52 protein-coding genes and 2 pseudogenes (1 of these 54 running past the window's edge) are annotated in these 57,671 nt (G+C 59.0%); 20 read left to right on the forward strand and 34 right to left on the reverse strand.

The annotated features are described in order from the left end of the window. The 8 genes from DU478_RS19215 to DU478_RS19250 all read right to left on the reverse strand — a co-directional run. A partial coding sequence (locus DU478_RS19215; protein ID WP_158545819.1) for a type IV secretory system conjugative DNA transfer family protein occupies positions 1-1,239 on the reverse strand: 1,239 nt, incomplete at its 3' end. A 14-nt stretch (positions 1,240-1,253) separates the two neighbouring features. Beyond that, positions 1,254-3,170 (reverse strand): relaxase/mobilization nuclease domain-containing protein, encoded by a 1,917-nt coding sequence (locus tag DU478_RS19220; protein ID WP_114295286.1) that lies wholly within the window; start codon positions 3,168-3,170, stop codon positions 1,254-1,256. Further along, a complete protein-coding gene (locus DU478_RS19225) occupies positions 3,163-3,885 on the reverse strand; it encodes a ribbon-helix-helix domain-containing protein (RefSeq protein WP_233501446.1) in 723 nt (240 codons plus the stop codon). The genes DU478_RS19220 and DU478_RS19225 overlap by 8 nt, the downstream gene beginning before the upstream one ends. Before the next feature lie 410 nt (positions 3,886-4,295). Continuing rightward, a complete protein-coding gene (locus tag DU478_RS23215) occupies positions 4,296-4,472 on the reverse strand; it encodes a hypothetical protein (protein WP_169833683.1) in 177 nt (58 codons plus the stop codon). A 635-nt stretch (positions 4,473-5,107) separates the two neighbouring features. Then, entirely contained in the window at positions 5,108-5,446 is a 339-nt protein-coding gene (locus DU478_RS19230) for a DUF736 domain-containing protein (protein WP_008335621.1), read from the reverse strand. Between the two features lie 1,062 nt (positions 5,447-6,508). Continuing rightward, positions 6,509-6,829, reverse strand: coding sequence for a VpaChn25_0724 family phage protein (locus tag DU478_RS19240; protein ID WP_065331826.1), 321 nt, complete (start codon positions 6,827-6,829; stop codon positions 6,509-6,511). A gap of 34 nt (positions 6,830-6,863) precedes the next feature. Continuing rightward, on the reverse strand, positions 6,864-7,889 hold the full coding sequence (locus DU478_RS19245) for a nucleotidyl transferase AbiEii/AbiGii toxin family protein (RefSeq protein WP_114512582.1): 1,026 nt from the start codon (positions 7,887-7,889) through the stop codon (positions 6,864-6,866). Next, complete coding sequence (locus DU478_RS19250; protein WP_065331792.1) at positions 7,886-8,482, reverse strand: DUF6088 family protein; 597 nt, start codon at positions 8,480-8,482, stop codon at positions 7,886-7,888. The genes DU478_RS19245 and DU478_RS19250 overlap by 4 nt, the downstream gene beginning before the upstream one ends. A gap of 131 nt (positions 8,483-8,613) precedes the next feature. On the opposite strand from DU478_RS19250, the gene DU478_RS19255 reads away from it, so the two are divergent. The 7 genes from DU478_RS19255 (at position 8,614) to DU478_RS19285 (ending at position 16,800) form a co-directional block, all read left to right on the forward strand. Further along, positions 8,614-9,420 (forward strand): RNA polymerase sigma factor, encoded by an 807-nt coding sequence (locus DU478_RS19255; protein ID WP_065331793.1) that lies wholly within the window; start codon positions 8,614-8,616, stop codon positions 9,418-9,420. Further along, a complete protein-coding gene (locus DU478_RS19260; protein ID WP_065331800.1) occupies positions 9,410-9,958 on the forward strand; it encodes a hypothetical protein in 549 nt (182 codons plus the stop codon). Before DU478_RS19255 ends, DU478_RS19260 begins: the two co-directional genes overlap by 11 nt. Next, complete coding sequence (locus tag DU478_RS19265; protein ID WP_233501447.1) at positions 9,942-13,340, forward strand: ATP-dependent helicase; 3,399 nt, start codon at positions 9,942-9,944, stop codon at positions 13,338-13,340. Before DU478_RS19260 ends, DU478_RS19265 begins: the two co-directional genes overlap by 17 nt. A 69-nt stretch (positions 13,341-13,409) precedes the next feature. Next, positions 13,410-14,261, forward strand: coding sequence for a multiubiquitin domain-containing protein (locus tag DU478_RS19270; RefSeq protein WP_081288634.1), 852 nt, complete (start codon positions 13,410-13,412; stop codon positions 14,259-14,261). After that, entirely contained in the window at positions 14,258-15,652 is a 1,395-nt protein-coding gene (locus DU478_RS19275; protein ID WP_065331795.1) for a ThiF family adenylyltransferase, read from the forward strand. The genes DU478_RS19270 and DU478_RS19275 overlap by 4 nt, the downstream gene beginning before the upstream one ends. 1 nt (position 15,653) lies before the next feature. After that, complete coding sequence (locus DU478_RS23435) at positions 15,654-16,025, forward strand: DUF6527 family protein (RefSeq protein WP_081288636.1); 372 nt, start codon at positions 15,654-15,656, stop codon at positions 16,023-16,025. A 73-nt stretch (positions 16,026-16,098) separates the two neighbouring features. Further along, positions 16,099-16,800, forward strand: coding sequence for a competence protein CoiA (locus DU478_RS19285; protein WP_065331796.1), 702 nt, complete (start codon positions 16,099-16,101; stop codon positions 16,798-16,800). A 54-nt stretch (positions 16,801-16,854) separates the two neighbouring features. Here the strand turns inward: DU478_RS19285 and scpB are convergent, their stop codons facing one another. Further along, the gene (scpB, locus tag DU478_RS19290) at positions 16,855-17,451 is read right to left on the reverse strand and encodes an SMC-Scp complex subunit ScpB (RefSeq protein ID WP_065331797.1); all 597 of its coding nucleotides are present in this window, start codon (positions 17,449-17,451) and stop codon (positions 16,855-16,857) included. A gap of 2 nt (positions 17,452-17,453) precedes the next feature. After that, a complete protein-coding gene (locus tag DU478_RS19295) occupies positions 17,454-18,338 on the reverse strand; it encodes a DUF1403 family protein (RefSeq protein WP_114512583.1) in 885 nt (294 codons plus the stop codon). A 156-nt stretch (positions 18,339-18,494) separates the two neighbouring features. Here DU478_RS19295 and DU478_RS19300 point away from each other — a divergent pair, with 156 nt between their 5' ends. Next, positions 18,495-19,610: a tyrosine-type recombinase/integrase gene (locus DU478_RS19300; protein WP_065331088.1), complete on the forward strand. Its 1,116-nt coding sequence runs from the start codon at positions 18,495-18,497 to the stop codon at positions 19,608-19,610. A gap of 6 nt (positions 19,611-19,616) precedes the next feature. Here the strand turns inward: DU478_RS19300 and DU478_RS19305 are convergent, their stop codons facing one another. The 6 genes from DU478_RS19305 to DU478_RS19330 form a co-directional block, all read right to left on the reverse strand. Further along, a complete protein-coding gene (locus tag DU478_RS19305) occupies positions 19,617-19,952 on the reverse strand; it encodes a type II toxin-antitoxin system RelE/ParE family toxin (protein ID WP_064225037.1) in 336 nt (111 codons plus the stop codon). Continuing rightward, positions 19,949-20,206, reverse strand: a complete 258-nt coding sequence (locus tag DU478_RS19310) for a type II toxin-antitoxin system ParD family antitoxin (RefSeq protein ID WP_064225038.1) — start codon at positions 20,204-20,206, stop codon at positions 19,949-19,951. Before DU478_RS19310 ends, DU478_RS19305 begins: the two co-directional genes overlap by 4 nt. Positions 20,207-20,261: 55 nt before the next feature. Beyond that, a complete protein-coding gene (gene repC / locus DU478_RS19315) occupies positions 20,262-21,542 on the reverse strand; it encodes a plasmid replication protein RepC (protein ID WP_064225039.1) in 1,281 nt (426 codons plus the stop codon). Positions 21,543-21,702: 160 nt separating this feature from the next. Continuing rightward, complete coding sequence (repB, locus tag DU478_RS19320) at positions 21,703-22,698, reverse strand: plasmid partitioning protein RepB (protein WP_064225040.1); 996 nt, start codon at positions 22,696-22,698, stop codon at positions 21,703-21,705. Between the two features lie 103 nt (positions 22,699-22,801). Next, positions 22,802-24,013: a plasmid partitioning protein RepA gene (repA, locus tag DU478_RS19325; protein ID WP_064225041.1), complete on the reverse strand. Its 1,212-nt coding sequence runs from the start codon at positions 24,011-24,013 to the stop codon at positions 22,802-22,804. 493 nt (positions 24,014-24,506) lie between these two features. Continuing rightward, complete coding sequence (locus DU478_RS19330) at positions 24,507-24,845, reverse strand: DUF736 domain-containing protein (protein WP_064225042.1); 339 nt, start codon at positions 24,843-24,845, stop codon at positions 24,507-24,509. 654 nt (positions 24,846-25,499) lie between these two features. On the opposite strand from DU478_RS19330, the gene DU478_RS19335 reads away from it, so the two are divergent. Together DU478_RS19335 and DU478_RS19340 are read left to right on the forward strand one after the other, a co-directional pair. Next, a complete protein-coding gene (locus DU478_RS19335; protein WP_064225051.1) occupies positions 25,500-25,841 on the forward strand; it encodes a type II toxin-antitoxin system RelE/ParE family toxin in 342 nt (113 codons plus the stop codon). Then, a complete protein-coding gene (locus DU478_RS19340) occupies positions 25,838-26,131 on the forward strand; it encodes a helix-turn-helix domain-containing protein (RefSeq protein ID WP_064225043.1) in 294 nt (97 codons plus the stop codon). The genes DU478_RS19335 and DU478_RS19340 overlap by 4 nt, the downstream gene beginning before the upstream one ends. 8 nt (positions 26,132-26,139) lie before the next feature. Here DU478_RS19340 and DU478_RS19345 read toward each other — a convergent pair whose 3' ends face one another. The 15 genes from DU478_RS19345 to DU478_RS19415 form a co-directional block, all read right to left on the reverse strand. After that, the gene (locus DU478_RS19345; RefSeq protein WP_064225044.1) at positions 26,140-27,051 is read right to left on the reverse strand and encodes a DUF2493 domain-containing protein; all 912 of its coding nucleotides are present in this window, start codon (positions 27,049-27,051) and stop codon (positions 26,140-26,142) included. Positions 27,052-27,349: 298 nt separating this feature from the next. Then, positions 27,350-28,396 (reverse strand): DUF7146 domain-containing protein, encoded by a 1,047-nt coding sequence (locus DU478_RS19350; protein ID WP_064225045.1) that lies wholly within the window; start codon positions 28,394-28,396, stop codon positions 27,350-27,352. Beyond that, the gene (locus DU478_RS19355; RefSeq protein ID WP_114512584.1) at positions 28,393-32,790 is read right to left on the reverse strand and encodes a strawberry notch-like NTP hydrolase domain-containing protein; all 4,398 of its coding nucleotides are present in this window, start codon (positions 32,788-32,790) and stop codon (positions 28,393-28,395) included. Before DU478_RS19355 ends, DU478_RS19350 begins: the two co-directional genes overlap by 4 nt. A 515-nt stretch (positions 32,791-33,305) precedes the next feature. Further along, positions 33,306-33,935, reverse strand: coding sequence for a hypothetical protein (locus DU478_RS19360; protein ID WP_037931030.1), 630 nt, complete (start codon positions 33,933-33,935; stop codon positions 33,306-33,308). Between the two features lie 105 nt (positions 33,936-34,040). Beyond that, positions 34,041-34,517: a DUF6915 family protein gene (locus tag DU478_RS19365; protein ID WP_037930962.1), complete on the reverse strand. Its 477-nt coding sequence runs from the start codon at positions 34,515-34,517 to the stop codon at positions 34,041-34,043. Between the two features lies 1 nt (position 34,518). Next, on the reverse strand, positions 34,519-34,902 hold the full coding sequence (locus DU478_RS19370; RefSeq protein ID WP_009804230.1) for a DUF6878 family protein: 384 nt from the start codon (positions 34,900-34,902) through the stop codon (positions 34,519-34,521). 80 nt (positions 34,903-34,982) lie between these two features. Then, positions 34,983-35,279 (reverse strand): hypothetical protein, encoded by a 297-nt coding sequence (locus DU478_RS19375; protein ID WP_009804229.1) that lies wholly within the window; start codon positions 35,277-35,279, stop codon positions 34,983-34,985. A gap of 116 nt (positions 35,280-35,395) precedes the next feature. Further along, positions 35,396-35,776, reverse strand: a complete 381-nt coding sequence (locus tag DU478_RS19380) for a DUF3768 domain-containing protein (protein WP_009804228.1) — start codon at positions 35,774-35,776, stop codon at positions 35,396-35,398. Positions 35,777-35,902: 126 nt separating this feature from the next. Continuing rightward, complete coding sequence (locus DU478_RS19385) at positions 35,903-38,074, reverse strand: ParB/RepB/Spo0J family partition protein (protein WP_009804227.1); 2,172 nt, start codon at positions 38,072-38,074, stop codon at positions 35,903-35,905. Positions 38,075-38,223: 149 nt separating this feature from the next. Continuing rightward, positions 38,224-38,682 (reverse strand): acyl-CoA thioesterase, encoded by a 459-nt coding sequence (locus DU478_RS19390; protein ID WP_007120589.1) that lies wholly within the window; start codon positions 38,680-38,682, stop codon positions 38,224-38,226. A gap of 73 nt (positions 38,683-38,755) precedes the next feature. Then, entirely contained in the window at positions 38,756-39,637 is an 882-nt protein-coding gene (locus DU478_RS19395; protein ID WP_227511477.1) for a helix-turn-helix domain-containing protein, read from the reverse strand. Between the two features lie 52 nt (positions 39,638-39,689). Continuing rightward, complete coding sequence (locus DU478_RS19400; protein ID WP_037930974.1) at positions 39,690-40,892, reverse strand: CaiB/BaiF CoA transferase family protein; 1,203 nt, start codon at positions 40,890-40,892, stop codon at positions 39,690-39,692. Further along, the gene (locus tag DU478_RS19405) at positions 40,892-42,046 is read right to left on the reverse strand and encodes an iron-containing alcohol dehydrogenase (protein WP_037930977.1); all 1,155 of its coding nucleotides are present in this window, start codon (positions 42,044-42,046) and stop codon (positions 40,892-40,894) included. The genes DU478_RS19400 and DU478_RS19405 overlap by 1 nt, the downstream gene beginning before the upstream one ends. Positions 42,047-42,064: 18 nt before the next feature. Next, entirely contained in the window at positions 42,065-43,225 is a 1,161-nt protein-coding gene (locus tag DU478_RS19410) for an acyl-CoA dehydrogenase family protein (protein ID WP_037930980.1), read from the reverse strand. A gap of 15 nt (positions 43,226-43,240) precedes the next feature. Next, on the reverse strand, positions 43,241-44,035 hold the full coding sequence (locus tag DU478_RS19415; RefSeq protein ID WP_037930983.1) for an IclR family transcriptional regulator: 795 nt from the start codon (positions 44,033-44,035) through the stop codon (positions 43,241-43,243). Between the two features lie 180 nt (positions 44,036-44,215). On the opposite strand from DU478_RS19415, the gene DU478_RS19420 reads away from it, so the two are divergent. Both DU478_RS19420 and DU478_RS19425 read left to right on the forward strand, forming a co-directional pair. Further along, positions 44,216-45,661, forward strand: coding sequence for an NAD-dependent succinate-semialdehyde dehydrogenase (locus DU478_RS19420; RefSeq protein WP_073194559.1), 1,446 nt, complete (start codon positions 44,216-44,218; stop codon positions 45,659-45,661). Between the two features lie 8 nt (positions 45,662-45,669). Continuing rightward, a complete protein-coding gene (locus DU478_RS19425; RefSeq protein ID WP_037930989.1) occupies positions 45,670-47,709 on the forward strand; it encodes an FAD-dependent oxidoreductase in 2,040 nt (679 codons plus the stop codon). On the opposite strand, the pseudogene DU478_RS19430 reads toward DU478_RS19425, so the two are convergent. Then, positions 47,697-48,445 (reverse strand): annotated as a pseudogene (locus tag DU478_RS19430) (IS5 family transposase); the annotation flags it as partial. The gene DU478_RS19425 and the pseudogene DU478_RS19430 sit on opposite strands and share 13 nt — an antisense overlap. A gap of 324 nt (positions 48,446-48,769) precedes the next feature. Then, positions 48,770-49,797, reverse strand: a pseudogene (locus DU478_RS19435) (IS110 family RNA-guided transposase). 287 nt (positions 49,798-50,084) lie between these two features. Here DU478_RS19435 and DU478_RS19440 point away from each other — a divergent pair. From DU478_RS19440 to DU478_RS19475, 8 genes are all read left to right on the forward strand, one after another. Beyond that, positions 50,085-50,987 (forward strand): alpha/beta hydrolase, encoded by a 903-nt coding sequence (locus DU478_RS19440; RefSeq protein WP_017468330.1) that lies wholly within the window; start codon positions 50,085-50,087, stop codon positions 50,985-50,987. A 115-nt stretch (positions 50,988-51,102) separates the two neighbouring features. Next, entirely contained in the window at positions 51,103-52,740 is a 1,638-nt protein-coding gene (locus DU478_RS19445; protein ID WP_009804217.1) for a flavin-containing monooxygenase, read from the forward strand. Positions 52,741-52,812: 72 nt separating this feature from the next. After that, complete coding sequence (locus tag DU478_RS19450; protein ID WP_009804216.1) at positions 52,813-53,568, forward strand: SDR family NAD(P)-dependent oxidoreductase; 756 nt, start codon at positions 52,813-52,815, stop codon at positions 53,566-53,568. Positions 53,569-53,644: 76 nt separating this feature from the next. Next, positions 53,645-54,403, forward strand: coding sequence for an electron transfer flavoprotein subunit beta/FixA family protein (locus DU478_RS19455; RefSeq protein ID WP_009804215.1), 759 nt, complete (start codon positions 53,645-53,647; stop codon positions 54,401-54,403). Next, positions 54,403-55,323 carry an electron transfer flavoprotein subunit alpha/FixB family protein gene (locus tag DU478_RS19460; RefSeq protein ID WP_009804214.1) on the forward strand — a complete coding sequence of 307 codons (921 nt, stop codon included), beginning with the start codon at positions 54,403-54,405 and terminating at the stop codon, positions 55,321-55,323. Before DU478_RS19455 ends, DU478_RS19460 begins: the two co-directional genes overlap by 1 nt. Before the next feature lie 2 nt (positions 55,324-55,325). Continuing rightward, a complete protein-coding gene (pcaF, locus tag DU478_RS19465) occupies positions 55,326-56,525 on the forward strand; it encodes a 3-oxoadipyl-CoA thiolase (RefSeq protein ID WP_009804213.1) in 1,200 nt (399 codons plus the stop codon). Between the two features lie 318 nt (positions 56,526-56,843). Continuing rightward, on the forward strand, positions 56,844-57,065 hold the full coding sequence (locus tag DU478_RS19470; RefSeq protein WP_037930992.1) for a helix-turn-helix domain-containing protein: 222 nt from the start codon (positions 56,844-56,846) through the stop codon (positions 57,063-57,065). A 65-nt stretch (positions 57,066-57,130) separates the two neighbouring features. Continuing rightward, a complete protein-coding gene (locus DU478_RS19475; RefSeq protein WP_009804208.1) occupies positions 57,131-57,331 on the forward strand; it encodes a hypothetical protein in 201 nt (66 codons plus the stop codon). Here DU478_RS19475 and DU478_RS19480 read toward each other — a convergent pair. Further along, on the reverse strand, positions 57,325-57,671 hold the 3' portion of the coding sequence (locus tag DU478_RS19480; RefSeq protein ID WP_114295283.1) for a hypothetical protein. 232 nt of this gene lie beyond the right edge of the window; only the last 347 of its 579 coding nucleotides appear in the window; the start codon falls outside the window, past its right edge; its stop codon occupies positions 57,325-57,327. The two genes, DU478_RS19475 and DU478_RS19480, sit on opposite strands and share 7 nt — an antisense overlap.

Below are 57,671 nucleotides of genomic sequence, written 5' to 3' on the forward strand. Positions count from 1 at the left end.
ACTTGCCAGCGAATGGATCGCGCGTTCGAGATAGGGCATCGCCCCCATCTGCTGGAATTCGTCGATCATCATCATGACCGGCCAGGGCTCATCCGGGCCGGGCTCGTTCAAACGGATCGAGGCGATGAGATCGGCGAACATCAGGCGCAAAAGCGGCGCCAATGTCGCGATGTGATCCTCGGAGACGGCGATGTAGAGCGATTGCGGGGTCTTGCGGAAGGTCGAGAAATCAAAATCGCTCGCCTCGGTGGCCGAGCGCACCGCCGGGTTGTCCCATTGCTTGAGACCGGCTGTCATCAACGCCTGAATGTTTGAAGTCAGGAGCCGCGACGAGGCCGAGGCCGCGTTGGTCCAGAGCTCGCGCAGGATGTCTTCTTCGGCCTCGTCGGCATAGGTCTTGTATTGGGCGTTCTTGTATTCGCCCCCGGCGACGATCTGGTTCACCGCGCCAAGGTTCGGCGTGCCCCGCTGGATCGCTAGCAGGCAGGCCGCGACAAAGATCGACTTGCCAGCCTCGGAGAAGGTGTCGAGCGTCTTGTTGTCCTTGTCAAGGAAGAGGTCCGCGAGGATCGAGACCTCGGTGAAGCGCTGCGCGAAGCTCGGGGCCTTGGCGATCCGGGCCAGAGGATTGTAGCAGTGCGTGGCATTGGCCCAGTCGAAGGGGCTGAAGCGATAGACCTCGTCGCCGTTGAGCGCCCGCAGCCGGGCAGTTTTCTCGAAGTTCTCGCCCTTCACGTCGAGCACCACCACCGAACCTGCGAAGCTCAAGAGGTTCGGGATCACGAAGCCGACGCCCTTACCGGCGCGGGTCGGGGCCACCATCATCACATGGGGGATGGTGGTCGAAGAGATAAACTCAGCCTTGGAACTCGGTGCGCCGAGCTTGCCACAGACAAAGCCCTTGCCCGGCGCCTGCAGCATGTCGTTCTTCTTCAACTCCGCCTTTGTCTGCCAGTGGGCCGAGCCATAGTCATCCCGCTCCTTCTTCCAGGTCCAAGCGAGCGCCAGGGCGCCTAGGCCGATTGCTCCGAAGCCGACGGCGCCGAAGCCAACCTTGAAAGCCTCCGGATGGGCCGCGCGTGTGCCCGCGCCGGCCTTCCAGAGCGCCAACATGTCGAAACTCTGAAACCCGGTTTTCAGGGCAAGGGTCAGGTAGAAGGCAGCGACAATGGTGCCGATGACGGCGCCGCAGATCACGCCGAAAAGAAGTGCGGCCCAGAGGGGAAGTGTCTTGGTCATGGTGGTCATCTCCCTCAGAATTCCATCTCGTCATCGAGACCGCGGTCACGGCCCAGCTCCTGCGCTTCCTGCTGGCCGCGCAACCGCGCAACTTCGGTCGCCTTGTCCTGCTGCAAACCGGCGGCGCGGTCGGTGAAGACCTGATCGCCGGTCTCCTCAAAGGTCATCTCGAGGAATTCCTGCGTGACGGTGATCTGGTCGAGCTTGCTCGGCAGGGCCGCGTCCAGCACCTCGTAGTTTCCGCGCCGAAGTTCGGCCAAGCCTTCCTCGCCCAACTCCTTGAAGAGCTCGGATTGCAGGGTCCGCTCGACGGTCTCTTCCTGCTCCTCGGTAAGCTTGCCGTCGCGCAACATGTCGGCGAGGTCCTGCAGGTAGGGATTGGGCGTCCGATCGTCCTCGTCGATGAGCGGCAGGATCTCCTGTTCTTCGTCCGCGAGGGTCCGACCGATCTCGACACCCAGTTCCTTGGCGCGTTCCATCAGCGCGTCCATCACGCCGTCGACTTTTTCCAGCGCGGCATCGAGCTGGTCGTCATTGGCCGTCTCCACGCTCAGTCCGTCCTTGGCCAGCACCGCGTTCATGTCCCGCTCGACCCAGTCCTGCGCCATGCCGTAGTTCCGCGTACCGCCCGCCGCGATCCGGGCCACCAGCTCCTCGCTGTCCATCCCGGCCTCCTCGGCGCGCTCGAGCACATCGCGCAGCCCATCGCCATTGCCGGACTGCAGCGCCGCGATCAGCACCTCGCTTCCCGCCCCCGGCGGATAGGGTTCTTCGAGCTGCTTGCCAAAGCGCGCGCGCAGGTCCGGATCCGGCACCATCTGCGAAAGGTCCGCGATGATCGGTGCGGCCTTGGCCTCGAAGGCGGCGCGCTCGGCAGGATCCAGTTCCTCGGCCTTGAGCCTGAGCGCTTCGATCGTGCGCTCGGAATAGTCGATCGCATCACCGACGGTCTTGATGTCCTTCATGTCTATCTCTCCTTCGGTGAAGTTCCACGGCGTGCCGGAACCAAGCCCGTCCGCCATGCCGCGCACAGCGCGCGCCATGTGCTGCCGGTCCATCCGGTCCAGCAGGTCGGCGAGGTTCTTGTAGTCCTTGGCGAAGCCCACCACCTGCGCCTGCGCAATGGCGGATTCCTGGGCCGTCAGGGCGATCTCGCGCGGCAGGCGGGCCTCTTCCTTGGCGCGGTAAATCTCCTCGATCCCGGCGGGCTTCTCGAAGATGCCGCGCTCAAGCCGGGTGGTGGCGTCGAGCATCACGCCGTACGCTTCAGCGATCTCGGCCTGCTTCTCGCGCATGAGCTGCGGCGACATCACACCCTCGGCCCAGCAGGAGAACCAGGTGCCCTTCTCGACGCCGCGATTGTTCAGGATGATATGCGCATGCTTGTGCGCCCGGTCGTCATGGACTGCGAGCACATAATCCCACTGGTCGCCGTATTCGCCGCTCTCGAAAAAATGCTCCGTCCAGTCCATCGCGATGTCGCGCACCTGATCGACCGTCACGTCGGTCGGGAAGGACAGCAGCATGTGCGAGGTGAACCCGAGCTTGGTCGAGCCGCGCCAGGTGCCGGCCCAGTCCTCGATGATGTCTTCCTTCTGCTCGTCGGTCAGGACCTCCGCGTCGGTCAGCGCGTTGGTCATCGTCGAGTAGGTGTAGACCGCCTTGTCATTGATGTAGGAGATCTGCGCTCCGAGCGAGGCGCGCGTCTTGCAGCCCCCTGCCCGGATCCGTTTGAAGACCGCCGCGCGGCTCTGACCCGACGCCGCCTTCAGTGCGTTGCGCGCCGACAGGGATCCGACGCGCGCAAAGCTCCGACCCTGCCGACGGCCCGCCAGCCGCGCGTCGATCCGCGCCGCGGCCTGGCCGCGGATGCGCTCATCCTCCCAGAGCCGCCCCATGACGGAGGTGTAGAGGGCGAGGGGGTCAGCCATTTCGAGAGTTCCGGTTCACGATCGAACAGTCATGCATCGGGGTTCGCGTTCGAGGCTTACCGAGAGGCAGCGAACCCCGATCCAAATCTGAACCGGAACTCTCAGGCACCAGCCTCAGACCGCCGCCAGCCACGCGCGGGCCGTCCTCCAGAACCTCGCTCTCCGCCCCCTGCCCTTCTTCCTTTTGCGGCCATTCCTGATGACGCAGTGCTTGTGCGGCATCCTTCATCCGGCCCATCTCACGGCTCATCGACTGCGCCAAATCGAAGAGTTCGATCAGCACGGCGCGGTCCGCCTCCGAGACTTCCAGCAAGCCGCGATGCACCGCCTTGGAAAGTGCCAATCCAGCGTCGCTCACATCCTTCGCCTGACGCCAGGCCGCGCAGAATTCCCCGACCAGATCGCGTGGCACATCGAGAAATCCGCACCGCCCGCGCAGTACCGCATTCAGCGCCTGTGACCGGTTGGCATAGCCCCGTTCGCGCCACTCGGCATCGAAGGCTTCCAGTTCAGATCGACTGGCCCGGAACGCCACCGTTTCGCTCGGATCGCGCACCGTGACGCCCTCGCCCGCCTCCTCTTTCGCGAGCCGGTTCACATGGCGCGGGGAAATGTCGAATGCTGCCGCCAGGTCCTTCGCGCTCTCGCCCGCAGCAAAACGCCGCGCCACTTCGATGCGCTGTTCGAACTTAAGGTTTTTCGCTGGCCTCGGCACGGGTCAGACCCCTCGGACAAAATGTGCAAACATTGGCCATATCCTGCCAACGTCTTCCTTCTCTCCTTCGCTTATACTTCAATACATCACATTGCGCAATATTACGTTTTGTGTGTTCTGTCTTTTTGCGACCAATAGGCCGCCCTCAAGACCGCTGCACAGCGCGACATGGAACGCCGCCGTCCTCATCGATGCGCGGCAAACTGGTCAAAAAAACTGCTGAAACTTGTGTTCAAGAAGCACGCGACGAAAGGCAAACCAAACGCTCGATCCGGTCACGGATCGGGCGCTAGGAACACGAAAACTGCCCGCGCGGGATGGCGCGGATCACACCCTCTGAGGGCGGCACGATGCTTCAAAGAAACAGCGTCAGACCCCTGCGGATCCGAAGACCCGCAGGGGTATCTGGGTCAGTGACCCAGTCCCAGAGTGCGCAGATCGTCGTAGCGGCTGCGGGCGATCAGAGCCTCGGTCTCGAGGCTGTCGAGGGTCTCCGGATGGGCGTCTTCATTAAAGGCGGCGAGGTAGGCATCGAAGGCCATGTCGGCTTGCAGTTCGGCGAGGTCGATGGATTGTTCGAGTGTCATGGTGTGATCCTTTCCGTTGATCGTCGTTGGACGGATCGTGGAAAAGACCGGGGGCATGAGAGCGGGCTGCACCCGGCACGGGGCGGAATGAAATGGAGCACGCCGGGGGCAGGTTTGTTGTGAGCGGTGCACCGCACCGCTCAAGGCGCAGCCGTCCAGAAACCTGCCCACGGCGTTGCCGACCGCTCGACCCCGGGCTAGCGATCTGAGAGGCCAACAGGTCGACGGAAAGGCGCGCGGCGGTGACCCTGACGTGAGACGTTGCCCCCGGGACGCATGATGTTGATCTGCGGCTTCCACCCTCGCGGCACAGGGTGAGTTCGGCGCCCCTGGCAGCTTCGCCAAGACGACCCAGGCGCGGGTTGCTCGACTGATAGAAGGAGTGCGTTTGGCCCCGCTCAGCGGACTGCCAGTTCTCCCTGCCGACATTCGGTCCCGCCTCGGGTTCGTGCGATCCACGCTGTCCCTCAACAGAAAGATCAGAGCCGCTTCTGCGACCGATCCAGTCAGACTATCCGCCTCGGTGTCAGCGTCCGAAATATGCGGCATGCTTCGGACACGGGTTTCGGACTCAAACCGCCGGCGTTCCCCGGAACAAGAAAAAGCCAGACCGCCGGAGCGGTCTGGCCCTTGGCTCAGGCGGCGTCTTTGGGGCCCCAGGGGATGACGGCCTGCAGAGACAGATCATCCTGGTTGGCGGCCTTGCCGAGGTTGGCGTTGAAGCCGTGGTCGCGGATGGTCAGCGTGTAGTAGTCAGCGCCGGTCTCTTTGTTCTGCTTCTTCCAGATGCCGCCGCACTCGACCAGCTTGCCGCGCGGGGAGCGGCCGAGGACGCGGTGCGTGGGGGCCATCGGGTTCGCGCTCGCGACGGGTTCGACCGTGATGTCGAGGTCGAAGGTCAGGGTCGAGATGGAGCCGACGCCCTTGGCGGTTTCGATGTCGGCGCTGGTGAATTTGATGCAGTTCGTGGTCATTGCTCTTCTCCTTGTTTGCGTTGCAATGATGGTCACCTTGCAGCTGGCCAAGGCCCAGCCACACCGAAGGCGAAGCGTAGCGGAGAGGGGCAGGCGCCGATCTTTTTGCTCCGCGCGGAATGACCCGCAGGGTCAGGGGAAAAAGATCGGTGACAACCCTTGTGGACGGGACGACAGCTGCGACCAGCATGTCATGCAGCTCAGACAAAAGGAGAGGTGCGGTGGCCGCGAAAGAAGGTGGGTGAACAGTCGAAAGAGAGAAATGCCTGTGGTGGCGATATTTCTGTCCTCTCGCTCCGATCCGAACCCGGGCGAGTCAGAGCTTTGCCTGACCCCGGCTCACGTGCCGCAACGGCTGGTTTCTGTGGCAACGTGATGTATTTTGTCTGGAAGAGCAGTAGGGAGACCTTCGAAGCTTCGACAACCTGTTCGGATCACCCGGATTTCGAACTGACCCTCTACGGCAACCCGATAGCTTGGATTTGCACAGCACGACCATCACCGGCCTTCTGCCTGCTGCAGCCAATGCAATCCGGCGGTCGTCGGACATCGTTTGCAACCCATGATCGCGGCGCGGAACTGCGTGTCCGGCAAAGCGAGGACCAACACCGGCCGAGACGCGAGGTACGTGATCACTGACGTCACACGCTCGCCCCAGCGACCGTTACCGAATGGCCAAGATGAAGCGTTGCCACGACCATGCGACGGTTGGTCGGGTTGGCTCCGGAATAGACGGCACGGCCAGCAGCACGTCGCAGGGAGAGGCGGCGTTTCAGCTCGGGGAGGGCGGCTGCGCGCAGCCGACCGACTAGGGCGCGGTCCTGACCAAAGGGCAGGAGGGGCCAAATTCATCAAGACCTAACCATCACACGAAGGACTCGGTTGGCCGCGAAGGAAACTGGGTGAACCGCCGGTGGAGTTGCTGCGGGTCGACGGTAGTGCTTCGAGCTAAGCCTTTGCCGTTGCATGTCCGACATGTTGCAAAGAACTGAGCCGACCCTGTCCGCAATTGCACAGCCTTCAGCTCAGAGGACTACACGTGCATGAGGCGTCGGCAGTGGATCAGTACGGGCAGTCCGGCCCCGGCCGCAAAACGCCCTCCGCAGTGGCGCGGCCCAACGCAACATCTTGACCGCGCTCAGTCAGCTCGAGCACCCGATTATCGTCGTATTGGCCCAGCCGCACCAAGCCGAAGGCCTCCAGTGAGCAGGCGGTCGAAGTGAGCTCGTCACGTGTGGCCGCAAGCGCAATTACTCGGAGCCAATCCATAAGAACGAGTTCATTCATTCGGTAGCACAGAGCCCGTTCGAGCGCCCGCAAAACAGCCAAAGCTCGATGCGTCTCTTTGATGACTTCAATCGGCGCGGCATTGTTTGACGTCATAAAGGATTCACGCCCATCACCAAATCCGTCTCCTTCATTCAGCTCGGTTATTGGCCTGATTTTGAAGATCCATCAGACGAGCCATTAGGTCATCGAAAGCGATGGAGTCTGACTGAAGCAGCCCCGCTTCCTGCATTTTCTGGTAATCTTGGGCCAGCGCCTCCAAGGCTTCACCCTCTGGGATCAGGCAAAGCGACCCTGAGACGGCATCGGCATAGTTTATCGTCGCACCCAAACGATCAGTTTCGCGAAAAAAGTGCTGTTTGTGCTTCGCAACATCTTGAGCAAGCGTCTTATCCTCCAGCGCCCGTGCAGCGACACCCACAGCCTGCAGACGATCAAGATCGTACCAGTGACGCGCATAGCGGTCGCCGCCTCGAAACGTACCTCGCAGGCAATAGGCATGGATAGCTGTCGCCTTCTCCCAAAACGTCCGTTCGGCCATCATCACACGAGGCGTGGCGACGGGCATGAGCAACTCAGGTATTGCTTGGGAGAGGTCACATACCACCTCGTGACGCTGCGCCGGTTCACCTGTGGACCTGGCGCCAAATTCCAACAAGACCGATGGACGAACATACCCGCTGCCGCTGCGCACCGCGTCGTAGTCCAGATAGATCTTGTCACCTTCTACACGGGTTTCTGCCGGGAGCGCCGCTGCCTTGACCTTGTCCGACAAAATGGGGGCCACTTTTGACGCCACCCACTCGCCCAAGCGATCCCGAACGGCTTCGGTCCATTTCTGAGCTTGCGAGCGGCTTGGCGGATATGGATCGTCGGGTTCCTTGATCAGATCGGGAATGATCTGCCTGATGTCATATGTCAGATCGACATCTTCTGAGAACCGGTCAATCGCCTTGTAGACCTTGGACAGCGAGGTTCCGCCCTTGAACACCAGGTGTTCGCCGAGAGCACTGTCGAACAAGGCGTCAAGCACCCAGACGACCCAGATATCCTTTTCCAACAGGTCTGCAGGCCGCCCCAATTTCGAGGCGGCCACTTCCAGCGCGTCGATCTTGTCTTCACGCGACAGCGAAAAATAGGTTTGGCTTTCGGTCATTGCAATGACGCAAGCGCGCTAAGTTCCTTGGCCATCCAAGTTGGCGCAGAGGCTCGAAGGCTCAGAAGCTCCCGCTGCTCCTCTTCGTTCAATGTCGCTTTGATGCGCGTCAAAGCCTGAGCAGCTTCGGACTTGCCGAAATAGGCGAGCGCCCGAAAGGCGTGGCCGGCACGGCTGTTGGGCGCACGAAGCTGCCAGTTCGGCACATGTTTAAGCTCGACGCTTTGCGCTCCGAGCTTTAGATGACGGCTCGGTCCGGAAGTCCAATAGACTTGACGGGATGGGTTCTGCGTCGAGATGCCGAGCAAGTTCGCTGCCGACGCTCCACTTTGCGACACGCGCTCACCGGTTGATTTCGCAATGTGCTCAACCACGGCCTCAACTGAGGGCGCCCGGCTCCCGAAGCGGGTTTTCACGGGCAACGCGAACAATCCTCGCTTCACACGCAGTAGTTCCCCGCGCCGCACCAACCGCGACAGCGCCTGATCGACCGCAGCACGCTCTCCGAGGTGCAACAACTCCCGCGCCGACAGGGTCGCACCCTCCGGCAGCGCTTCAGCATAGGCCTTGATCGCTTGAGATGTGGTTTGCATGTTCGCCTCCAAGTGTCAGATATATAGCTTGGTTTCTGACAGCTTTCAAGGTAAAAGCACCTAAAACAACGAAGGGAGCGTGCTGGAGAAGCCAGCTTAACGAATTGATTCAAGACAGTTATGAACTTGATATGTGCATTGAACCCCTCAGAAAACGAACAGTAAGCGGAAAGCTCTATACCCGACGGGATGAGATTAGTGCGTTTATCCGCTTGAGCCTTGATTGGCCCTTTGATGAACTCCTGAACAAAGCTGCGATGCGAGATCGGCGGCACGCCGACTACGTGCCTTCCGAAGTGCTGCTCTATCACCTGAGACAAACCAAGACCGACAATGCAGATGGCCGGTTTGTGGCACTTTACAACATTTTGTTGGATCGGATTGAAGCCGCCTGTCCCCGGCCCAACAGCCGACGCGGCGATAAGGATGTCGAGGATTTTCGCGTCGCCGAGATCCGCGATAAAACAATAGAACGTGTGACAGAGCTCATGTTTGAGGACCGGCGAGGCTACGTAGAACAGCTTGACGCATATGAGGTGTTTTTTGACCGGGCCGTTCGCTCCGTCCGTATAGACAAATTCCGGCAGGTAAGTGGTCGGGAAAATGCCACCGAATCCGTTGTGCACCACGATGACAGTGAGGACATCCGCGAGGAAGTCGAAGAGGCGCTTGAGCGATACAAAAAGTCAGGCCTGACAAAAGAAGAAGATTTTGATTACCGGTTTCGCATACGTCGCGCGATTGACGCCTTACCCGAGGAAGAACGAAAGGTGATCGATTTGATGCTCGCAGCGATTCCCATTGAGACAAACAAAGACGGTGAGCCTTCAATGACCCAGCTGCTCGGCTGCGTCGAAAAAACCGTACGAAACAGGCGTGATCGTGCGTTTGAAAAGATCAGACGTGCACTAAAACTGGAGGACAATGATGACCAATAGAGAAGATGTCCTCAGCGACTTCACGATTGAGCCTGAAATGTCGCTTGCCGTGCTGAAAACCTATTTGAAAAAACACCCTGAATTTGCAGACGAACTTCTGGATCTGTTCCACGAGCTGACAATGAGCGACATGGAAGCGGTCGAGGCAAGTCTTCCGCTTGAGACCAAGGCTATGACGACCAGCGTCTTGCGGGTTCAGAAGGTCGAGCAAGCACTGTACGGCGCCGACGTTCGTGAACTCTCAAAGTCGTTGGGTTTGCCGCGGAGTTTCCTCATGGGGTTGCAAGCAAGTGTAGTCCATATCGGTTCGATGCCGATTTCTCTCCTAAATAAGCTTGCGAAACTGTTGGATGTGAGACTGCAGGATGTCATTAGCGGCATGCAAATTGGCGATCAGCAGGCCGTTGCGATGAAATCTGATGTGAAACCTGAGGGGCAACCGGCCATCGAATTCGAAGATTATGCAAACCAGGCTGGATTGACCGAGGAGGAGCAACGCGCATTGCAAGAGTTGCTTGCAGATGATGGATCGGATTGAAGCCGTTCGTCGATGCGCCGCGCGTCTACATACTGAGCGTAGGAGCAAGGGAGGCGATCCAACCCAGCCCTATTCGTTTGCTCTTCAAGAGGCAGAAGCTCGGGATTACGAAGTCCGCAAGCTCGCTCCTGACCATCCTCAGCTCAAAGGTGGACGGGCGCTCTTGCAGCCGAGAGCCAAAGTCATCCTGCATGAGGATACGGGCATTGAGTTCTTAAATGCGTTTCTTGTTGCCCATGAGATAGGTCATGATGAATTTGGCGGGGGTATTGATGTCCGGCCAACCATGAACATCGATCCGGCACGATCGTCTGATCCGGCCTCAGTTGGGGCGGACCGCGTTGTCGATTACAGCAACCGTGCCCGCCAGGAAGTCCAGATGGATATGTTTGCGCGGGAGTTCCTCTTTCCGCGCAGTTTGGCCTGGTCATGGCATGTCGAAGACAACCTTGGCGCAGGGGAGATTTCGGAGCGCCTTGGCGCCCCCTACGACATGGTTGCGGTCCAGCTATTTGATGCGCTTTTGTTACCGGTGTTGGAGGAAGCGCCGGATATCGCAAGCCCGCCCAAACCATTGAACCGCGAGCAACAGATTGCTGCGGATCATGACGGAAAGGCGCTTCTTCTGAAGGCGGGACCGGGGACAGGCAAAACACAAACGCTCGTTGGCCGCCTGTCTGTGCTTCGAGACCGTGATGTGCAGCCAGAATCCATTCTGCTCCTGACATTTTCCAACAAGGCCGCAGGAGAGATGACCGATCGGGCCCTGCGGGTTTGGCCGGAAGCAGCTGGTGCCGCTTGGATTGGGACCTTTCACTCATTTGGCCTTGATATCCTGCGCAGGTTTCATGACTGCGTGGGTCTTCCCGCAGATCCACGTATGATTGATACGACCGAAGCCATTGCCCTATTGGAGGATGAATTCCCACGGCTGCGTTTGAAGCATTTCAACGAACTTTGGGATCCGACAGATACCCTGCGCTCTCTCCTTTCAGCCATTTCACGAGCCAAGGATGAGGTGGTCGACAACATCCACTACCGTAAACTCGCCGAGCAAATGATGGAGGCTGCAGACACAGAGGAGGATATCGAGGCAGCAGAAAAGTGTCTGGAGATCTCAGCCGTCTATGATCTTTATGAAGGCCTCAAGGCGGAACGCGGCGTAGTAGATTTTGGTGATCTGGTCGCTCGACCGACAATGCTCGTCGAAAGTGACGCGGATGTTCGCGAGAAACTTCAACGACTCTATGACCATGTTCTGGTGGACGAGTATCAGGACGTAAACCGGGCCAGTGTGCGATTGTTGAAAGCGCTGAAGCCCAACGGCACCAACCTGTGGGTTGTGGGAGATGCCAAACAATCAATTTACCGGTTTCGAGGTGCATCCTCGTACAACATTGATCGATTTGAGACCGAGGATTTCTTAGGAGGCGAAAGTCTCCCACTCAATGTCAATTACAGGTCATCACAAGAAATATGCGAAACATTCAAGGGTTTCGCTCAAACGCGCATGGCAGCAGCCGGGGTGGGCTTTGAGGCCACGGCGTTTAAAGGTGCTAATGGGGTTAGCCCCGTGTTTGTGGGTGTTGATGCCAAGGATCGTGAAATAGACGAAATCGCCTTCCGAATAAAACAGGCCTGCAACGAGACCACGTCTTTCCGTGACCAGGCCGTGATATGTAAGGGCAATGCGAGACTGGCAGAAATCGCCGCTGGTTTAGAGGCGCGGGGGATTCCGGTCTTGTTTCTTGGGCCCCTCTTTGACCGACCAGAAATCAAGCAAGCGCTTTCCGTCCTTTCCCTTGTGGTTGATCCGCGCGCCATGGGACTTGCCTGCGTCGCGTCTCTCCGCCCATTTCAACTGGGAATTGAGGATGTCTCAACCTGTGTTGATGCGATTCGCGCCGCTAGGAACACGCTGCCCTTGGACTGGAGGCAAACGCTTTCGGGCCTAGACGACATCAGCGAGGAGGGTGAGAAGCCCCTCTCAAGCTTGATTGAGGTGTTTGGGGAGTTTGAACCCACTTCATCGGCCTGGCGCGTGATTACAACTCTCTATCTCGACAAGACGCGCTTGGCCGCCGAATTTGCGAAGGGAGCAAGATCAGGCAACGCAAATCCTGCGATTGCGCTGTGGCAGTTTCAGAACTTTCTGAGATCAACATTGCCGAAAAAATCCGGGTACCCCATTCGCGATCTTCTCGATCACATCCGACGCCTTGTCATAGTGTCAGATGAACGTGACTTACGCGACCTGCCTGAAGCTGCACAAAGCCTCGACGCTGTCCGGATCATGACCATTCACGGCAGCAAGGGCCTTGAGTTCAAAGTCCTTCATTTGCCGGCATTGACCAGCCGATCCATTCCGCTGTCAGCTAAGCAAAATCGCGGACTTGCACCTCCTGACGGCATGATCGAGGGTGCGCCCTTTAAGGGCTGTGACGCGCTCACGTCCGGGCATGACGAGGAGCAGCAATGTTTGTTTTTCGTCGCTTTATCCAGAGCGGAGGAGCGACTGATACTTTATGCTTACAGCAAGCGATCGAAGTTCGTGGATGACATATCTGGTCATGTTCTGAACGAATCACCGCAATCGGCATCGGCTGAAGGTGCGGTATCAACGAACGGAATAAAGTTGGAGGTTGATGGCATCGCTCGCATATCGCCTTCTGAGCTTGCGACCTATGAGAAGTGCCCACGGCGATTTTTCTTTGCGCATGTGTTGCAGGTTGGCGGTCGTCGCGCAGAGTCGCCCCTTATGCGTATGCACAACGCAGTCCAGGGCGTTGTCGATGAGCTGACGTCTCGTTTGAACGATGAACCAAGCGAAGCCGAGCTCGCAGCCATCATGGATAAGGCGTGGATGGAAAATGGTCCGGCGGATCATGGATACGCTGCCGAGTACCGTCAAATCTCAGACGAGCTGCTGAGTTTTTTCCGACTGCTCCGCACAGGCGAAAAACGGCGCGCACCAACCCCAATTTCCTTGAAATTCGGTGAGGCAGAGATTGTCGTATCTGCACATGAGGAAGTCGATGCTGGGTCTGGCAGGGTACTGCGGCGCATCAAAACAGGACGCAAGACCACGAACGCTGTTGAGTCCTTAGACGCGGCTGCGTTTCAACTTGCCGCTGAAGGCCACGGCGAGGCTGAGTTCGTGTTCTTGACAGGCGCGACGCAGGACCGATTGACCATGAGCAGTACGAAGTTGGGGAACCGGAAAACAAAGATCGCTCAAGCTGCAATTGCGATCCTAGAAGGGCACTTCCCCCCAAAACGCAGCGATCGCTGTGCCCGCTGCGCCTATTTCTTCATCTGCAGCGAACCGCCCTCAGGCACGCTCCGAAAAAAAATTGGATCAGGCTTACCGGATTCCTCCTGACGCCGCGATTGTCCTTGTGAAGGCGCAGACATGAGGTTTGCGTCCGCCAACTTCTTAAGGACGAACACAATGAAATCGCAAGGAAATGATCCTCGCTTCCCGGTCTTCATCGCCGATGAGGGCCTCAACTTCAAGAAACACGTTTTCGATGACCCAAAGGTTCTCGGTCGGCAGTTGATCGAAGCTGCCGACGGGCATCCTGTTGATGAGCATGTGGCAATCGCCATTTTGCCAAATGGGGACTTCGAAGACATTCGCCTCGACGAAAGCTATGATCTGCGCGGTCGCGGTGCTGAAAAAGTGCTGGTCGCGCGGACGGACCGTGTCTTCAAGTTTAAGATTGACGACAAGGATCTTGAATGGCCGCGCGCGTGCATCAGCGGATTTGTACTGCGTAAGCTTGCTGATCTGCCGGAAAACTACAATCTCTGGCAGGAAATCCCGGGCCAGCAGGACCGCAAGATTGCTGACAGCGATGTCATCAATCTCGATGCCAAGGGTGTGGAGCGGTTCATCTCGCTCATCGATCAGACGACGGAGGGGGACACCCTTCCGTCGTTTGATCAGACTTTTCTGGTGGACCACGGCTATCAGTTCGACGTCGTTCAGGAAGGCCGTGAGACCGGCATTATCCTGAAGTCACTCGACCTGCCTGAAGGCAAGTTCAATGAGGAAGCCGCGGATATCCTTGTACTCCTGCCTGCCGGGTATCCCGATTGCGCGCCTGACATGTTTTATGCCTCTCCGCATTTGACGCTGGCGAGCGGTCAGGTCCCGAAAGCCTGCACGGTGCAGTATAACTATGCAGGTCGTGTTTGGCAGCGCTGGTCGCGCCACAACAACGCCTGGCGGCCCGGGATTGATGGTTTGCGCACGATGGTGGCACGGATCAAAACCGCTCTCGCCGAGGCGCGGCCATGAAGGGCCCGTTGGATGTTATTCTGGCTGGTCCGCACGAAGCCGGTATCCGGTCCCTGCTCGTCCAGGGTGCCGGTGCCGAGCGTTCCGCCTACATGCTTTTTGGGACGGCGGCGATTGAGAAAGACCCCTGGACGAACACTGCTCGCACACGGCTCGTTTCGCATGCGTTCATCGATCTCGATGATGACGACGTGGTCTCAGCCTCCGAGCGCCACGTGACGTGGCAAACCGACAGCTTCATGCGATTGCTTGGTCGCGCCAAGTCCGATGGTCTGGTTCCCGCCATCATTCATACCCATCCAAAGGGACGGGCCCGTTTTTCCAAACAAGATGACCGGAACGAGGCGGAACTTGCGCGGACCGCCCTGATCAAGGGTGCACCCGGACTGATCAGCGTTTTGATTGCGAGCGACGGCGAGATTGCCGTGAGGATTTGGCGCTCGGCCGAAAAGCCAACGGCTATCGCGCGTATTCTTCACACAGGACCGCGCCTGACCCTCACCGCAGAGAACGGCGGCAATCTGGGCTTCCTGGACCGTCAAACCCGACTCTTCGGCGATCAGGCCAATGCAATGATCACGCAGTTTCGGTGCGGCATTGCCGGAGGGGGTGCTACGGGAAGCGCAGTGTTGCCCTTGCTGATGCGTCTTGGCGTGCGCGAAGCGGTCCTCTTCGAAAAGGACCATGCTGAAGATACAAATCTCAACAGGCTCCATGGCGCACGACAGGAGGATGTTGACGCTCATCGAGCCAAGGCCGACATTCACGCGCGGACAGTTGCGGAGGCCAATCTTGGCATGTCATTGGCAACCATCGATGCCTGGGCCGGAGAGCCATGCACATGGGATGCGTTGAAATCTTGTGATGTGATTTTCTGCTGCACGGATGACCACGCCGGTCGGCTCTTTCTGAACCGCTTCGCCCGTTTCTATGGCATTCCGGTCATCGATGTCGGGCTCGCAATGCAGCGTCGTGATGCTCAGTCGTTCGATCTCTTTGCCCGGGTTACCACCCTTGTGCCCGGACACCCCTGTCTGCTTTGCGGCGGGTTCATCAACCCGCAACGCGCTCGCGAGGAGGCCTTGCAGCGAACTGATCCAGAGGCCTATGAAAAACTGAAAGAGGAAGCCTATCTGCTCGGTGAGGGTGATCCCTCCCCTGCCGTTGTGACCTTCACGACAGAGGCGGGTGCCATGGCGGTCAATGAATGGCTGACCGGTATTACCGGGTTCGCCGGAGCAAACGGAATGGCACCGACGCGGATGCGACGGTTTCACGCGCGCGATGAGCGTTTTCCTGAGATTTCGCCGCGCCCGGGCTGCCCGTGTTGTGATGCAACTGAAACTCTGGGCCGGGGGGACATGGCACCCTTCCTGGACATGGTGACATGAGATGAAAAAACTATTGGCAAACCTGCTTCGGCGATTTCGAGTGCTGAGGTATGACTTTCTTGTAACCAGGCAAGACACCTTTCCGCAAACGCCTGAAACAGAATCGGACGAGTTAATTCTGGTAGAGAGCGGCGCGATCCAAAAATGGGCCTGTCTCTCCTGTCCTGGAGGCTGTGGCGAGAGGATCGCCTTGTCTCTTAACCCGGATCGCAGACCTCGCTGGAAGATCAAAACAGATTTCTGGCAAAGGCCGACACTTCACCCGTCGGTGCACCAGACAAACGACTGTGGATGCCACTTTTGGGTCAAGAAGGGTCAGGTTCACTGGTGCAAAGGTGGACGGCCGCAATCGCCAATGGAGAAAGCAGAATGACACAAACGCTAAGCGAGCGAACAAAGCGACCCATGCGGCTCGAACTACAGCCCGAGCAATCGGAGGCATAGTCATGCGGTTCGCTTTAGACGACGACAAACGAGTTGAAGCCACCCCAGGCGCCAAAGGCAGATGCCTTGGTTGCGGCGCTGAGCTCATTGCCCGATGCGGGACCAAGAAGGTTTGGCACTGGGCGCACAAAGGACAGCGCCACTGCGACCATTGGTGGGAAAATGAAACCGAGTGGCACAGGGACTGGAAGAGCCAGTTCCCGACAGATTGGCAGGAGATTGCAGCGCGCGACGAACATGGCGAGCTTCACATCGCAGATATCAAGACATCTAAGGGGCTGGTGGTTGAGTTTCAGCACTCATACATCAAGCCCGTAGAAGCGCGAACGCGGACAAAGTTCCACAACCCTATGTTTTGGATTGTTGACGGAACGCGCCGCAAGACGGACCGCACGCAGTTTGTGGCCGCGCAAGAAGATGGCATGAAGCATCCGACAAAGGACGGTCTGGTTGAGCAGCTCTGGGTCTACGATTCAAGGCTGCTGAAGGAATGGGTCCATGTCGGCGTGATCGTCGCCTTTGATTTTGGGGAGGACACGGTGTGGCTTCTTCGGAGAGTCAAAGGTGACTGGGCCTATGGATTCGCATATCCGAAACGATCACTTGTCGAGAACATTTTAAAGGGAACTCCGATACCGGACGTGTTGTTTGGCAAACCTGTTCGGCAAACGGTGCCGTACCGTCGGCGTCGTGCTAGGTTCTAGCGTACGGTTTCCATAAGGTTCAGCTAACACAGATATTTATGGGACCGCAGAGCCTCAAGCGTTTGCGGACAAACCTGCATCCTCCATTTGCTCGCGGTCCGGCAGGTCCTGCAGGGAAGGCAGGTCGAAGGCAATCAGGAACTGTTCTGTCGTCACGAAGGTGTAGGGCGCCCCTCGCCGCGGCGCCCTGGGTCCCGTCCCGATCAAGTTGCGCGCGTGCAGCCGGCCGATCAGATCGCGGCTGATCTCTTTGCCGAAGATGTCCTTCAGCCCGTCGCGGGTGATCGGCTGGTGGTAGGCGATGGCGGCCAGCACCGCAACGTCGAACTCGCTCAAATCCATCAGTTGGTCGCCAACATCCGCCGCCGCCTTGATCGCGGGGGCGTAGGCCGCGCGGGTGCGCAGCATCCAACCACCGGCGACTTGTCCGATCTCGAACGCGCGCCCCTCCAGATCAGCGACAAGGTCCTCGACAAGCAGGTCGACCGAGGCCCCCTGCCCCACCACGCGGGCCAGGTCGTCACGCGGCACAGGCGAGGCAGAGGCGAAGAGAACCGCTTCGATCCTGCGCATCCATTCGCGCCAGCGCAGCTCGGGCGGCAGGTCGGTTAATTCGCGATCCAGCTCTGACTCGGGGCAATCCTTGGCCATCGTCACACCCCATAGAGCCGGAACGTGTCGCGGCCGGTCAGTTCGCGGATCGCTCCGAGATCAACCAGCCGATCACACAACCGCCGGGCAGCACGGTCCGGTAAAGGCAAGGCCGAAGGGGTCAAGGCATCGCGGGTCAGGAACATCTCAACGGCGTCCCCCGCGCCCTTGGCGCGAAGCTTGGGCGCAACCGCTTTCAGATGCGCCGCCCGACGTGCCAGATCGGCGGCCAGCCGCTCCGCCTCAATCGTCGATGAGACGAACGCCCGGTGACAGGCAAACCGCAAGTCATCGCCGCGCTTGCGCAGGTCAGCGCGTTTCAGGCCCCCGGCCAGCAGCGGCACGAGGTGGCCCCACCCAAGAGCTTGGGCGAGGGCGGCATCCGCGAGGATCAGCCCCTTGGTTTCCGCACGCGGCGCGTCCATCAGCACCGCCTCCAGAACCATCGCGGCCCGGGTCACCGGCAACCCTTTCCCCGCATCGAGCCACATGGCAATCAGGCCCGGCTCAAATGTCGGCACGGCTCGGCCGAGAGCCTTGACCGACACCGGGCCCTCCACCGCGCGCTGCCAGGCCAAGTAGGTTTCGCCCGCCGGTCCGGGCAGATCGCCGGGCCGCAACAGATGCACCGCATCGCGCAGCTCCGCTGCCCGCTCCTGCCGACCGGAAAACATGACACAGGCCTCCGCTGCGCGCAGGGCCAATCGGTCCCGCAACAAGGCTTGGGGCACCTCCTCGCGCCCCAACACAAGATGCAGGTGGCTCAGCGCAGCCCCCGACAAAAACGCCACATCTTCAAGGGTTTCCGTACTTGCAGAGGTGACCCACGAGGGCATCCGGGGAAATGTGTCTGGGTCGATTGAACGATCCGGCCGGGCAAATGTCATGCCGCGAGCCTACACCGGCGCGGCGCTTTCTTCCACAAAATTTGACAGTAACCGCCCCGCCTTGTGCTCCTCTAATATGTCCAATAAGTTTGCATTATCGGACATAAAAAGATACGCTGAAAATCAGTTTAATTTCATCGCTGGATTCACTGGAAAATGGCCGCAGAGGACGAGAAATCGACATCATCAAACTCTGATGCAAGTCATAATGCTCAGGGCGACGCGAGAAATCAAGAAAAAAGCGATGGGATCGCCCTGCCCTCCCATGTCGCGGGCTCCGGCAGCCTTGATCGCCTGGTCGACACCGCCCGCGACTATGCCCGCGCTGCAGCGTCCGACAACACGCTGAAGGCCTATGCCAAGGATTGGGCGCATTTTGCGCGCTGGTGCCGGATGAAGGGAGTGGAGCCCCTGCCCCCCTCATCCGAGATGATCGGCCTTTACCTCGCCGATCTCGCCTCCGGGTCAGGCCCCTCCCCTTCGCAGTGGGCGTCCCGCCCCCTGTCGGTCAGCACGATCGATCGCCGCCTCTCCGGCCTCGCCTGGAACTATGCGCAACGCGGATTCACCCTCGATCGTAAGAACCGCCACATCGCGACGGTGTTGGCTGGGATCAAACGCAAGCACGCGCGCCCGCCGGTGCAGAAGGAAGCGATTCTGGCCGAGGATATTCTGGCGATGATCGCCGCCCTGCCCTACGACCTGCGCGGCTTGCGGGATCGGGCGATCCTGCTGATTGGCTACGCGGGCGGTCTGCGTCGGTCGGAAATTGTCAGCCTCGACGTTCACAAGGACGACACGCCGGACTCGGGCGGCTGGATCGAGATCTTCGACAAGGGCGTCGTACTGACCCTGAACGCAAAGACCGGCTGGCGCGAGGTTGAGATCGGCCGCGGCTCCAAGGACCAGACCTGCCCTGTCCATGCACTCGAGCAATGGCTGCACTTCGCCAGGATCGACTTCGGCCCTGTCTTTGTCGGCACCTCGCGGGATGGCAAACGCGCCTCTGACAAGCGGCTCAACGACAAACACGTTGCGCGGCTGATCAAGCGCACGGTCCTGGACGCGGGCATCCGGTCGGACCTGCCTGAGAAAGACCGCCTCGCTATGTTCTCTGGCCACAGCCTACGCGCCGGTCTCGCCAGCTCCGCCGAAGTCGACGAGCGCTATGTCCAGAAGCAGCTGGGGCACGCTTCGGCCGAGATGACTCGCCGCTATCAGCGTCGCCGAGACAGGTTCCGGGTGAACCTGACGAAGGCAGCCGGGTTGTGATGTGGATCAGGAGTCTTCGGACTTCAAAGCCGAAAGTGAGGCAACATGGCGAGGGAGATCGCTGCGGGAATGGAGGATATCCACGATGATGACCTCGTCCGATCGATCCAGAAACACAAGGAAATGTTCCCCTGCCCTTATGAACCGCAGGTCTTCGACATCATCAACGAGAACTGCGCAACTCCGGCTATGGGCCTGGCCGTTCAGAATTCTTTCACAGCAGTTGAGCAATTCGGCCTCGTAAAGCTCCGCTTGGCGCAGCCCGAAATTCTCGATCGTCCATCTGCCGATTTCAGTGAGGCTAGCTTCCGCACGACGAGTCAGCCGGAAGGATCGGCTCATGAACGCGCGCGCGCAGTCGCAAAGGCCCTACGGATCGCATCTTTGCCGCTTCCCTCCGCAAGATCGCCCGCCTTGGCCTGCGCCAGACCTTCAATTAGACCTTTCCGGATCCCGGCTAGTTGTGCTTCTTCCTGCTCCAGCAATCTCAGGCCAGCGCGCATTGCTTCACTCACGTTCTGGTAGCGCCCGGATGCCACCAAGGCTTGAACCAGTTGATCCTGAGGTTCGGTCAGGACAACGTTGCGTGTCACCATGTGTCAGATCTCCTTTGTTGGCAATATATGCCAATGCCACTTATTTATCAATACGTCACGCCGCCTGCCCGCTGAGCCTGCCATAGAAACTACGCTCCAAATGCAGCTCTCCTGCCCCAGCCTTCTCGACCATGCCCCGAAGATATCCGCCCGGCGAGGCAACCTCACCGACACTGTGCTTCTCGAAGACGAGCGCAAATGCGGCCGTGGCCACTTGGGTCCCCATTCGATCCTGCGCTACGTTCCAGGCATGCTCTGAGATACCGATCATCGGCCTGAGTTGCCCGGCAACGCGGTGCAGGTCGCCCCAATCCTTCAGGAATCCACCCATATTGCGCGCCCAGGACGCGAATTCCGGACAGGCCTGCATGATTGTCGGCAGATCGAGCGCCGTCCGCTTCTTGCGCACCTCGGCAACCCAGTCTTCCAGCTCCCTATCAACCCACTCTTCGGGTGGAGCATTGGGTACCACGCCCGCCGCTTCCTCTTTTTCAGAGGAATTACTAGTTACAGGATTAAGTTGATTTGTAATTAGTATATGAGGTTCAGAAATGACCTCCCTGGGGTCCATTTCTTGAGTCTTTTTTGTGATTTGGGTGTCTTTGTTACCGATGTTTTCCACAGGTTTTGTCGCACCAGTCGCCTTGAGATAGGCCGCTTCGACCCGTTCCTGAAGTTCCTTGAACCACAACAGTAGCCGTTCCAACTGCTCAGAGGCTTCATGACGACGCGGAAGCCGGTCCAGAAGTTCCTCAAAGAGTCCAGTGAATTGGCTCCAGGGCCCGCGCAGCGCGCTGCTGATAGCCGCCTCAATCCGAGCGCGGATCATCCGGCGTGCCACCGTAATCTGACGCTTCAGGCGCTGGCAGAGCTCGCGCTCGGCCTGCAGCTCGGCATGAAGCTCCTCGAACTCCTCGACACGGGCTGAAAGCGGCGACAGATCGAAGCCATACGCCTCAACGATGCGCCCATCGGCGTCCCTACGGCCCCACCGCTTGCCATTCGGGCTGTCCTGAAAGGAAATCACGCCGATCTCGGCCAGGCGCCGCGCATGGCGCTTGAGCGCGGAGAGCGAAAAGCCCGTCCGCTCCATCAGATAGGCGTTCGACGCCCAGACGATCGGGCGCTGCCCCTCCTCCCAGTCCTGGGCCTGGGTGAAGGCCCCGAGCGTGTCGAGGAGCATCATGTCGCCAGCCTTCAGGCCGATATGTGCACCAACGCGCTTGAGCGCGACAAATGCTCGTGTTTTGGGTACTGCTACCCGTTCACCGGCTTGGGCAAGTTGCTCAGCAACCCCAAGACCCGGTGTCGGCTTGCGCCAACCTGTATGTTTCATGCCTGTATCTCACCTCCGGTTATGTGGAGGCAAAAGAAAGCCGTTCGCTCAAAAGCGTTCATCGTTGACAGTGATTCGTGGGAGAGGTATCTTCTAAGCGACCAAACTTTTCAGATTAGCTCTCAGGCCACGCTGCTTGGGGGCTTTTCTTTTGCCTAGATCATTGTTCCGACTGCTCCTCTTTTGTTGCGAGGAATTCGCTGTAGAGCTGATCCAGTCGACCGGAGAGAAAGTCTCCGAACTCGGTTGAATCCTGTGCTGTCAGCGAAATACTGAATGCCCTTCCGGACCGGCCGATTACCCCTTTGATGCGGCCTTTGCCGGCGGTCCAGGTGCGCTTCTTGGGTGCCATGCGCGTCTTTCTGCGCTTGGGTGTCCTGCCCGCCTCTGCCAGTCTGCTGTGCAGGAGCTCGAACCTTGCATCGCTATCCAGCTCGTGAAACCCTTCGAGTTCCAAGGCACCTTCAAGGACCTTTTGGTTCGCAGACTCCGAAGCCAGCTTCTTGAAATCCTCCCAGCGGTCACGGCCAATCTGCTTAGCGGGACCGATCCGCTCAATCACATGCCTCGGGATGTTCTGCGCGACAGACAACATGCGCGACAACAGCGTTCCATCAATGGTCAGCGCCGACTGGATCACATCCTTCGCCTGCCCCATATCAAGGAGGCTTTTTGCGAAAAGCGCCTTCTCGATGAATGAAAGATCCGCGCGCGCCGTGTTCTCTTGCCCTTGGGCGAGAATGTGCGCCACATCGTCCATTGGTTTGACTACAGCGCGAACCTTCCGGCCAAGGGCTGACGCCACGCGCACACGCCGATGGCCGAAGACGATCATATAGCGACCGTCCAGATCCGGGTGCGGGCGAAGCAGTACTGGAGTGTCCTGGCGACCAGTTGCAATCGACTCCTTCAGCTCGTTGAAGGCCTCGTCGTCGTCGCTGAGACGATCCGAAATGAAGGACACATCGATCAATTGGGGATCGATTTCGACGATGGTTTCCCCTTCGAGCAAGCGCTTCGAATTTTCGGCAAGATTGTCAATCGAGACCTTCATGGACTTTGATGCGCCACGCATCGCATAGCCTGATCGGCCAGAGTCCTTCGGCTGCTCGGAAGAACTGGCCATCACATTTTTCAGGAGGTCTTTACGAGCCATCAAACTGTCTCCTTCTGGGCGATCATAGACGTGAACACTCTGGACAAATGGCTGTCTGCACGGCTGTCAAAACTATCAATCTGCACGGCTGTCAAAGACGTCGTCATTCGCGCCCCCATGCTTTGTGGATCAGCTCCGAAACCTCATCGTTCACGTCGTTCAGTGAAGTGATTGCCCGGTCATAAGTTGTGCGAACAAACTGGGAGCGCTCGACCTCGTAGAGTGTCTGTTTAGTAATCCCAGCGTCGGAGATCGCCGTGGATTTCAAAACAGGCGCGGTAAGCATCTGGTTCGGGAACATCGCCTGCAGAAACCCGACCATCTGCTTCTGAGGGCCATCAGTGGGTTCAAACCTGGTAACCAGATAGCGAAACCATTTCAGTCGCATGTTCGCGCCAGCGTCTCGTATTGTCTTCATGATTCCGCCAAGCATGAGCAGAAATTGACTCATCGACATAACGTCCAGCATCTGTGGGTGGACGGTGACGATGACTGACGACGAGGCTGTCAGTGCGGTCAGCGTGAGATAGCCAAGCTGCGGTGGGCAATCGATCACCACGACATCATAGCGATCATCGACTTCGTCGAGCGCCTTAGAGATCCGAGTGAAGAAAAGGCGCCCCTCGTGGGGGTCGCTGCTCGTCAAGGCAACGGGGGTATCGTACTCATACTCTTGAAGTTCCAAACTTGCAGGCACGATATCAAGGTTAGGAAAGTTCGTTGGTCGGATTACTTCGATAATTGGCTTGCGTTGATCATCGTAGCGGAGCGTCTCGTAGAGCGATGGAACATTATCGAGCTCCGGCTGAATACCATGCAGAGCTGTCAGTGATGCCTGCGGGTCAAGATCGATCGCCAGTACACGATGCCCTTTCAGCGCCAAGTGCTGAGCCAGATGAGCCGCAGTCGTCGTCTTTCCGGACCCGCCTTTGAAGTTGACGACAGAAACTACATGCAGTTCCTCACCTTCACGCCGATGGGGCACATACCGCCGCTTTCCAGGCCGACCATGCTTGTCCAAATACGCCCGCAGTTCGAGCATTTGCTCAGCTGAATAACTACGCCTCCCCGACGACGAGGTTTCGGGATCAGGCCCCTTACCTTCTAGGTGGAGCTTCTTGATTGTCGACTGGGTCACGCCGAGATAATAAGCGACCTCCGCCAGCGAAAACTGACGTAGACCTTTCTGGGCATCTGGAGGATACTGTTCCTGCCGCAACATATTGAGACGGTCAGAAATCAGCTCTCCCTGTTGAAGGATGATCTCGTCGAAGGGTTGATCCTTCGTATCAGCCGTAAATGACCTATCTCGCATCCGCCTGCCCTCTAAATATCGCTTTTTCAGCAATTTATCCCTTTAAAGTGTCATCTACACGGAAAAATGAGTCTTAACAACGATTTTCACGCGGTGGCTTATGCACTCCCGCAGCACGATCGAGTCTAGATGCGGCGACAAGCTATAGTGAGCGGCGAAAAAGGCGGCCCAACATATGGAACCAACGGTGCGGCCTTCTGCGCAGCACTCAACTCGAACGGCGCGGTAAAAATACTTTAACCTACTGTTTTAAAATACATTTATGTAACTGCACGGCTGTCAAACGGCACATGGCTTGAAGCGTCGAAACGCCTAGCGGATCCGCAAACACGACAGCCACGCAGCGAGCTGCATCAGAAAAGTTCTACATCTGAACCGTGGTCACTTGGTTCCGTCAAACACATCGCCCATGCCACTCCAACACATAATAAATCGTGTCAGTGCCATAGGAGACAACGAGAATCGGCTGGGTTGCCCCAGCCGATTCTTTGCGTCACGCGGCGTCTTTGGGGCCCCAGGGGATGATCGCCTGCAGGGACAGATCGTCCTGGCTTGCCGCCTTGCCGAGGTTGGCGTTGAAGCCGTGGTCGCGGATGGTCAGCGTGAAGTAGTCGGCGCCGGTCTCCTTGTTCTGCTTCTTCCAGATGCCGCCGCACTCAACCAGCTTGCCACGCGGGGAGCGGCCGAGGACGCGGTGTGTGGGGGCCATCGGGTTCGTGCTCGCGACGGGTTCGACTGTGATGTCGAGGTCGAAGGTCAAGGTCGAGATGGAGCCGACGCCCTTGGCGGTTTCGATGTCGGCGCTGGTGAATTTGATGCAGTTCGTGGTCATTGCTCTTCTCCTTGTTTGCGTTGCAGCACGACGTGCGGTCATGCAGCTGGCCAAGGCCCGACCACTCCGAAGGCGAAGCGCAGCGGAGAGGGGCAGGCGCCGGTCTTTTTGCTGCGCGAGGAATGGCCCACCCCTGTTCTTTGGTGGGTCAGGGGAAAAAGATCGGCGACAACCTTTGTGGACGGGACGACAGCTGCGACCAGCGTGTCATGCAAAGCAACACATCGGGAGAAGTGCCCTGGCCACGAAGGAAACTGGGTGAACGGCCGAGGGAGATGCCACGAGTGTCTTGACTCCTTCCAAATTCACCGAAGATGAGACATAGTCCAGACGTCAAAGTCGCATCCCCAGGATCACTAACGTGCCGATAGTCTTCGCTGAAGCGCCCACGATGCGGAGGAGTGCTCGGCGCGATCAGAGCGTGGAACGAAAGACCGGGTCGCCACGAGACACAGCAACCACCCAATAGCCCTAGATGACAGCCCGGCTGGTTGGTTAGGTCAGAAAATGCGACAGGACATTTGACCAAGGGCCGCCGCTACCAACGGACGGGACATCCTCTCTAGCTCCGGCAAGCGTCGGCGACTTGTCCTTCCAGTGCTCATGCTATACGTCATTGACACATACACCGCCGAAACCTATATGGGACAAGAGATGACGCGATTGCAGACAGTGGTCGAACTGCCCGAATTCCAAAGGCGCGCCAAGGCAATCATGTCGGACCAGGAGCGTGAGGCGGCGATCAACTTCATTGCCGCCAATCCGGAAGCGGGCGTCTCTCTTGGCGGCGGATTACGCAAAGTCCGCATCCCGAGAGAGGGGAGCGGCAAGAGTGGCGGCTTCAGGACGGTGTATGTCTTTGGCGGGACCCATATGCCGATCTTTCTGATTACGGTCTTTGCCAAGAATGAGAAAGCCAACCTGTCAAAGACCGAACAAGCTGCTGCGGTAGAGATGAGCAAGGCGCTTGTCGCGAAATATGGAGACGCAACATGAGTGCATTTGAAACCGTATCCAAGGGCCTCGAAGAGGCTCTGGCCTTCGCGAATGGCGATTTGGCCGACGCCAAAGTGCATGAAGTTTCCGTGGCGGAGGTCGATGTCGCCGAAGTCCGGCAACGGACGGGCCTGTCCCAGGCCGAGTTTGCGAAGAGCATTGGCGTCGCGAAAGGTACGCTCCTGAACTGGGAACACGGGCGCCGGCACCCGACAGGCCCAGCACAGGTTCTGCTGGCATTGATCGCCAAGAAGCCTTCCGTCGTACAGGACCTCTTGCGCGGGGCGTGAACCGGGGCCTAAGCCCCGATCCTCTTGATGCGGATTCCGAGCTTGCGGGCCTTGTCGACGATGTTCTCGGTGATGCCCGAACCGGGCGTGGCAATCAGACCCTGTGGCATGGTTTCGAGCATCTTGTCGTTGCGCTTGAAGGGGGCGGCCTTGCCGTGGCTCTTCCAGTCGGGCTTGAAGACCACCTGGGTGATCCCACGGGTATCTGCCCAGCGGGCCGCGATCATCTCGGCGCCTTTGGGCGTGCCACCATGCAGCAGCACCATGTCGGGGTATTTCGCATGGGTGGCATCGAGGACGGACCAGATCAGATCGTAAGCCTGATAGTCCCCGCCTGAGAAAGCGATCCGCGTGCCTTCGGGGCAGTGCACCTCGGTCTCCTTGCGACGCTTGGCCGAGAGATAGGCCCGGCTGTCCACCACGGCGGAGGTGAGGCCGCGATGTGAGACCTTGGATCCGGTGCGGGGGAGCCAGGGCGAACCGGTGGCGGCCGAGAAGTGGTCTACGGCCAGATCGCGCATCTGCTCGAAGGCGTCGCGATGGTCCCAGAGCTTGAGCCCGATCATCTGGAGGCGCTCGAGTTCGACCGAGGCGACCTCGGAGCCGTCCTGTAGCCCCAAGCTTTCCCTGACCTCGAATTCGTTGTCGTCGAGAAGCTTCTGGATATGGGTGAGCCGACGATGGAAGATCGAGGTGAGGGACCAGAGCATCTCTTCGAGATTGTCTTCCAACTGGCTGCCAGTGAGGAGGCCGATGGTGGTGTCAAAGAGGGTCGCCATGGCGAGTTCGACTTCGTCGGGCTGGGGCAGGGGGCGGTGATCGGTCTCGCCGGGTCCCGGTGTTGCGCCGTGAAGTGCCAGGTGGTCGAGGATGCCGGAGGTCACGCCGGTCTCCTCTTGGATGTCTGTCTGATGGGGCATTGTCTGGTTCCTCTGTTTGATCTGACCCGATTTGGATGGGGCGATATCAGGACCGGCGGCGACCGGGCCGCATCCGTCAGGATCGGAGCGCAGCGGAGAATGCGCCCAAGGCCGGAAAATTGCTCCCGCGAGGAATGGCCCGAAGGGGCAGGGGAATTTTCTGGTTCGGGGGGCATTGCTGCCCGGGCGAGGGGCACTCTGCCCCGACCCGCCGGTCCATCGCTCCCCTTATCCAAACGGGATCAGATCGAACCCGCGGAACCTTTGCCCTGTCCGGCATCACCGGGGAGACTGGCGCTCATCCGTCCTCGATCTCCAGACCGTTTGCCTTCATGGCCCCTAACAGAGACCGGCGCAGCGCATCTCTGCCAAATGTCCGCAGATCATCGTTGAAATCGCCCAGTTCAGGGACGAGATAACCGCAGGAAATTCCTCGATATTCCAGTTGGTTACGCAATCTTATGGATGCATTGCGTCCGGCATCGTCATTGTCCCGCGCGATCCAGATGCGCTGAATCCCCGGCGATGGAATGAAGAGGCCGAGATGGGTGGCGGTGAGACAGGAGGCGAGGTCGAACTCCGGGAGAGCCGTTCCGATTGAGAGGGTGTTTTCGAGCCCTTCGCCGACGATGAGATCCGAGCGACCCGCGCCGGCCCAGAAGCGGATGGCATGGCCGTGCAGCTGCCCAAGGATCCGTTTGGGTCTCTCGATCGTGGCCAACCCGTCGGTAGACGGGTCGAGATAGACCCGCGCGCATCCGGTGATCTGGCCCCGTTTGTCGGTGATCTTTGCGAGCAGGGCAGGGGCCCTTCGCGGCTGATCGGGATCGTCCTCGCCCTGCCGCAGGAAGACTCGAGGGTGATAGCGCAGGGCAGGTCCAAGCCGTGTGATGCCGCGCCCCTGCAGATAGGTGGCGGCCGGGGTGCCAAGCACCGGCTTGCCAGCGGCAAAGAGCTTCCGCGCCCGCGCGATGCGTTTGGCGGAGGCTGCATCAGGGCGCTCAGCCCTTTGGGTGTCTCGAGGTGCGGCAGGGCAGGGGGCCTCGCCGAGAAAGGACCGGGCCTCCCTCAGCGTCTCCTTGAGCGTGACCGACCCAAGCCGTTCCTGCAGCAGGTCGATGAGATCGCCATATTCACCCGTCGCGAAATCTTGCCAGGATCCGGCCTTGCGCTCACCTTGAGCTTGCAGACGGATGGCGAGGCTTTGGCCCTTTGCACCGGACGTGTCGCCGACCTGCCAATAATTGCCCTGCTTACGACCCTCGGGGAAATACTGGCGGCAGAAACTCTCGGCACGGTCTGCCAGAGCGGCCGAGAGGTCTGCGATGCTGCGCCGCGCGCTCATGCGGCGACATCCGCTGCGCTGGCACCCACCGGGTGCTCAGCCAGAACCCGCGCCAGCACGTCAGTGCCATCCACTGGGATGAACACCCGAGTCTTCCACTGGATCACCTCGGCAAAACAACCCATCGCTTTCAGACGGGGCAGGGCCGCGCCCGACGCGCCGATCAGCTCAAGTCTCGGCTGTCCCATGACCAACGACCGGCGCAACTGGTAGCCGCCGAGGAGGTTCAGGGTCGTCCTGGCTTCCATCACCGCGCTGAGCACTTCCTGCGGCGACATCTCGATCTGACAATCGAGACCAAGGCGTGAATAGACATTCAGGAGCTGCTCCTGACTGACGAGACGGCCGATAGCGCGCTCCCCGTCCTCGGCCTGCAGGCGGTAAATGCGCATGTTGTCGGCAGGAAGCCGGTCCCAGATCGGCAGGAGGAGGCCGCAGATCAGCGTGATCTTCGATGTGGTGAACTGCGGCACCGCGTCGACCTCAGCCTGCCAGAGCTGTTCGAACATCGCATCGTCTATCTCTTCCCAGTGCGATTTCGAGAACTCGGTGAGGGCGAGGATCTCGGTCGCCATGGGCCGTAGCAGTTTCACCCGCAGGATCGGTACGCCATCCTCATCCATGAAGGCCGGCGCCTTCACCATCAGGGCCGCGCGTTTGGAGGTCTTGTTCCAATAGAGCGTCGCGCCTTTGTTATCAGCGCAGATGGCTTTCACGCGGGACAGGGTGAGCGGATCGTTTCGATCCGTACGCTCAACGGTCAGGGCGGTGGCCGTCGCCCCCGTCGCCTCATGTTCGAAGATCACCTTGCGGTCGACGATCTCGAATTTTTCGGCGCGCAGGGTCTCTAGCCCGACGTCCAGCGTGCCAGCCTGCCGTGCGTCCTCGATGATGGCCGAAAGTAACCCGCCGAAAGCCTCGAAGATCGCGTCCTGCATGTCGATCCGCAGTGCCAGACAGCGGTTCAGGAACTGCTGGATAGGCGGCAGATTCTCTTTCATCGTGCCATCCGCCTCATCGAGTGTCAGCCCGGTCATCTCCTGGAACCTGGCATATGAGCAGGCGTCGATCTTGCCCGCCCGCAGCTTGTAGAAGAACTGTCGCAGCGCCGCGCGTGCGTAGGGGCTCTCAAGATTGTCCTCGGCGCGGAACATGTTCTGGCCGCCGGTTTCGCGCTGCCCCTTGGTGATCGCCCCGAGCGTGTCGAGGCGGCGCGCGATGGTGGAGAGGAACCGTTTCTCACCCTTCACGTCTGTTGCGACGGGTCGAAACAGCGGCGGCAGCGCCTGATTGGTGCGGTTGGTGCGCCCGAGCCCCTGGATCGCATTGTCGGCCTTCCAGCCGGGCTCAAGGAGGTAATGCACCCGCAGGCGCTGGTTCTTGGCCCCGAGATCGGCATGATAGCTGCGCCCGGTGCCACCGGCATCGGAGAAGATCAGGATGCGCTTGGCATCATCCATGAAGGCCTGGGTTTCTCCGAGGTTGGAGGAAGCGGGACGCTTCTCGACCCTGAGCCGCCCCTCCCGCGTCTTCACGATGCGCCGTTTGCGCCCCGTGACCTCGGCCACAGCCTCCCCTCCGAAATGCCAAAGGATCTGGTCGAGGGCACCCTGTACTGGGGCGAGGGCACCGAGATGCTCGACAAGCTCGTCCCGCCGCCGCTCCGCCTCGCGGCAAATGATGTGATTGCCATCGCCATCGACGGCCGGGCGCGAGCGCAGATCCCCGCTCTCGTCGGTGTAAGGCTCGAAGAGCCGCGTCGGGAAGGAATGCATCAGGTAGTCCATGATGTTCTCGCGCGGCGTAAAATCGACCTGCAGATCATCCCACTCCGAAGGCGGGATCTCTTCGAGACGCCGTTCCATCACCGCCTCGCTGGTCGACACCACCTGGATCACCGCCGAATGACCGGCCGCCAGGTCTGCCTCGATCGAACGGATCAGAGAGGGGCATTTCATGGCGGTGATGAGGTGGTTGAAGAAGCGCTGCTTGTTGCTCTCAAACGCCGAGCGCGCGGCGGATTTCGCCTGGGGGTTCAAGGTGCCGGTATCAGACGAAATGCCAGAGGCTTGTAGGGCAGCCTCAAGGTTGGTGTGGATGATCTGGTAGGCATCAGCGTAGCTGTCGTAGATCGCGACCTGGGCGGGCGTCAGCTCATGGACCAGCATCTCGTATTCGACCCCGGCATAGGAGAGGGACCGCGCGAGATAGAGCCCAAGCGCCTTCAGGTCGCGCGAGATCATCTCCATGGCGGCGATGCCCCCGGCCTCCATCGCGGCGACAAATTCTGCCCGCGTCACGAAGGGGAAATCTCCCGTGCCCCAGAGACCGAGGCGCGAAGCATAGGCAAGATTGCCAACGACCGTCGCCCCGGTGGCCGAGACATAGAGTACGCGGGCGTCGGGCACGGCGTTTTGCAGCGCGAGGCCCGCAAGGCCTTGTTGAGAGGCCTTTTTGTCGCCGCGGTCGGACTTTTCGCCGGCGGCATTGGCCATGGCGTGGCTTTCATCAAAAGCGATGACCCCGTCGAACCCCTCGCCGAGCCAGGAGGTCACTTGCTCGAGGCGGGCAGCCTTGCCCTCACGTTCAGCCGAGCGCAGCGTGGCGTAGGTAACGAAGAGGATGCCCTCGGGCAGGCGTATGTCGCTGCCTTGGCGGAATTTTGAGAGCGGCACGATATCGCTTTCACGCCCGCCGAGCGCCATCCAGTCGCGTCGCGCATCCTCGATGAGCTTGTCGCTTTTTGAGACCCAGACCGCCCTGCGACGCCCCTGCAGCCAGTTGTCGAGAATGATACCCGCGACCTGTCGCCCTTTACCGCATCCAGTGCCATCACCGAGGAACCAGCCCTTGCGCAGGCGGAAGGCGCCTTCGTCACCCTCAGCCGCTGCAATCAGTTGGCCTTCGATCTCGCCACGCTTGAACAAGCCTTTGAGATGCGTCTCGTGTGCATTGCCCGCGTAGATCACGCTTTCGAGCTGCGGCGCAGAGAGGAGACCGTCTCGAACGAGGGTCTTCGGCAGAACGGGGCGGTAGCTCGGCACGGGCGGCGGCACCGAGGCCATGGCGGCGGATTGCACAAGTGCTGTCGGATGCTCCGCCGCGCCGTCGATCCGGATCGCCTGCAGGTCATAGACCTCGTAGACCGTGTCCTGCAACGTGCCATAGGGTTCGCTCCAGGCTTTTGGCAAGTAGTCGAGCGGGGCCGTCTCGATGTCGTCGAACGGATGCTTCGCGCGTTCCTCGGCGAGCGCACGGGTTTCTTTGCGTGCTGCGTTGCGCAGGGCGTGGAGGTTGGTGCGGGTCGGCTGAGACGGGACCGAAAGGGCCGATGTGGTGGGGCAGGGCGGGGGGCTGCGGCGTTCCGGGCAATGGGCGAGTACTACGGAGAGAAGATCACTCGTGGTCGCGCAGATCGGATGATAGGCGGCGTCAATATCAGCCGGTGCGGTCTCTTCAGCACCAGCCGCGCGCTTATCGATTACCGTCAACCGCGTGTCGATCGTGGTGCCATGCCGTGCGAAGACCTTGCCGTCGATGGGGGCCGAAAACACGACATCGGCGCTCTGGCCGATCCGCTGAAATGTCGACTGGAAGGATTTCAAAGAGGGACGGAAGCTTTCGCCGGTGATGACGACAAGCCGCCCACCAGGCGCGAGGCGTGCCAGGGCGGAAAGCACATGCTGACTGGTCGCTTGCCTAAACCGGCCCTCGACATGGTTGGCAGCGGAAAACGGCGGGTTCATCACCACGACCGAGGGCGTGATCGAGCGATCAAGACGATCGTCGATCGAGGCAGCATCGTGGTCAGATACGGCGGCATCGGGGAACAACTGCCCCAGTAGGGCGCGGCGCGTGTCGGCAAGTTCATTCAGCGCCAACCGTGCACCAGCGATCTTTGCAAAGATGGCCAGCATGCCCGTGCCCGTCGACGGCTCGAGCATCAGGTCGTCGTCCCGAAACCCGGCGGCCTGCGCGACGATGGCCGCGAGGGGCAAAGGCGTGGAAAACTGTTGCAGACGGATACTGTCTTCGGAGCGGCGCGTGTGAGACGGGGCCAGAGCCGTGAAACGTTCGATCATGGTGAGGAAGGCCTGCGGCGACAGTGCCTGACGCTGCATCAGCGCGCCGTAGCGCGAGAGTATAAGGATTTGGGCGACCTCGGCCGCCTCATAGGCGTCTTTCCAGACCCAGGCACCACTTGTGTCACTGGCACCGCAAGCATCTTCCATCGCGGCGCGAAGTGCGGCGGCGTCGATGGACCTGCCTGCCTCGAAAACGGGGACGAGGATTTTCGCAGCCTGCATCAGGTTTTGGGCGAAGCGTGGGGCATCCGGCAGGGCAGGGGCTTCGGGCTCGGTTGCAAGTTGGACGGAATGGGGGTGAGCGTTCATCGGCAATCTCCGGGGTTGAGGGTTGGCCCCGAGCCCCGCGTGCACTCTCTCACCCGGGAGGGGTCACCCCTCCCGCCCTGTCTCTCACTCTTTCATGGCCTCGAAAACTGAAGTCTTGGCAGCGAAAACTTATCCACAAAATCTGGGGATGACGCTGTGGGCGTTGTCGCGCAAACCCATGCCAGGCTGCTGGGACACGGCCGTGCCTGCATTTTGGGCACCTCCAGCGAAACGGACCCGACACACAGCAAGCTCGGGGACCGAATGGTCAACGAGGAGAAATCGCAAGAGCTCAGAATGGGGATCTGCAAATAAAAAGGCGACATCCGGGAGGAGGTGGATGCCGCCGATTATTCCGGATCGGCTCAGGGAGGAGGAGAGAACCGATCACAAGAGCGAACATAGGAGCAATGCTGCAGTCGCACAATGGGCGGGCTATGACTTTTCTGCAATGCAGCAATGCATGTCCGCGATCGGGTGCTGCCCATAGTTCCGGTGTGTGGCGGCGAGTTATTCTATGGATATGCGGTCAATGCACCGGTCGCGGGTGGCGCATGGGGATCGGACCGAGGAACGGCATTCCGCGCCTCCGGCAAACAATGCGTCTCATAGGCGCCAACAAACCCCCAGCAAGCGTCGATCTCCTCGCCACCCTGTTCGACGATGTAACCATAGACACGCCCACCAAGGTAAGAATCGTAGTCGGCGGTCTCACCACGTAAGATGTCTACAGCCTGTTCGCGCAGGGCCTTGGTCACGCGTTTTACACCGAATTCCTTTCGGACCGCTTCGAGCGTCACGTAGACGTAACCGACCTGCCCAGAATCCCACGGGCAGTGGAACCCGACGGTGTTCATCGCGAGACCGGAATGGTCATAGAGAAACACAGGCAGAATGATTGCCTTCCGCTCGGCGCGGTCCCGCAGACGATCCATCGAGAGATCGCTCTGATCCGAGACGCCCGCAAGATCGCGCAGGAACGCCTCAGGGCTGTCGTACTGATGGCTGTCACCCAGCCGATAGCGGCGGTGCCAGCAGATCAGCGTACCGAGGTTGCACCACTCTCGTGGGTCCTCAGCGTCGGGGTCGTGGTAGATCTTGATCGTGTGGCCCTGGTGGACCTCCTCGTAGACGGGATCTTGCATGTCCATGTCCTTTCTCGAAACGCAATCGACCCGCCAAGCCGGTTGTGGCGCAGGCGGGTCGATCTGGATGGGATCAGATGGTTGGTGAGTTTGCCGCCCGGCGGATCAGGCGGCGGCGCGATTCTGGCGATGCTGGACGTGCTCGACAGAGACCTTGAGAAGCCAATCCTCAAAGCCAAGAATGGTCTGGTGACCCGCAACCGCCTGGACCCAGGCCGCACGCGGATCGCTGCCGATCTGCGTCGGGTCGTTGTCGATCCGGCCATTGGCCATCCACGGTTCGGGTTGTATGCGTCCGAGCCAGTCAGCCAGTGACGGGATACGCCCCTGGCAGTCTTCGCGCACATGCTGCTCGCCGATCCAGCGGATCGGAACGACCCGGCCCGCGCTGTTGATCAGGCTGCGACCGAACACCCGCTCGGCATCATAAATCCCGACCGTATGATGTTTTTGGGCTCTGTGAACAAAGAGACCTAGGTGCTCTTTAGATGAGTCAAACCAGTCATGCACATGTTGGTAATCATCTGGAACACCGCCAAATCTACGGGCCGAGCTTTCGGCGTGGTGGAGAGGATGTGCCATGTCAGAGCCCCTCATGTTCTGTGGTGTCGGTCTCGATGAAGCGGTTCGAGTGGCTGACATCGATCTTGTCCGTCTCGAGCGCCCAGGTCAATTCGCCATAGCCGCCCTCGTTGTTTTCGAAGCCAGGGCTCAGCGCATAGGCAAAGTCCCAGCCGAAATCTTCGACCCGTCGCCGCAGCTCTTCTGTCAGGGTAATCGTGTCAGGCGTCACGACGACCTCCTCGACATTGCCGGAATCGCCATAGCCTTCATATTGCACGTCGAGGCCGGTCACGCCGAGGCCGCGCAGTTCGGTGAGAAGCGCCGCGCGGGTCTCGACCCGCTGTTCGGCTGCCCGTCTCTGGGCTTCGAGCATCTGCGCGTAGAAATCATTTGCTTGTGTCATATCTTCGGTCCTTTGGAATTGAGGGAGGGTGAGGGCGACCGTCTTGCAGGCCGCGCCCCGGAGGTTTCCTTTGGGGGGCTTCAGGCCGCAGCGTCGCCGCGTTTCTCAGCCGTCCGGTCAACCAGGTTGAAATACAAATTCTCGGTCGCGCGCTTGAACCCCGGCGGTTTGCGCGGAGCGAGGCAGCGCACCGAGGCGCTGCAGCTCTCGCCGTGCTCCATCGCGAACTGCGTCACTTGGTCGATCAGATCATCCATGCCCGCGGCCTCGATGCGCTTTTCGGGGTAGTTCGCCAGCATCTGGAACTGGGTGACGACGAAGGCGCCATCGCGATGTGCGGGATAGAGGGTGATCTGGTAGTCGAGTGTCTTGGCCATCTCTGGTCTCCTGCGGCAGGCCGGACACGATCATCGCGCCCCTTGGAACCCGCCAGCCCGAAAGGACCGCCCTTTGTGCAAGGGCGATCCGTGGCGATGTCGGTGAAAAAGGGGCGTCAGTATTCCGACGGCAGAAGCAGGGTCAGGACCCGGCGCGTCTGATCAGGATCGGAGGGCTCAGGCGAGCCATAGGTGTAGTCGACGTCGTACAGGTCGATCTTGAACCAGACCTTCGTGCCGTCGAGGTCGATGACGCCCATCTCGTGCCATCCTTGCGGGTCGCTGTCAGCGTTGAACGCGTCAAATGAAGCCACGCTGCGGGTGAGAGCAAGCTGGGCATCGGGCCCAAGCGCTGCAACGCCACGGGTCATCACGAACTGGCCCTGCGGGGCATCGGTGACGAGGATATTGCCAAGGATAGAGCGACGAAAGGCGTCATTCTGCGAAGCGACGAGTGCGGCTTCCTTAACGGGATCGAGGTCAAGTGTGGTGGTCATGGGATATCTCCGGGACGGGCCCGCCGATCCGATATCGGCTGTTGGTAACCCGTCAGCCGGAAAGGGCCGCCCTCGATGTGAGGACGGCCCAAGGCTCATGTCGTGATCAGGTCAGCGTGCGGCTCGTCAAGCCGCATCCTCGCTGAGGAAGGCGGGCAAGGACGACGGTTCATCGCTCTCGGCGTCGCTCAGAGAATCTTCGGCGGACACATCCCCCTCCTCGGTCTCCGGCGCTTCGCCTGCCATGTCGGCAACAGCCTCCGCCGCACCGGCAAACACCATCCCGTCGGGCAGCCAGCGCGTCGTCCTGACAACCGTTGCGGCGTCGAACCCTTCCGTCTCGCCGGCCGTTTCCGCGAAGGCCCGCTCCATCGCGGCCGCGATATCGCCCTTACGCTCGCGATTGCGATCTTCGGCGTAATCGTCGCCAATGAGCTTGCGCGCGGTAGCGACCGCATGCCCCTTGTTGACCCGACCCCAGTAATTCTGAGCAGTCGGGCGCCAGCAGGCCGCCACATCGACGTCAAGACGCGCGCCGATCTCCTCGATGATCGGGGAGGGGCGATTGTCGGAGGAAAGCTGCGGCTTGACTGCCAGACCCGTCGCCCAGGCGAAAAGCGCCTGCTTGGCGGCAATGGGCAGCGCCGACATCGCCCGGAAGTTTTCGGGCTTCTCCAGCGTAATCCAGTCGGTGGCGAGGCCCTGCTCCAGCGCCTCGAGCATCTTCTGGGCAACAGTATCCGAATGCAGCACCTCGCGGTTCTGCGCCTGGAAGGGCCGGATCGAGATATCGAGCGCCTCGTTGTTGTAGGACCGCCCCAGAGCCTGCTCGCAGAGCGCGTAGAGCATCGCATCGAACGCCACCTCGAAATCCGCCGCCAGATGCGCCCGAAGGATATGCTGACGCGTCGCGCGCAGATCGTCGGCGAGGCTCGCCGAAATCCCGTTCGCCTTGCGCAAGGTCGCGGCCGGGTCGGAGGTGGGCACCGGTGTCGAGGAGGTTGGCGGCGTCACGTTCGGGCGGACAGGAGACGGGGCATCACCCGCGTCAGCACTATTTTCGCTCGGGACGACCGCAGCGGGGATATCTTCTGGCCGCACGAGGCCTTTCTCGACACGCAGCGCGCCGTCATGACCGATGGTCAGAACCACGCCCGCGATGGCACGATCTTCGTCCGCGTAAGGCTGCCGTTCGCGTTGCAGGGCCTCGATCTCGCGCAGGCGCGGCTCGATGGCATAATATTCTTCCGTCTCCGCGTCCGTCCAGTCCTCGCCGTCATTCTTCGCCGCCAGTTCTTCCTCGCGCGCAATGAGACGTTCTTCTTCGGTGAGCAGGTCCGGATCGGGGTCGATGTCCTGCGGATAGACCCGCCCGAAGCTGCGAAACGCGCCGTAATCCACCGAGAGATGCACCTCGACCCATTTCCACGTTCCCTCGAAGGTTTTCGCCGCAGCCTGCAGCTTTTCGATGGCGAGACGCTCTAGGAGTTCGGGGTTCTCCATATGGGCGCTGGCGCGGTCGTCGAAGAGATCGCGCAGCAGAACACCACCCGCCGCCTCATAGGCCTCAATGCCGACAAAGCGCCCGATGGCCGAGTTCGCCGAATGGGCGGTCTCGGTAAGATGGCGTTTGATGCTTTGCGGATGGATGTGATAGCCGCCCTTCACTGCGTTCCAGACCGCCAGCTGGCGATCATGGTCGTCGGTCAGTGTGAAAGCCATCACGCATTCAAGGGTCAGATCACCCGCGCGGAACTGCTCGATGATCTCGGGCGCGACACGGGCGAGTTTGAGGCGGCGGCGCACCAGGTCGACGGAGACGCCGAATTTGAGCGCGATCTCGTCTTCGCTGCGGCCCTCGGCGATCATCGCCTCAAAAGCCTCGAACTGGTCGGCGGGGTGCATCGCCGCGCGCTGGAGGTTTTCAGTTGCAGAAGTAAGGATGGCGTTGCGCTTATCATCGACGAGGCAGGGCACGGGGTGATCGGCGGGGATGACGCTGTCCTCAGCGAGCTGCTTCAGCGCCTTGAGGCGACGACCGCCGGCATCGACTGCAAAACGTGTCTCTGACAGCGCATGAACCACCAGATTCTGTTTAATTCCGGTCTCGCGGATACTGACGAGGAGCTCAGCATCGTCGCTGGCGCTGGCCGCAACTTTTCGAACGTTGAGCGGGCTCGGCTCCAACTGGTCGAGCGGGATCATCCGGATGTCGGTCCCGCCGCCAGGCACGGACAACTCAGTGGCTTCGGTTTTCTTCGCAGTGGCGGGTTTCGGGCGGGTTGTGGTCTTGGCCATGGTCAGGGTCCTTGTCACGCCGGACCCGGAAGAGCCTCTCTCTATCCTTTCAAGCCCGGCACCCGGGCTTCCCTTTCTCTGGCTTTTTCTTGTGTTCCCTTACATGAGATCGTTTTGCACAGGCTTTGCTGTCTCCAAAGCCTACAGGCCTAGCTCACTGTTTGATTTTCCGAACCCACTTCCGCGAGCAAAATCTGCCGAATTGAGCTTTCAATTTTGACTTTACCAAATGTTGAAGCATCTCGGAAAACTGACTTCGTTTCGCATTCGAAGCAAATCAAGTCATGCTGACGGCCGACAACTTTTAGACCAACTGAACTTTCCCCGACATGGACCACATAGACCTCGCATGCTAGGTTCGCGCCTGCTTTCACCGGCGCATGGAATTGTAGGTCCATAGAGACAAAAGGCATGGCCGTGTTTCTTTCCGTGAGTAGAAAAAGCCAGCCCCGGCCTGAAAGCAAATCGTCCCAGAAAGTCTCGATCGCTTCCAGCGCGAAATTCGTAATCCGGCCAGTAAAGGCGATTCCCAGCTGGTCACAGTCGCCAAAGAAAATCCTGCGTTCGAAGGCAAATCGTGGTTTAAATTCTGTTTCTGGTACATTCATTGCAGCGTTACGGGCTCAACATTTCTTTGTCTCTGGTGCGTGACAGCGATAGGAAGGAATAGTTTTCCGGTCATTATGCCATGCGCCGGAATTCGGCGGGGGTCGCGCCTGTCATTTTTCGAAAAGTTCGACTAAAATGACTCTGATCTGCAAAACCGCAGTCAAGCGCGACCACTTTCAGGGGGGCATTACCCTTTCTCAGCATCTCCTGGGCCTTCGATATTCGCTTGCGCAAAACATATGCATACGGTGCCAACCCAAACTCCGCCTTGAACTGACGCGAAAAGTGAAACTGGCTGAAACCGATAGATGCGGCCATGTCTTCCAGACTGAGGTTTTCACCTAAGCAGCTTTCAACGAGATCGATGATTCTCTGCCTTTGAGCAGGGCTGAAGTTCGAGTTTGCGTCGCTGGTCAAAGAGACCTTGGCGTACTGACGCAGAAGGTGAACGGCGATCTGGCTGCGCAGGGCGTCGATGATCAATCTCTGGCCGATTCCACCGTTCTTTAGCTCATTCTCTAGCAATTGGATGCAGTTCAGGATACAGGGGTCCTTCGCAGATAGCCAATCATTGATCTCAATGGACTTCGGGTCACGATCAAAGACCGAAAGGGCCGTGTTTTCGAGTTCGCTGTGATTGAGATAGACGTGTCTAACCGTGATAGGCTCGGACCAACTCCAAGTGGATTCCTCTGCACGCGTGAGCAAGGAAATCCTACCTTTCTCTACGCGCGCGCTTTGCCATGGGCCGCCACTCGTGCGGCGCATAGTGGTTGGCGCGCCATCATATGCAACAATCATATAGTCGCGCATGGGGGGAATTGCCGCGTCTTGTCGCTCATAACGATAGCCCTTCAGGGTAATGCCGTTCCAGTTGCACCCGGAACTGTCCAACGTAGTCGTGCCGGGAATCCATTCGGGTATCCGGTCCGGTGATATGAGCAATCTTTCCATCTTGGCCTCCCTGAACTTTTTCACGATCGTCCGCTTGAGCTGAAATTTCGGCTTAGGTCGTCTCGCGCATCCGCGGTTCTTCTCGAACGATATCCGCTTGAGTCAATCTATCGATTTCAGCTTCTGTCAGTCCAGCCTCGCTAAGCAACTGCCTACTATGCTGCCCGAAGCGAGGCGGTGCCGCGCGAACCGCTCCGGGGGTACGCGACAAGCGTGCTGGCACGCCGGTGCCGCGGTAGGTGCCAACTGATACCACCATTCCGCGATGTCGGGTGTGTGGATGCTCCAACGCTTCATTCACATTCCGAACGACTCCGGCGGGAATCCCAGCTTTCAAAAGCACCGGCTCAAGTTTGAAGGCGTCATGTTGCACCAGGCACTCTGACAAGACCTCTGTCATCTCTGACCGATGCGCAAGACGCGCGGCATTGTCGGCAAATCGTGGATCGCAGGGCACCTCAGGTAGGCCAAGCACGTCACAGAGTTTTGCGAACTGACCATTGTTACCGATAGCCAGATAGAGTTTGCCATTACTTGTTTCGAACATGTCGTATGGTACGATATTTGGATGCCCATTGCCGGTCGCCATTGGTATCTGTCCGGACATGAGGGAATTAGCCGCTTGGGGATGCATCATGCTGATCGCGCAATCATATAGCGGCACTTCGATGGCTTGGCCCAATCCGGACCGGCCCCGTTCCAAAAGTGCGGCGAGAATAGCGTTACAGGCGATCAGACCGGTGCCGATGTCCACGATGGGCGTACCCATGCGTGTCGGGCCTTCGGAGGGATTGCCGTTGATGCTCATGAGGCCCGTCATAGCTTGTACCACGGCGTCATAGCCGGGAAAACCGCCAAGTGGGCCATCGGAACCAAATCCAGTCACGTGGCAGAGTACCAGTCTAGGAAAACGTGCCCTGAGAACATCATCATAACCAAGCCCCCATTTTTCAAGAGTACCAGACTTAAAATTGTGAACTAAAACATCTGCATCCTGAAGAAACCGCAATATCAGGTCGCGCCCTTCCGGTTGCTGCAGATCGATAGCGATGGACCGCTTGTTGCGGTTGGCGCCAGAGAAATAGGCGCTGAGTTCATCATTGAAAGGCGGGCCCCAACTGCGGGTCTCGTCGCCCAGAGGCGGCTCCACCTTGATGACCTCAGCGCCATGATCCGCAAGCATTTGGGTGCAGTAAGGCCCGCCCAGCACGCGGCTGAGGTCGACCACCTTGATCCCGTCCAATGAGCCAGCCATCAAAGCGCCTCCTGATAGAGGCGCGACACATCTTCGGCTGTCATGTCGCGCGGGTTGGTCTCCAGCAATCGCGTGATACCGGTCACGACCTCATTAGCCATTCCGGGAATGGCTGCCTCGGTCACTCCGACACCAGAAAGTCGAGACTCAAGTCCGCTTTCGACTAGCATCCGTTCCATCTCGTCGATCAGGCCATGGGCCGCAGCCGCATCAGAGTTAAAAGGCCGCGAGGGCAGTAGTAACCGCGATAGACGAGCATATTCAGCTTCTGCAACGGGCATGTTGAACCTCATCACTGGTCCTGCGACCAGAGCGTTTGCGTGCCCGTGAGGAACCTTGAAACCTGTTCCCAGTGGGTATGACAAGGCATGAATCGCCCCCACGCTGGCATTAATGAAGGCCATCCCAGCCAGTGTCGCCCCCAACAGCATGGCCTCTCGCGCTGACAGGTCCGAAGGCGTTTCCATGACGATTGGTAAGTTCTGACCGAGAAGCACCAGCGCTTTGTCCGCCATTCCATCGGAAATGGGATTCTTTCTGGTGCGACTGGTTACTGCCTCAATGGCGTGAACCATTGCGTCTAACGCCGTGGCCGCTGTGATGTGACGAGGCATTCCCAATGTTAGCTTTGCATCTAGCAAGGCAACGTCAGGCAGAAGCTGCGGTGCATATACCGCTTTTTTTTCGTGGCTTTCCGAAGTCAGCACGGACACCCATGTTACCTCTGATCCGGTCCCTGCCGTGGTTGGCACCTGAATCAGTGGCAAGCGTTTATCGGTGACCTGATTGATCCCGATCATGTCCGTAATCGGTTGATCGTTGGCTACCGCCGCTGCGATGACCTTGGCAGTGTCCAGTGAACTGCCGCCGCCAAGTCCGATGATTCCGTCAGCACCAAAGGCCCGCGCGACCTCTACCGCGGCCTCGACGACAGCGATCGGGGGGTCCGCTTTGACTTTATGAAAAATCTCAACCTCGATGCCAGCAGCCCTAAGTGAGGCGGCTGCCTCGTCCGCAAAACCACAGGCCAATATGCCCGGGTCCGTCACGACCAGCGCACGGGTGCAAGACAAATCTTGCATCAGGCTGCCGATCCGGCCAAGCCCACCGCTCTCGCAGACGATCCTCGGGGTGGAAAGGAAATTGAAGTCCATAGTTTGTCTTCGCTCCTGTTAAGCTGCTGCAGTGCGGATCATATTCCGCGCGATCAGTATTTGCTGAATCTGGGTTGTCCCCTCGTAGATGCGGAAGAGACGCACATCGCGATAGAAGCGCTCGACCGCATATTCGGCCATGTATCCTGCACCGCCGTGGATTTGCACTGCGCGATCGGCCACTCGACCTACCATCTCACTGGCAAACATCTTGCAGCAGGCAGCATCAGTCGACACGTTCTGACCAGCGTCCTTGCGGCGTGCTGTTTCTTCGATCATGCAACGCGCTGCGAAGGCCTCGGCGCGACTGTCAGCCAGCATGGCTTGGATCAGTTGCTTTTCAGCGATGGGTTCACCGAATTGTTTGCGTTCAATCGCATAGGATAGGCTGTCACGGATCAGCCGTTCGGCGGCGCCCACACAGACGGCAGAAATATGCAGTCGGCCCCGATCAAGGACTTTCATTGCCGTTTTGAAGCCCTTGTTCAGACGGTCCGGCCCGCCGATGATGTTCGAGGCAGGCACGCGGACATTGTCAAGGATGACGTCGCATGTGTGCGAACCCTTCTGCCCCATCTTCCTGTCAGGCTGGCCAAGCGTTATGCCCGGCGTCCCTGCCTCGACGAGAAAAGCGCTTACGCCGGCAGAACCTTTCACCTCTGGACTGGTCCGGGCAAAAACCGTGAATAGATCGGCACGCGGCGCATTGGTAATGTAGCGCTTCGTGCCGTTCAGTAGGAAATCGTTTCCATCACGCCGCGCAGTGGTGCGCAGACCGCCAGCATCCGAACCAGCATCTGGCTCGGTTAGGGCGAAGGATGCGATCATATCTCCGGAGGCGAGAGCTGGTAGATACTTCGCCTTCTGCTCGTCGGTTCCATCGATGATGATTCCCTGCGAGCCGATCCCGTTGTTTGTGCCAACTAGCGACCGGAACGCAGGCGAAGCCTGGCCAAGAACGAAAGCGGCTTGCACTTCCTCTATCATCGACAAGCCAAGCCCGCCGAAATCCTCCGGGATCGACATGCCGAAAAGGCCCATCGTGCGGATTTCATCGACCAGCATAGGCGGAATCACATCTTCATCGGCGACGCGATCCTCGTAAGGGATTAGTCGCTCTTTCACGAAGCGGTCGAGCGCGTCGAGAAACTGGGAAAGGGTATCTGTATCAAGGGCCATTATGCTCTCTATTGTTCAGGGTGCGACCGCCGCAACGCGGCGGACAAGATCGACAAGGCGGTGCGCGACGTCGCTTTCGATCCAATCGCGCGTAAGGGTTTGCGAAGGACCGCCGCAGTTGAAGGCAATGATGGGTGAGCCGTCCGTCGGCACGAAGGGCACTGCTACTGCGTTCACATCACGCTTCCACTCCGTGAAGGACGTGCAATAACCGTACTGTTGGTAGTCTTCGATAGCTGCTTCGATTCCGGGCTGCACATTCGGCCAGTTGTCACCCTCATGTTCCTCCACAAGGGCCAGAATTCTGGCCTGCTCATCCGGGCCGTGTGCCGCTATGCAGGCGCGACCAACCGCGGTAGTGGCCAGTTTAATATGGGCACCAACCTCAATCGCCAGCGTGACGGCGTTGGTGCCCTTGCACCGCTCTAGATAGACCATCGATAGTCGGTCACGACTGGCCATGGCCGCCGGCATACCTGTGTAATCGGCTAATTCCTGCATAAAGGGCTTTGCGAGTTGCCGCAGCGGAATCCCTGCAAGGCAGGAGAAACCCAGCGAAAGCACTGGAGGGGCCAGTCGATAGCGTGCTGTATCCGGATCGTAGCTGAGGTATTCCAGCTTGTTCAGTGTATAGGCCAGCCTTGAGACCGTCGATCTGCTCAGGCCAGTGCGCTCGGCCAACTCACCATTCCCCAGAGCTTCCCCTTCCCGCCGAAAGGCCCGCAACAGCTCCAAGCCGCGCGCCAACGCCGTGACAAAATCGCGGTCCTGTCTCTCGGCGTCCTTGGTGCGGTCTTTCCTTGGTCTCACGACATCCCTCCTCGGGAAGAATTATGCGTCTTGAAACACATCTAAACGATCGATAACGTCCGCGTCAATACTGTGGTAAACTTTTCCGCTATGCGGAAAACTAAAGTCGTCCATCTGGTCCCCTTCGTGCCGGATCCTGCGGATGACACAACTGAGCGAGGGCATAACGCCATGAAAGAAATGAATTATCCGACCATCCAGCACCTCATCGGACGGGACTGGATCGCTTCTCCCACGCCGGAGGATCGTGCAGTCATAAACCCTGCAAACGGGCAAACTATCGGACAGATTCCGCAGGCTAGCGCCGCAGATCTGGACCATGCGGTTCACTCGGCCGAATCAGCTTTTCGCCGATGGAAAAACAGCTCTCCCATGGAACGAAGTGCAATTTTGCGACGGTTTGCCGACCTGCTGCGCCAAAATGACAGACTGATCGCTGGCTGGATCACTCTCGATGAAGGCAAGCCGCTGGCTGAGGCCTTGGCTGAGGTCCGCGCCTCAGCTGACCACGTCGACTGGCACGCCGAGGAATGTCGGCGCATTTATGGGCGCATCATTCCATCGCGCAGCCCGGGGGTACAGCAGCTTGTCGTGCGCGAACCGATAGGCGTCTGCCTTGCCATCACGCCTTGGAATTTTCCGCTGAGCCAAGCGGTACGCAAGGTCGCGGCGGCGCTTGCGTCAGGTTGCACGATGATCTTGAAAGCCCCGGCAGAGGCTCCGGCGGGCTGCATGGCAATTGCGCGCTATCTGCTGGATGCAGGCTTGCCCGAAGGCTGTCTGAACCTTGTCTGGGGTAATGCGGCCTTCATTTCGGAAACTCTTATTGCGCGCCCCGAGGTGCGCAAGATCACCTTCACCGGTTCGGTCGAGGTGGGCAAGCATCTGGCAGAATTGGCTGGCCGCCACATGAAGCGGGCGACGATGGAACTCGGCGGTCACGCGCCCGTATTGGTGTTCGACGACGCCGATGCCACGGCCGCGGCGCGCGCCTTGGCGGGCAACAAGCTGCGCAATGCAGGCCAGGTGTGCATCGCCCCAACCCGGTTTTACGTACAACAAGGCATCTACGACCGATTTCTGTCCGAGCTAGTTTCAGCATTTGAGAGCGTAAAGGTGGGCGATGGTTTAACCGAGGGCACACAGATGGGGCCATTGTGTCATCGCGGACGCGTGAATGCGATGGAAAAGCTCGTCGAGGATGCCCGCGAAAACGGTGCACGGGTGTTGACGGGAGGCAAAAGGGTTGGGAATCATGGTAACTTCTATGCCCCGACAGTCGTCGATACGCCCAACGACGACATCGACTTGATGCGCGAAGAACCCTTCGGCCCGATTGCTGTCGTCTCGTCTTTTCGTGAAATAGAGGACGGACTGTCGCGGGCCAACGGGCTACCCTTCGGGCTGGCGTCCTATGTCTTTACCAATTCGTTGGAGCGTGCAGATAAAGCAGCTGCGGGTTTGCAGGCAGGTATGGTAAGCATCAACCAGTTCGGCCTGGCTCTGCCCGAGACTCCGTTTGGCGGCGTAAGAGACAGCGGCTATGGGACTGAAGGCGGGACAGAAACCTTCGAAGGCTATCTCAATACCAAATTTATCTCGCGCAATCGAGCGCCAGTGCTGTGAGGATGCCCATGCCTGTTGAATTAAGCTTCTCAAATGGCGCAGCAATTCTGACCATAGACAATTCGCCGCTTAACCTAATCAACGCGGAGGTTCGGGCTGGAATACAACAATGTATCTTCCAAGTCCTCGAAACTGGCGCTACCAGGCTGATTATCACCGGCGCAGGAACGACGTTCGTCGCGGGCGCGGATGCGAAGGAATTCGGACAGTTGCCTGTTGATCCACAACTAAATGACGTGCTGTTGCAACTTGCGCACCTTCCGATTCCGACTATCGCAGCCATCAACGGGGCTGCGCTTGGTGGGGGACTAGAGATTGCTCTGGCTTGCTGCTATCGCATCGCCTCAACTTCTACCAAACTGGGCCTGCCAGAGGTAAACTTGGGGATCGTGCCTGGCGCAGGGGGAACCCAAAGACTGCCGCGACTTATCGGTATTGAAGCTGCGCTTGACATGATCGTCACCGGGAAGGCTGTTTCCGCCGAGCAGGCACTGAAAATAGGACTGATCCAGCTGCTAGCCGATGACCCGCTTGGCGCGGCCATAGCTCTCGATGACGCTGTTCTAGAGGCGGCACAGGCACCCGACAATCTTCCTTCACCAATGCCAAACCACTTCGCAGCGGAAGTCGCCCGCGCGCAGGTAGCGCGGCGTATGCCTGGCCAGAATGCCCCGCATGTTGCGGTGGACCTGGTCGCGGCCAGCGCGATGACGCCGCTGCACGACGCACTGGCCAGCGAGCGCGCTGCGTTTTTGGACCTTCGTGCCTCGGATCAGGCGCGGGCCCTTAGGCACGTTTTCTTCACCGAGCGTACCGCAACCAACAAGGGGCGCACCTACCCCCGACCTTCCCGAGATGCTGAAACCGCCATCGTGGTCGGTGGTGGTAATATGGGAGCAGCTATTGCGTACACGCTAGCGACCGCAGGGATCTCGGTGACTGTCGTCGAACGCAGTGCCTCGTCCGCAGAGTGGGCCAGAGAAAACCTGCAAAAGCTGATTGATCAGGGTATCAGTCGCGGCATTCTGTCCCCCGATGCGGGAAAGGCGGTTGAGGACCGGCTGGTTACGGTCTCAGGCTATGACGCTCTGCCACCAACCGATCTAGCAATCGAGGCGGCCTTCGAGGATTTTGCGGTCAAGAGCGCGATCTTGACCGAACTCGAAGGTGCTCTGCCGCCCGAGACGATTATTGCCACAAACACATCCTATCTCGATGTAAATCGGCTTTCTGATGGGTTGAAGCACCCAGCACGCTTTGTAGGGATTCATTTCTTCAGTCCTGCGCATATTATGAAGCTTCTGGAAGTCGTCAGGAGCGACCGAACGTCAGACGATACATTAGGTGCAGCATTTGTGCTGGCGCGCAGGCTTGGTAAAATCCCGGTACTGTCTGGTGTTTGCGATGGCTTCATCGGAAACCGAATTTTGTCTAGCTACCGTCACGCCGCTAATCGCCTTCTGGTGAAGGGGGCTATTGTCGACGAGATCGACGCGGCTATGCGCGGATTCGGTATGGCGATGGGTCCATATGCTGCACAGGACATGTCGGGGCTGGACATCGCCTACGCGAATATCCGTCGCAAGGCCGCTGCAGAAGGGAACTGCTGTGGTCACATGCCCTTGGTCGAGCGGCTGGTCGAAAAGCACAAACGCCTAGGACGCAAATCGGGCGCCGGATGGTACGACTATGGGCCGGACGGCAAACCCTCACCTTCGGAGCTGGTCGCTAGCGAAATACTCCGTGTCTCAGAAGAAATGAACTTCACTCGCCGGGAGTTCTCAGCTGACGAAATCGTAGAAAGGCTCTTGCTCGCAATGGTGGCGGAAGCCTGCGATATCCTTGACGAAGGCGTCGCAGAAAAACCGCAAGACATCGACCTAGTAATGATTCACGGCTACGGATTTCCCCGCTGGCGGGGAGGCCTGATGCACCACGCCAAAAATATCGGCAAGGATCGGTTGGCCGCGCTGTTTAGCGCGCTTGTCAAAGAGGACCCTTGCGACTGGAGGGTGCCTCGTTATTTAGAAAGGGTTTTCGCGACCTGACGGTCAAAGTCCCGCGCCATAAGGCGCTGCCCCAGCAACTTAACACAGTGCATCTTCGTCTCGACGCGGCTTAGGCGGTGATGGTCTTCCAAGACTTTGCGTTCTTACCTGGTGGGATAACGGCGTGGACGCCACGGTCCGCAATCGCGTCCTGGCATTTTCGTGTGTCATACGCACCGTCAGCCGTGACACTGCTGGTCTGCCGGGATCTGTTCAAGAAGGTTGGGTAACACTGGAGCGTCACCGATGTGGCTCCCGGTGATCTGAACAGCGCGCACTTCCAACGTTTGCTCGTCGATCCCGAGGTGGATCTTGCGCCAGACCCGTCGCTTGGGGCCGCCATGCTTGCGGGCATGCCACTCACCTTCAAGCTTGATCCCCGTGCTGTCCACCAACAAGTGCAACGGCCCTTTGGAGCCGCGATACGGGATGTTCACGGCCAGGGTCTTCTGGCGCCGGGACAGGGTGCTGAAGTCGAGCACCGTCCAGTCGAGACCGATCAGCCGCAACAGGCTCTCGACGAACCCGGTCGCCTGTCGCAAGGCCATGCCGAACAGGACCTTCATCGAAAGACAGGTCTGGGTCGCGGCGTCGCTGTAACTCTTCTGCCTGTCGGCACGGCCTCCCAGCTCATCTCGGGGTCAAACCAGATCGTCAGCGAGCCACGGCGCTTGAGCGCTTCGTTATAAGCGGGCCAGTTCATGGTCTTGTATGTCGGGGTTGTCGGTCTGCTCATGCACCTCAGCTACCACGCTGGATTCATAAGATGAGTCCGACACGGGATTTGTGCATGCATGCCCCCATTGGTGCAAGTGATTTTTTGAACGGCGCGAGCGTGTGATCGGGTGCGGTCATGTATCAGGCCTCTGTGTGCGGCGCTGATGTAACCGCGGGCCGGTATGGCGATGCGCGGACCAGAGGCATATCAACAAACCGAGCTCGGTGGCTCCTGCACAAATGCTGCTTTCTCTGACCCGGATCTGATCGATCCTTTGCCCTTACTTTTCAGTGACCTCCTCACACTCCCAACTTACCGGGACGTCGTGGCATGCCGTCTTCGCTATGCCATCGCCGCCACCGGATTCCGGTAATCCTCTTGTTTCATTATGATGGCCCAGAGGCCACGCGCCATCTTGTTGGCCAGCGCAATCGCGGCGACCCATGCGCGGCTTGCGGGTTAGTAGGCGTTTCAGCCAGCCATTATTCGGTGTGTCAAACCGCTCGACAGCCTGGAGGACAGCCATAGCGCCAGAGACCAAGAGTGTCCGGAGTCGCGCTGTCGCATCTTCGAGGTCTTCCCGAGCCGGGCTTTGCCGCCCGTCGAGTGCTGCTTCGGCACAAGCCCAAGCCAGGCGGCAAAATCGCACCCGCGCCGGAAGGTGGCCAGGTCACGGGCAAATGTCTCGATCGCAAGCGCCGTGACAGGAACCACGCCCGGCATGGTTTGTGTTCGGCGCACCAAGTCGGCTTTCTTGGCGGCACATCGCATCTTCGCGTCAAGCTCTGCAACACGCGTATTCAGCCCCTCAATCTGCCCCAGATACATCCGGCCGAGGTCACGAACCTCAGCATGCAGCGCGGTGTCATCACCTGCGATTGCGTCCGCGAGTCGCTTGAGATGGGCAGGCCCGCGGGCCGCGACCAATCCGTGTTCGGCGAGGTGGCCGCGTAAAGCGTTGATCATCTGGGGGCGCTGGCCGACAAACATCTGCCGCGTGCGAAACAGCATGGCACGGGCCTGCTGATCTTCCGTCTTCACTGCGAAAAAGCGCATGGTTGGACGCAATGCAGCCTCCAAGATGGCCTCTGCATCGGTCGCATCATTCTTCTGGCGTTTGACGAACGGCTTCACATAGACCGGCGGTATCAACCGCACGTCGCACCCCAGCTTCTCAAATTCGCGGCCCCAGCCATACGCCGTGGCCACGCCTCCATGGCGATCATGCATTTGGGTTGCTGTGCCACGAACGCGAGAAACTGGCCTCGTGAAAGCTTTTTGCGAAACGCGACTGACCCATCATTGTACGCACCATGCAACTGGATAACGCGCTTTGCCAAGTCGACACCGATAATTTTAATTTCGGACATAGATGCTCCTTCCTTCTGTGATGGCTTTTAACGCTCATCATAGTGGCACATTGCGATGCCGTCGGGAGGGGGTATCCACGCCATCAACAGAGCCTAGTAACGGGCATATCTGCCTCACGACAGGCTGAGCACGATCATACTATTTCCAAAGCAGGATTGTTCAATACATGGCGCATTTTTCGCCCTTACTCCGAGATAATTGGCGTATGCCGTTGACCGTTTGACGTCTTCGAGATTGGCGACGTCAGTTGGTGGCTTTGCCAAATGTTATGCTTGGGAGGATAAACATGGAAATCAGTAGAGAAGCCGATACGCTGCGGGCGCTTTATCAGAATTGGACCGATCAGATGGTCGAGAACCCAGACCTGACGATCGCGAACCTGCGCAGCATGTTCGATGAATGGGGGCAGCCCGCACTAGAGCCGGAAAACGTTAGCTACAAAAGCGATCATGTCGGAGGAGTTGAGGCTATCTGGGCCCTACCAGCCGGGGCAGATACCTCGCGTGTAATTGTTTACACTCATGGTGGCGGCTTTGCCGTCGGCTCAGCCGATAGTCATCGAAAAATGGCAGGGCACCTCGCTAAGGTGCTTGGGGTTACGTCGGTGATCCTGCACTATCGGCGCGCACCCGAGCACCCATTTCCGGCGCAGATCGAAGATGCAGTAGCCGCATACAAAGCGCTGCTGGATAAGGGTTTCAAGGCAAGAAATATTCTGACGGCTGGCGACAGTGCTGGCGGCAATCTTGCCATCGCCAGCGTGCTGAAGTTACGCGAACTTGGGTTGCCACTGCCCGGAGCGGTCATCGCCTATTCGCCCTGGCTCGACATGGCGATGCGCGGGGAAACACTGGAAACCAACGCGGAAACCGATGCGCTAGTCGGCAAACCGATCCTCGAAGCGATGGCGGGGATGTTCCTCGGTGAAGGCACGGATCCGCTTAATCCGTTGGCCAACCCGCTGGAGAACGATTTCACCGGTTACCCGCCGCTCTATATCAATGCCGGAGGGGCCGAGACGCTTAAGAGCGATGCCGAACGGTTGCACGAAAAGGCCAAGGCACAGGGCGTAAACGTGACCCTGTCTATCGTCGAAGGCATGCAGCATGTCTTTCCCGCGCTTTCGGGACGCGCGCCCGAGGCAAACGAGGAACTTGGTCGCATCGCCGCATGGTATCGGGCCCTCTGAGACCTGTACTCGCACTGCATTGCGGTGCGGTGCGAGACAAACCCCTACGAAACATTCATCTAGCATCTCACCCGCAATCTGCGGGGCGGAGCGGTCTTACTCTGGGAGGAGTGATATGAACATTCAGACTGAGAATACTAAAACGGTCGGAGCGGATTTTGACGCAGTCGTCATTGGCGCGGGCTTCGGCGGGCTTTACGCTGTCCACAAACTTCGCAACGAGCAGGGACTGAACGTCCGGGGCTATGACAGCGCCAGTGACGTTGGCGGCACCTGGTGGTGGAACCGATATCCCGGTGCGCTGTCAGACACGGAAAGCTATGTCTATCGCTATTCTTTTGACAAAGAGTTGCTTCGAAAAGGCCGCTGGAAAACCCGGTATCTGACCCAGCCCGAGATCCTCGAATACATGAACGAGGTAGCGGATCATCTCGATCTTCGACGCAGCTACAAGTTCGACACCAAAGTGGATGGCGCGCACTATAATGAAAAAACCGGTCTCTGGAACGTGATCACTGATAGTGGTGAGACAGTTACCGCAAAATACCTTGTCACTGGCCTCGGTCTCTTGTCCGCAACGAATGTTCCAAAATTCAAGGGCATCGATGATTTCAAAGGCCGTATCTTACACACAGGTGCCTGGCCCGAGGGAGTGGACTTGAGCAACAAACGCGTGGGCATTATCGGCACCGGCTCGACGGGTGTTCAGGTTATCACTGCAACGGCACCAATTGCAAAACACCTGACTGTTTTTCAGCGCTCTGCACAATATGTCGTGCCGATTGGGAACACCCCGCAAGACGATGCTACCATCGCCGAGCAAAAGGCGAACTACGATAATATCTGGAATCAAGTGAAGAATTCTGTTGTGGCCTTCGGCTTCGAAGAAAGCGCCGAACCCGCCGAAACCGCCTCGCCCGAGGAACGGGAGCGGGTCTTCGAAGCCGCCTGGCAGCGCGGCGGTGGTTTCTATTTCATGTTTGGCACCTTTTGCGATATTGCGACCAGCCAAGTGGCCAATGATGCGGCCGCTGACTTCATCAAGGGCAAGATCAAGCAAATCGTGAAGGACCCCAAGGTCGCAGAGAAACTGACGCCGAAGGACCTTTACGCCAAGCGCCCGCTTTGCGGAAACAACTATTACGAGGTCTACAACCGAGACAACGTGACCCTCGCCGACGTGAAGGCCGATCCGATCGCAGAGTTCACTCCGAACGGCATTCGTCTCGAAAGCGGCGAGGAGCATGAGCTTGACATCGTAATCTTTGCCACTGGTTTCGATGCGGTCGACGGCAATTACGTCAAAATGGACCTCCGCGGACGCGGAGGCGTGACCATGCGCGACACTTGGAAGGAAGGCCCACTCGGTTACCTCGGCATGATGGAGGTAGACTTCCCTAACTTCTTCATGATCCTTGGCCCTAATGGCCCCTTCACTAACCTGCCCCCCAGCATTGAGACGCAAGTTGAATGGATCGCTGACACGATTTGCGCAATGGAAGAAGAGGGGGTTCAAAGTGTGGAGCCAACCGTGGAGGCGCGCGACGCTTGGGTTGGCACCTGCCGTGAAATCGCCGACATGACACTCTTCCCCAAAGCTGAAAGCTGGATCTTCGGCGCAAATATCCCCGGAAAGAAGAATGCGGTGATGTTCTACATGGCCGGGATTGGCAATTATCGCAATGCCATTAGTGCGGTTAAGGAGGAAGGTTATACATCCCTGATCCGCGACCGCACTGCCGAGAAGGTGTAAAGAATTCCGTCGGGCATTAAGAAAACCCGGCGGAAACAATTAAATTTGTTCATGAACACTCAGGAGAGAACTATGGGACGGGTATCCGGAAAAGTCGCACTGGTAACAGGTGGCGCCATGGGCATGGGAAAAGCCCATTGTGAAACGCTGGCACGTGAAGGCGCGCATGTATTTGTAACCGACCGTGATACGGAAGCGGGTGAAAGCGTAGTAAAAGGTATCATTGGAGCCGGAGGGAAGGCGGAATTCATTCAGCATGACGTGACGCTTGAAGAAGATTGGAAGAATGTCATCTCCACGGTGCAATCAAGTGCTGGTCGACTTGATGTGCTAGTGAACAACGCTGGCATTCTCATTCTGAAGCCGCTCCACGAAACCTCGCCTGACGAATTTGACATGACGATCAACGTCAATGTACGCGGTGTTTATCTCGGTATCCGAGCCGCGGTTCCATTGATGAAAGAGACCGAAAAAGCATCAATTATCAATATTTCTTCAATCTATGGGATTGTTGGTGCCGCTTCGGCGGGAGCCTACATTGGATCCAAAGGCGCCGTACGGATGTTGACCAAATCCTGCGCAGTCGACCTGGCCGAAAGTGGCATACGTGTCAATTCGATCCATCCCGGTGTCATCGATACTCCCATGACAAAAGATCTGCTACACGCCGACGAAGAGACCCGGCAGGCAATTCTGGGGGCCACGCTGCTCAAGCGGCCAAGCAAACCTGAAGAGGTTTCGAATGCGGTCCTGTTCCTCGCATCGGATGAGTCATCGTTCGTTCACGGAGCAGAGATTGTAGTAGATGGCGGTTATACTGCGAATTGACAGAGACACATCCCAAGTAACGGCCTGGAACCCGGGCCGTTACTGCCATTGCAAATTTCCAAGACGATAAACGCCAATGAAAATAATTGCACCTATAAAACACCTAATTGATTACAACGTGAAGGTTCGCGTTAAGGCGGACGGTAGCGGAGTTGGTCTCGCGAATGTGAAGATGTCGATGAACCCGTTCGACGAGATTGCGGTTGAAGAGGCGATCCGTCTGAAGGAAGCGGGCAAGGCGGACGAGCTTGTCGTCGTGTCGATCGGCGTGAAACAGGCGCAGGAAACGCTGCGCACGGCGCTGGCGATGGGCGCGGACCGGGCGATCCTCGTCGTGGCCGCCGACGACGTGCACCAAGATATCGAGCCGCTGGCGGTGGCCAAGATCCTAAAGGCCGTGATCGACGCCGAGGCGCCGGGCCTGGTGATCGCGGGCAAACAGGCGATCGACAACGACATGAACGCGACCGGCCAGATGCTGGCGGCGCTGCTGGGCTGGGGTCAGGCGACCTATGCCTCTGAGGTTGCGATCGAGGGCGAGCATGCCGTCGTGACCCGCGAAGTGGACGGCGGTCTGCAGACCATCAAGGTGAAGCTGCCGGCGATCGTCACCGCCGACCTGCGCCTGAACGAGCCGCGCTACGCCTCGCTGCCCAACATCATGAAAGCCAAGAAGAAACCGCTGGACGAAAAGACCGCCGCCGATTTCGGCGTCGATGTCACGCCGCGCCTGACCGTCGTCAAGACGGCAGAGCCCGCCGCGCGTTCGGCCGGGGAAATGGTTGGCTCGGTCGACGAGCTGGTGTCGAAGCTGAAAGAAAAGGGGATCGTGTAATGGCTGTTCTTCTCCTTGCAGAAATCGCCGGTGGTGCACTGGCGCTGGACGCCACCGCCAAGGCGGTGACCGCTGCCAAATCGCTGGGCGATGTGACCGTTCTGGTTGCGGGCCCCGCTGCCGCAGGCGAGGCCGCGTCGAAGATCGACGGCGTGGCAAAGGTTCTGGTGGCGGATGACGCCGCCTATGCCAACGGCCTGGCCGAGCCGGTCGCCGATCTGGTGGTCAGCCTGGCAGGCAATTATGAACATATCGTTGCTCCGTCCACGGCGAGCGCGAAAAACATCCTGCCGCGCGTCGCGGCGCTGCTGGACGTGATGGTTTTGTCGGACGTCACCGCCATCGTGGACGGGTCCACGTTCGAACGCCCGATCTACGCGGGCAACGCGATTCAGACGGTAAAGTCCAACGATTCCAAGAAGGTACTGACCGTCCGCACCACCGCCTTCGACGCGGCTGGCCAGGGTGGTTCGGCCGCCGTCGAGGCCATCGCAGCGGCCGGCAACGCGGGCCTGAGCGCCTGGGTCGAGGACAAGGTCGCGGCGTCGGATCGTCCGGAACTGACCTCGGCCAAGATCGTGGTCTCGGGCGGTCGCGGCGTCGGTTCCGAGGAGAACTTCGCGATCATCGAGGGCCTGGCCGACAAGCTGGGCGCGGCGGTCGGCGCCTCGCGCGCGGCGGTGGATAGCGGGTTCGCACCGAACGACTGGCAGGTCGGCCAGACCGGCAAGGTCGTGGCGCCCGAGCTGTACATCGCGGTCGGGATTTCCGGGGCAATTCAACACCTTGCAGGCATGAAGGACAGCAAGGTCATCGTCGCCATCAACAAGGATGAAGAGGCCCAGATCTTCCAGGTCGCCGACTACGGCCTGGTCGCAGACCTGCTCGACGCCGTCCCGGATATGACAAAGGCACTCTAAGAATGACAAACGTCTACATCTGCGATTACATCCGCACACCAATTGGTCGCTATGGCGGCGCGCTTTCTTCTGTGCGAGCCGACGATCTTGGTGCAATCCCACTCAGGGCCCTGGCCAGCCGAAACCCGAAGCTAGATCTAGCGGCCATTGACGAAGTGATTTTCGGCTGCGCCAACCAGGCGGGCGAGGACAACCGCAACGTCGCACGCATGTCGCTGCTACTCGCGGGATTTCCGGATTGTGTCCCTGGCACGACGATGAACCGGTTGTGCGGATCGGGTATGGACGCCGTAATCACAGCCGCCCGCGCGATCAAAGCTGGAGAAGCCGATCTCATTGTTGCTGGCGGTGTGGAAAGCATGTCTCGTGCTCCGTTTGTGATGCCAAAAGCTACAACTGCATTCTCGCGCGAAAATTCTGCTGAAGACACCACCATCGGCTGGCGCTTCGTCAATAAACAGATGAAGAGTCAATACGGCGTCGACAGCATGCCTGAAACGGCCGAAAACGTAGCGGAAGACTTCAGCATCAACCGCGCCGACCAAGATGCCTTCGCCATGCGTTCGCAGCGAAAGGCGAGAGATGCCATGGCGAACGGTCGTTTGGCCCGTGAAATTGTCCCGGTAGAGATTCCTCAGCGAAAGGGGGAGCCAAAGATCGTCGTACAGGATGAACACCCTCGCGCGGGTACGACTTTGGAAGCGCTCGCCCAACTGAAAACTTTCGTAAAAGCGGACGGCACTGTAACCGCTGGGAATTCTTCGGGCGTGAACGATGGTGCCGCAGCATTGATCCTTGCCACCAGCGACGTCGCAAAAAAATTTGGCCTCACACCGATCGCAAGGGTCTTGGGCGGCGCAACCGCGGGCGTCGCACCGCGCATCATGGGTTTCGGGCCGGCACCGGCGTCGGAAAAGCTGATGGCGCGACTTGGACTGAAACAAGAAGACTTCTCGGTAATCGAACTTAACGAAGCCTTTGCTTCGCAGGGTCTGGCCACACTACGGCACCTGGGGATCGCGGATGATGACGCCCGCGTGAACCCGAACGGCGGCGCTATTGCTCTCGGCCATCCGCTTGGCATGTCAGGTGCCCGCATCACTGGTTCAGCGATGCTGGACCTCAAACCTGGAGAAAAGTCGTTATCGACCATGTGTATTGGCGTGGGACAGGGGATTGCAATCGCGCTCGAAGCTGTCTGAGGTGCCGCGACAACCACAAAACTAACATAAGTTCTCTTATGCGATTTTTGGCTGACCTCAAATTTCGCTGTAGAATTCGTCCTCTTGAACCTCCCTGTGGACGACCAACTGGCGGCACCGGTATTGCCGGTGCCGCCCTTTTCAGAAAGAACGATTGAACGGCCCAAAATGTTTGCGAGACGGATAATCCCGTGACCTGCGTTTCGGCAGGCATCCCATTTCGGCGATCTCGCGCCGCTCAAACATTTCTTCTCTGCGCCTCCGAATGTAACATATATCGCGTGGCGATATTTCGCGCATCGTGCCCGTTTCGCGGGCATGAACTTGCGGGACCGTGTAGCACTGAACATCCAGGAATTGAGACGCGCCCGCGGCCTCAGCCAGGAGGAGCTTGCTCATCGGGCCGAAGTGAGCCGCGGCCATATGGGCAAGGTCGAGAACGCCAAGTTCGCGGCTTCCCTCGACCTTCTCGAACGCATCGCCAAGGCGCTCAATGTCGACCCCGAAGAACTCTTCGCGAAGCGCAAGTCCGTTTCCTGAGGCTTTGATCCCGTCCCCCAACGCGAGAGACATAACGGCAAAAACGGTACGAGTGGCGCGGATACATGGCGAAGAGAAAGACAGGCTGGCCTTTCCAGGAAGGGTTTCTGAACGACGGGACGCAGAAGATTCACCTGTTCACCGATTACCGTTGGAATGATGGCTCGGTGAGCCGTCGTTGGCATGTCGATCCGGAACGCTTTGATGCCAGTCTTGCCATCGTGCGCCCGTTTTCCCTGACGCCCAGTGACAGCTCAGATCAGTAGGAAAACCACTCCGAATGGCCCAAGTTGCCCTCATAGTCGCCGTATTCGACCATGATGCTGCGGGAGTAGAAGTGCCAAAGGCCGCCACCGCTTGGGTAGGCAATCTCCTGCCCGCTTTCTGAGGTGAATGTCGCGGGCCAGGGCGTGTGGGATCCGTAGACCCGTTGGATATACCGACAGGTCCGGTTCTCGCGATCGCAAGAGCGGATCGACCAATCCCACTGACGCGGCTCGTCGCGCGGCTCGTAGGAGCGTCCGGTGAACCAGATTACGTGAGTGCGGTTCAGCCATTCGTATTCCGGCAGGTTGGTGTCGAGCTCACCCTCCCCACCTGGCCCAC

The organism is Thalassococcus profundi, from assembly GCF_003344785.1.
GTDB lineage: Bacteria > Pseudomonadota > Alphaproteobacteria > Rhodobacterales > Rhodobacteraceae > Puniceibacterium > Puniceibacterium profundi.

Coding starts and splice junctions, on each gene's coding strand:
- DU478_RS19220 (WP_114295286.1), bottom strand. CDS start 3,170: ATGGCTGACCCCCTCGCCCTCTACACCTCCGTCATGGGGCGGCTCTGG.
- DU478_RS23215 (WP_169833683.1), bottom strand. CDS start 4,472: ATGACACTCGAACAATCCATCGACCTCGCCGAACTGCAAGCCGACATG.
- DU478_RS19230 (WP_008335621.1), bottom strand. CDS start 5,446: ATGACCACGAACTGCATCAAATTCACCAGCGCCGACATCGAAACCGCC.
- DU478_RS19240 (WP_065331826.1), bottom strand. CDS start 6,829: ATGACGTCAAACAATGCCGCGCCGATTGAAGTCATCAAAGAGACGCAT.
- DU478_RS19245 (WP_114512582.1), bottom strand. CDS start 7,889: ATGACCGAAAGCCAAACCTATTTTTCGCTGTCGCGTGAAGACAAGATC.
- DU478_RS19250 (WP_065331792.1), bottom strand. CDS start 8,482: ATGCAAACCACATCTCAAGCGATCAAGGCCTATGCTGAAGCGCTGCCG.
- DU478_RS19255 (WP_065331793.1), top strand. CDS start 8,614: ATGTGCATTGAACCCCTCAGAAAACGAACAGTAAGCGGAAAGCTCTAT.
- DU478_RS19260 (WP_065331800.1), top strand. CDS start 9,410: ATGACCAATAGAGAAGATGTCCTCAGCGACTTCACGATTGAGCCTGAA.
- DU478_RS19265 (WP_233501447.1), top strand. CDS start 9,942: ATGATGGATCGGATTGAAGCCGTTCGTCGATGCGCCGCGCGTCTACAT.
- DU478_RS19270 (WP_081288634.1), top strand. CDS start 13,410: ATGAAATCGCAAGGAAATGATCCTCGCTTCCCGGTCTTCATCGCCGAT.
- DU478_RS19275 (WP_065331795.1), top strand. CDS start 14,258: ATGAAGGGCCCGTTGGATGTTATTCTGGCTGGTCCGCACGAAGCCGGT.
- DU478_RS23435 (WP_081288636.1), top strand. CDS start 15,654: ATGAAAAAACTATTGGCAAACCTGCTTCGGCGATTTCGAGTGCTGAGG.
- DU478_RS19285 (WP_065331796.1), top strand. CDS start 16,099: ATGCGGTTCGCTTTAGACGACGACAAACGAGTTGAAGCCACCCCAGGC.
- scpB (WP_065331797.1), bottom strand. CDS start 17,451: ATGGCCAAGGATTGCCCCGAGTCAGAGCTGGATCGCGAATTAACCGAC.
- DU478_RS19295 (WP_114512583.1), bottom strand. CDS start 18,338: ATGACATTTGCCCGGCCGGATCGTTCAATCGACCCAGACACATTTCCC.
- DU478_RS19300 (WP_065331088.1), top strand. CDS start 18,495: ATGGCCGCAGAGGACGAGAAATCGACATCATCAAACTCTGATGCAAGT.
- DU478_RS19305 (WP_064225037.1), bottom strand. CDS start 19,952: ATGAGCCGATCCTTCCGGCTGACTCGTCGTGCGGAAGCTAGCCTCACT.
- DU478_RS19310 (WP_064225038.1), bottom strand. CDS start 20,206: ATGGTGACACGCAACGTTGTCCTGACCGAACCTCAGGATCAACTGGTT.
- repC (WP_064225039.1), bottom strand. CDS start 21,542: ATGAAACATACAGGTTGGCGCAAGCCGACACCGGGTCTTGGGGTTGCT.
- repB (WP_064225040.1), bottom strand. CDS start 22,698: ATGGCTCGTAAAGACCTCCTGAAAAATGTGATGGCCAGTTCTTCCGAG.
- repA (WP_064225041.1), bottom strand. CDS start 24,013: ATGCGAGATAGGTCATTTACGGCTGATACGAAGGATCAACCCTTCGAC.
- DU478_RS19330 (WP_064225042.1), bottom strand. CDS start 24,845: ATGACCACGAACTGCATCAAATTCACCAGCGCCGACATCGAAACCGCC.
- DU478_RS19335 (WP_064225051.1), top strand. CDS start 25,500: ATGACGCGATTGCAGACAGTGGTCGAACTGCCCGAATTCCAAAGGCGC.
- DU478_RS19340 (WP_064225043.1), top strand. CDS start 25,838: ATGAGTGCATTTGAAACCGTATCCAAGGGCCTCGAAGAGGCTCTGGCC.
- DU478_RS19345 (WP_064225044.1), bottom strand. CDS start 27,051: ATGCCCCATCAGACAGACATCCAAGAGGAGACCGGCGTGACCTCCGGC.
- DU478_RS19350 (WP_064225045.1), bottom strand. CDS start 28,396: ATGAGCGCGCGGCGCAGCATCGCAGACCTCTCGGCCGCTCTGGCAGAC.
- DU478_RS19355 (WP_114512584.1), bottom strand. CDS start 32,790: ATGAACGCTCACCCCCATTCCGTCCAACTTGCAACCGAGCCCGAAGCC.
- DU478_RS19360 (WP_037931030.1), bottom strand. CDS start 33,935: ATGCAAGATCCCGTCTACGAGGAGGTCCACCAGGGCCACACGATCAAG.
- DU478_RS19365 (WP_037930962.1), bottom strand. CDS start 34,517: ATGGCACATCCTCTCCACCACGCCGAAAGCTCGGCCCGTAGATTTGGC.
- DU478_RS19370 (WP_009804230.1), bottom strand. CDS start 34,902: ATGACACAAGCAAATGATTTCTACGCGCAGATGCTCGAAGCCCAGAGA.
- DU478_RS19375 (WP_009804229.1), bottom strand. CDS start 35,279: ATGGCCAAGACACTCGACTACCAGATCACCCTCTATCCCGCACATCGC.
- DU478_RS19380 (WP_009804228.1), bottom strand. CDS start 35,776: ATGACCACCACACTTGACCTCGATCCCGTTAAGGAAGCCGCACTCGTC.
- DU478_RS19385 (WP_009804227.1), bottom strand. CDS start 38,074: ATGGCCAAGACCACAACCCGCCCGAAACCCGCCACTGCGAAGAAAACC.
- DU478_RS19390 (WP_007120589.1), bottom strand. CDS start 38,682: ATGAATGTACCAGAAACAGAATTTAAACCACGATTTGCCTTCGAACGC.
- DU478_RS19395 (WP_227511477.1), bottom strand. CDS start 39,637: ATGGAAAGATTGCTCATATCACCGGACCGGATACCCGAATGGATTCCC.
- DU478_RS19400 (WP_037930974.1), bottom strand. CDS start 40,892: ATGGCTGGCTCATTGGACGGGATCAAGGTGGTCGACCTCAGCCGCGTG.
- DU478_RS19405 (WP_037930977.1), bottom strand. CDS start 42,046: ATGGACTTCAATTTCCTTTCCACCCCGAGGATCGTCTGCGAGAGCGGT.
- DU478_RS19410 (WP_037930980.1), bottom strand. CDS start 43,225: ATGGCCCTTGATACAGATACCCTTTCCCAGTTTCTCGACGCGCTCGAC.
- DU478_RS19420 (WP_073194559.1), top strand. CDS start 44,216: ATGAATTATCCGACCATCCAGCACCTCATCGGACGGGACTGGATCGCT.
- DU478_RS19425 (WP_037930989.1), top strand. CDS start 45,670: ATGCCTGTTGAATTAAGCTTCTCAAATGGCGCAGCAATTCTGACCATA.
- DU478_RS19440 (WP_017468330.1), top strand. CDS start 50,085: ATGGAAATCAGTAGAGAAGCCGATACGCTGCGGGCGCTTTATCAGAAT.
- DU478_RS19445 (WP_009804217.1), top strand. CDS start 51,103: ATGAACATTCAGACTGAGAATACTAAAACGGTCGGAGCGGATTTTGAC.
- DU478_RS19450 (WP_009804216.1), top strand. CDS start 52,813: ATGGGACGGGTATCCGGAAAAGTCGCACTGGTAACAGGTGGCGCCATG.
- DU478_RS19455 (WP_009804215.1), top strand. CDS start 53,645: ATGAAAATAATTGCACCTATAAAACACCTAATTGATTACAACGTGAAG.
- DU478_RS19460 (WP_009804214.1), top strand. CDS start 54,403: ATGGCTGTTCTTCTCCTTGCAGAAATCGCCGGTGGTGCACTGGCGCTG.
- pcaF (WP_009804213.1), top strand. CDS start 55,326: ATGACAAACGTCTACATCTGCGATTACATCCGCACACCAATTGGTCGC.
- DU478_RS19470 (WP_037930992.1), top strand. CDS start 56,844: ATGAACTTGCGGGACCGTGTAGCACTGAACATCCAGGAATTGAGACGC.
- DU478_RS19475 (WP_009804208.1), top strand. CDS start 57,131: ATGGCGAAGAGAAAGACAGGCTGGCCTTTCCAGGAAGGGTTTCTGAAC.